The organism is Syntrophorhabdus sp. (genome assembly GCA_012719415.1).
Classification (GTDB): Bacteria; Desulfobacterota; Syntrophorhabdia; order Syntrophorhabdales; family Syntrophorhabdaceae; genus Delta-02.
This window is the reverse complement of the sequence record JAAYAK010000099.1, coordinates 1-44897: the sequence shown is the minus strand read 5'-3', so window position 1 is coordinate 44897 and position 44897 is coordinate 1. Positions and strand designations below refer to the sequence as shown.

Here is a 44897-nt window from a genome sequence, read left to right as displayed (position 1 = left end):
TCGCCAAGCTGGAAGGATTCACCAAGGAACAGTCCGACGCAGTCGTGCTTCGGCGTTATGAGCAGTACATGATGTCACAGGCAAATGATCGGGAATTCCAGAAGAAGTACATGTTCCCCGCGGAAGTCAAAGTCTCGAAAAAGAAGACCGTGCTCGTCGAGCTGGATGAGGGTGTTACCCCTACGACAGCCGAAGGTCTCGCGAAGCTCGGCCCCGCGGAAAAGGGTGGGATCCACAGCTTTGGCGCCCAGACATTCCCCGCGGACGGCAACGTCGGCTTCATCGTGACCAATCGGGAGAAAGCAAAAGAGTTGAGCGCCGATCCCAAGGTCGAGATCCAGGTTGTCTCCTACGGTTTTTCCCGCGTCAACCCCGGCTTCATGGCCTCCGCACCGGTACCGGCCGCAGAGATGGCCCTTGCCAATGCCGGCCTCAAGATCACCGACATGAAGGCCATTAAGAGCCACAACCCCTTCACGACCAACGACCTCAACTTCGCAAAGAAGTTCAATATCGACGTCATGAAGATGAACAACTACGGTTCCTCCCTGATCTACGGGCATCCCCAGGCCCCGACGGCCGGCAGGATCATCGCCGAGATGCTCGAGGAGATGGTCTTGATCGGTGGCGGCTATTGTCTCTGGGCAGGCTGCGCAGCCGGCGACACCGGCGCATCCATGATCTTCAAGGTTGGTTAACATCTGAGTCAGCATAGTGCGAACCGCCCCCCTGACAACGGGGGGCGGTTTTTTTGTTGTTCATGTATTTTGTTTGACGGTGCCGCAAAATAGTGTAAAATCATCACCAACATGCTCAGGAGATACGTCGCCTTAGCCCTGCTCGCCGCGCTGATCTTTCCCTTCGGTGTCGCCCTTGCCAAGGATTATGTCGTCAGGAAGATAATCGATGGCGACACCGTTCAGCTCGAATCGGGGGAGATCGTCAGGTACATCGGGGTCGCCACCCCGGAGCTTAACAGAAAGGAAGGTGGAGCCGAGTTCTACGCCAGGCAGGCTGTGGGCTATAACAAGAGACTCGTCTTCATGAAAAAGGTCAGGTTGGAATTCGACGCAAAGAAGAAGGACGAAAAGGGAAATCTCCTGGCCTACGTCTTCGTCAAGAAGACCTTTGTCAACGCCGAGCTCATCAGGAATGGCTATGCCCGGGCGGATGTCTCCGGCCCCAACGTCAAGCACAGGGATGCCCTCCTCGACGCCGAAAGAAAGGCAAAGGCCGATGACAGGGGCATATGGTCGGAGAAGAAGCAGGACACGGAGAAGCATTATGTCGGCAACAAGCGGACGTTCGTCTTTCACAGGCCAACGTGCAAGATGATTGAAAAGATCCCTGAGAAATCCAGAATTATCTTTCATAATAGGAGCGATGCTATTAAAATAGGTTACGTACCATGCAAGATCTGCAAGCCATGACCGAGGAGTATCTCAGGTACTGGGGCCTCGACCACCATCCGTTCCTTCTCGCTCCCGACGGAAACATGATGTGTGTGACAGGACAGTACTTCGAGTGCTTCGAGCGCCTGAAGTATGCGATAAACACGAACAAGGGCGGCGTTGTCGTCGCATCCGAGGATGCGGGACTCGGCAAGACCACCATCCTTCTCAAGCTCATCGACGAGATGAAGGCCGAGTACGGTTCCCATTTCCGATACGCCTTCGTCGATCACCCGACGCTCACGGCGGATCAGATGATCGGCCAGATCACAGGCCTGATCACCGGGGAGGCACCGGCAGATGACAAGCTGAAGAACCTCACGATCCTCAAGAACGCCCTTGTCGCGGCACGCGATGAGGGCGGCAAGAACATCATCGTGATCGATGAGGGCCAGATGCTCTGCGAGGCCCGCAACGTCCTCCAGGAGCTCCGGGTACTCATCAATCTCACCCACAACAACGAGTACCTCCATACCTTCATCCTCTCCGGCCAGAAGGCGCTCTGGGACACCCTGCAGGAGATGCCCGAATTCTGGCAGAGACTGCCCGTCCGTTACTACTTCACTCCGCTGAGATTCGACGAAACACGGGAATTGATCAGGTACCGCCTCAACAAGGCCGGCCTCGATGTCGCCCGGGAGATATTCGCCGAGGATGCCATCGAGATCATCCACAAGTACTCCAAGGGTCTGCCCCGGACCATCATCGCCGTGTCCGACCTCGCCCTTCTCAACGGCTACAACGACAAGACCCGGAAGATAGGCTTCAAGGAGGTTTCCAAGGCCATCAACTCCATGAGCGGAAGGGGGGAGAGTCTGCCCTACATCGTTGCCGACAGGGGGGAGGCGCCGAAAGAAACCCTGAAAGCACCGAACGATACCGCCGCGCCGGCTGGAACGCGCAGTCCGGCACCTGCTCTGGAATATGTTTCGCACAGCGCCCGCGAGACCTTCTTCAGCTCCGACTCCCGTCAGTACCTGAGGCCCGTATTGATAACATTGCTCATACTGCTCTTCATCTTCATCGGAGCGGCGGGATACCGTTTCGTCCTTGCCACGAAACAGCCCCAGAACACTGTTATCATAAAAGAGGTGCAGAAACCGGAGGCCCCGAAGGAACCGGTCGTCGAGAACGCGCAAACAAAGGATCAACAGGAGACCACCGAGGTCAAACCCCAGGTGCAGGCGCCCATTGAGGCTCCCCCCGAGGCGGCTCCCGAAAAGGATGTGATAGCCGCCTTCAAGGAAGAGATGAAGAAGAAGAACGAAACGTCCCGGAACCGTGTCGCCGTCGTCAAGGCGCCGGCCGCCAACGTCCGCAGCGGTCCCGGCATAGAGTCCCCGCGGATCCTCACCATCGTCCAGGGCGAGATCCTGCCCATCCTCGATGAACGCGGCGACAGCACGGGAATGAAGTGGTACAAGGTAAGCCTCTACGGCAACCGAACAGGCTGGATCGCCTCCCAGGTAGCAACGGCAACAACAAAGTAAAGACCGTTTTAAGTCTTAGGTTTTAGGTTTTAGGTAAAAAGACAAAAGAAAGAAACCAGCCTGACGGGGATTGTCTGGCATCAAGCGGCAGGTGTCGAGTCCCGGTGCTTCCCGGTCTTTTACCTAAAACCTAAAACCTAAAACGGTCTTTATCCCCTTAATACCCTCTTGTCTCCCTTCCTGATCGTGAGTTTGATCTGGTCGAGGTATTCGAGGAGGGGTATGAGGAATTTTCGTGAGAGGTTGAGCTCCGATTTGAAGTCTGAGGGACCCATTTCCTGGTGATCGCGGAGATAGTTCGCCGCCTTTTCCTTCACCTCTTCGATCATGTCCCTGTGGAAGTACATGTCCTGGCCAACCTTCACCACTCCCCCCGTGAAGGCAAGGCGCTCGAGAAGCTCCCGCGCATTCTTCTCGGTGACCCCCACGATCCCCGCGAGGTCTTTCAGACCGGGAGGGGTGAATCCCGCCGTAAGGAGGGCATCGAGAACACGCTTTTCAAATTCGTCCGTCTGGCTGGTGCCCCGGGCGTGGTCCCGGGACCGGACGCGGTCTTTCTCGACGACGATAAGCCCGGCGGCTACACACACATCGAGGGCCGACTGAAACACCTGGACGTCGGTGGCGGGAAGACGTGATCGCAACTCTTCCTTCGAGATGCCGATCTTCAGGGGGTTTGCCTTGTGGTACTCCCCAACGAAGGCAACAACCTTCTCCCGGTACGCGTCGAAATAATCCTTGTGCAGGTATGTCTTCCCGACAAGGGTCGCGATCGCTTCCTTCCGGAGAACCTCTCCCACTCTCTCTATGGAAGGAATATCCTTTCCGGTGAGTATGGACAGGTTCTGCTGCCTGACCCCCTGAAAACCACCCTTCAAGACATGATACGCCGCCTTCTCAAGGTCCGTCCCCTTGCTGAGAACGTGGTACGCTCTCCCGAGCTCGCCCGTCTTTCTCTTGTGTCTCGCGGGCATGATGTCGAGAACCTTCCCCCCGCCCACCGTCTGGATGGCGTACGAACCGCGCAGGATGAATCTGTCACCGGGAAGAACGACGATGGGTCTCTTGAAGACGAATTGCACGAAGAGCTCCTGTCCCGGCTCTATCTGGTCGCTTTCAAGCAGCACGAGACGTGCCTCCTCCTGTGTCGTGGCGATATGAAAGCGCAGTATGCTGTCGTGGCGTATCGGTTTCATGGGAAGCTTCAAAAGGCGCAGCGAGGCATCGATGCGCGACGTCAGCAGGAGCGTGTCGGGACGAGCCACCATACTTCCCCTTTCCACATCCTGCCTGTCAAGTCCCTGAAGGTTGAAGGCGATCCTCTGTCCGGCGCTGGCCTCTTTCACGTCCTCGTGATACGCCTGTATGCTGCGAACCCTGGCTTTCCTGCTGAAAGGGAACAACTCCACTTCCTCCCCAACGGAAAGATGTCCGGAAATACAGGTCCCCGTGACAATGGTCCCCATCCCTCGAAGGGTAAACACCCTGTCGACAGGCAGCCGGAAGATCCCCTCTCTCGATCTCTCTTCGATTCCCGTCGACAGGTCACGGAGCATGCCCTTAAGGAGATCGAGGTTCTCTCCCGTCGTCGCGGACACCGCCACCACGGGGGCATTCTCCAGCGCCCTGCCCTTGAGAAAATCCCTGACATCCTCTTCCACGAGCTCGACCATTTCCGCGTCGACGAGGTCTTTCTTGGTTATGACGACGATCCCCTTCGTGAGCCCCAGGATCTCGCATATATCCAGGTGCTCCCGCGTCTGCGGCATAACCCCTTCGTCAGCGGCAACAACAAGAAGCACCGTATCGATGCCCCAGGCGCCAGCCACCATGTGACGTACGAATCTTTCATGACCGGGGACATCGACGATACCGACAAGCAGATCCTCATCCAGGCGCCAGTGGGCAAAACCAAGCTCCGTGGTAATGCCCCTCTCCTTCTCCTCCTTGAGACGATCGCAATCGATGCCCGTAAGCGCCCTGATCAGGGTCGTCTTACCGTGATCGATATGCCCCGCGGTACCTACGATTATACGTTTCATGACAGGGTAAGACTATACCACGAATGGGGCGCGCAGGGAAAGGGGGGAAAGGCAGTTCAAGGTTCAAGGTTCAAGGTTCACGGAAAAGGTCGCGAAGGGGGGTGGTTTGCACAATTCGCACACCGGCCGAAGGCATCCGGCGTTCTTTCCTTTTTACTCTTGAACTCTTGAACTTTTGAACCCTTGAACCGTTTCTATCCCCCGTCCCCCATCACCCATCTTGTAGCCGCGTGCGATAATTGAGTAGCAAATAACGTTATAACTAACCTTTGAAAATTATTTGATACTGTCAAATCGCGCTTGATTCTGATGGCAGTTCGTAGTTTCGGATCAGGAGCTCTGTGACCCTCTGCTGCTTGTCCGCTCCCGAGATGGTATAGCTCGTCTTAACCTCCTCGATCAAGAATGTTTTGAAGACCTCCCGAATCTCGGGAACGTCATTGATAGACAGAACAAACTGTCCACTGATCCCGGTGAGAACGTCCCGAAGTCGCCGATAGTCTTCCCTGTCGAATATCCCCTTCCCATAATCCTCTTCACACCCGTAATAGGGCGGATCGATGTAGAAAAAGGTCTCAGGGCGATCGAAACGTTCAATGAGCCGTTGATAGGTCATGTTCTCGATATAGACCCTGGATAGACGCAGGTGGGCTGCGGAGAGCTCCTCCTCGATTCTGAGGAGGTTGAGCGATGACGGCCTGGTGGGCCCGACGCTGAACGTCTGTCCGACGAGCTTGGCTCCATACCCCGTCCTCATAAGATAGTAGAACCGCACCGCCCTCTGGATGTCCGTCAGGGTCTCCGGGTTTTCGGCCTTGAACCGGGCAAATTCCTCTCTGGCCACGAGGATCCATTTGAGATAACGGATGAACTCCTCGAGATGATGCTTGATGACCCGGTACAGTGTGACCAGGTCCTTGTTGATGTCGTTTATGACCTCTACCTTCGACTCTTCCTTTTTGAAAAGGAGCCAGGCGGCCCCGGCGAATACCTCGCAGTAGCAGGTGTGTTCCGGGATCCTGGGGATGATTCTCTTCGCGAGAAGCGACTTGCCGCCGTAATACGATAAGAAACTTTTCATGGGTTAGCCCTCCTATATCAAATAGAGTTTGATTTTACCGGGGGTTCCCTGCTACATTCTTTGCTCTGGTTTACTCTCGAGCATAATTCAAGTCCTATGGCGGATGGTAGCGGGTTATCCCGTCAAGCGCGCTAACGCTTGTCTGAGGGAGGGCTAACTCCCTTGGGTACTGTCCGCCTCTCCTTTATGTCCCTTCCGGGTATGCCGGCATTCCGGGCAGCTCCGTCGCCGATGAGGTCCCGGAGACGATCGCCCTTAGTTCCGTCCGGTATGTCTGCCAGGTCCCGGGGACCGCCACGGCGTTTTCGTAGCACCGCAGGATCGTGATGTCCGACCTGTCGAGGGCCTCCTGGGCCGAGACCTTCAGGGCCGCGGCAGCCCTTGCGGCGATGTATGACGCCTCGTGAAGTGTCTCGATGTCGGGCAGAATGTCCCCGTCGGCGATGGTTTCCCCCGGAGCCGGGGTATAGTCATCGGCCACGAACCTCAGATCGTGAGCCTGGCCGTCTGTTAGAATGTAGGCGTATTTCATGAAGGTCCTCCTTAGTATTCCCATCCTGATGTCCACAGGCTCCCAGCTAAGGTCACATACGGTGATCCTTGAAGGGCATAGTAGAGTGTTTGTGGGGTTTTGATTATTATGCTGTGCATTGCTTGATGCAACACACTACTACCTGCCCATCCGATTTGAGAACAGTTACCCGCCCACGAGCTATCACTCGCTAACAGGATCGACCCCACGCCCGAATTTGCCGTAATACCGAGGCAACCATGCCATATCCGCGCGGTTGTAGGGACACTAATCGTAACAGCCGTGTAGCTCGTTGCCGTCCCGCCTGACATATCGGCTGTCATTCCTTCCATCGTGACCCGGCGGCCAATTTGATAAGCCTTCCTGAAATGCCCGTCAGAGCCGTTGTACCAGGCCCCCGTATATGCCTTATATGTGTACCCCGCCGGCAGTGTGGGCGCCGTAGCGCTCGTCGAGAAGATGACCGACTTCGTCCCGTCGGCCTTGGCGATCACCCAGAGGTGGTACCATGTCGAGGCAGCCTCCGAGCCCGCATCAAGACCACCCGCGCCGCTCACCGTTATGTCTGCCGTCATGCTCAGATTGAGGATGCGCATCGGGTTGCCGGCGCTGTCTTGGAGGATCATCTCATCGGCGGTGATGTCGACCTGGTAATTCGGGTTCGAGGTGTTATTCTTGACGATGAGCCCCCGGGCCGCATCCCGAAGTGGCAGGGCCCTGGGCGCGGCCATGAGTTGGAAGTTCGTCCCGTCATAGATGACCGTCACGATCTGCCCGGCGAGGATGTCCCCGATGCTGAGGTCCTCGCTTCCGTTCTTCTTAATCGTCTTCGTGCCCAGCCCGTTGATATCGATCGTCGACGCCCCGGTGTTGGCGTTTTCGGCGTTAAAGCATATAGGCATGCCGGTGATGTAGGCGTCGAGCGCCGGAGAGAGCGACAGGACGTAAGCGTTAGCCTCCCCGGTATCCGCGGCATAGGCCAGCGCCCCCTCGCCGTCGATATCCCTCCCGGTGTGATGGTGGTTATTGACCTTGTTCAAGAAATCCGCTGTAACGATCGTTCCCGGGACCCCCTCCGCGGGGTTGCCGTCGACGTATGTGGTCTTGCTCATGGTATCCCTCCTTAACTGTAGTCAAATATGATGTAGGTGTGGGCAGGCTTCAGGTTGTTGAAGAGATCCTCGGGCGCCGTCACGGACGGCCACCATAGGAGCCTTTCCCCTCCCGTCGACAGCCCCGCCCGGAAATAGTACAGCGCCTGGCCCGATACCTTGACCCTCCAGATGAACCGCACTTCTTCCTCATAAAGGGGATCCCCGGCCCGGCTCCAGCCCGCCATGAATGGCTGCAGCTCCTCGATCGTGATCGTGTAGCCCATGGCGGCCGCCAGGGCGATGAAGTATGCCCGGGAGAGCCCGCCTCGCTCCCGGAGCTTGCGCACGACGTTATCCCTCCGGGACTGCAGCGTCGCGTCGGTTGCCGGCGTGAGGCCGCACACACGCTCCCAGTCGGTGAGGCACTTGACGCTCCTGTCCGGGAACATCTCCTCGAGGAGCTCCCGGGCCTGGGTTTCAGCGGCATCGAGAACGCTTCCTTCAAGGGCGATATCCCCGTCCGATACCCCCGTGAGCTCAATGGGGAAGAGAAGCCTGATCACATCGCTATGAGACATCGATCTCCCCCGGGCGTATCATCTGATAGTCCGTGCAAGAGACGTCCGCTGCCGGCGTCGTCACCGTGGCGTTGTCCGCGCCGTTCTGGATGGCGATCGCGGTGAGCTGCGAGGTGTAGAGCGTCTGACCCGGGATAAGCCCCTCCATGTACGCCTCGATGTCGGCCGCGATCTGCGTCTTATCCGCACTGTCACCGGTAACGGTCATCGTCACCGCCTGGCTGAGGATCTCGGGACCGAGGACCCGGACCACGGAGGCCGTGACCGGCCTCTGATCGTCGATGTAATCCTTCACCTCGGTGATGAGCGAGGGGATCTCGTAGGCCTCACCTGCCTGGGTGAAGATATCCGTATCCAGGGTGAGCTGCGTCTCGCTGTCGACGGATATGATCTTCGCCTCCGTGCCGGCGGAGGTGTTCGTCACCCGATCGCCCTTCTGTGCTCCCGAGGTGACGAAGGTGGCGGCCGTGTCGATGAGCTGGAGCTCACCCGTCGACGTCACTGTCCCGGAGAGGGTCGTGTGAGACGAGGGCACCTCGGCGCCCGTGTTCGCCTCGTTTGCCACGACGACGACATCCACGGTGCCAAGCCCCTGGGCGAGGGGATAGCAGTAGGCGGCAGCGACATTATCGATCGCCTTTGCCCATTTGACGTAGTCATACTTGTTGCCTCCCGCTGGCGGCCGCCGGATATATTCGAGGAGACGGGCAAGGAGCGAGGAGTCTGTCTCCTTGTACGTCCGGGAGAGTCCCCTGACCCAGACGTGGTGCTCCAGGGCCTCCGTGTCCGCCGAGTCAGGAAAGATCTGCTTCGAGATCCACTCCTGGTAGTGGTAGAGACCCCAAACCGCCGACGCGAGGCAGGCGCTCCGGATGAATATCAGGCTCCCCTGGGAGGTATCCGCCTCGGGGAACTGGTTGCGGTAGTCCGTCAGGATCTCATCGAGAAGCTCGTCAAAGTCCTTCTGAAAGTTCATACAACCTCCACGAATCTGTCAAAACTCACCTGCCGGCCGTCCGTCTGGGTCACCTCGACGAGGAGCTTCAGGCGGTGCAGGTCCTGGGAGCGGTCCCGCTCGGTGTGGATGTCGATCTTCGTGGCCCGTCCGCAGTCAATGAGCCAGGCCAGGGCCTCCCGGCAGTACTCCTCGGCGAGGGCGGCCGTCTTCTCGGTGTTCTTGGCCCGCTGTAACAGGTGCAGCCGGCTGCCGAAGTCCGGATTCTGGAACCAGGAGCCCCGCTTGACGACGAGGCTCAGATAGACGTTGTTCATGATGTCGCCGGCAGGGTCGAAGGTCATCTGGCCCACCGTCGCGTCGTCATCCGTCAAGATCTTGAAGTCCATGTCCCTCCCTAATGGGTGTGGTGGTTCGTATTGCCCGAGGTGTCGATGATCGAGCCCGTGGCGGTCAGGCTCCCGTCGAGCGCGAAATCCCCTTTCAACGTGGCCGCCGAGCTGCCGCTCGAGGACAGGATGTTGAGGGACTCACACTCCAGGACGATCGCCTTCGACTTGAGATGGATAAGTTCGGCCGCGGTCACTATCGCCGTCTTCGCCGTCACGTTCACCTCGTTCTCGATCTCCGCGGTGAGCTTGTTCCCGCTCTTGACGTAGATCTCCTTGTCGCGCTTCAAGCGGATCTGATCCCCCTCGTCTGTGTAGAGGCATACCTCGCCAGCCTCGAGACCGATCCGGTACCTGCGGTCATCCGAGGCGATCATCACGATGTGGTTGCCCTCCTGGACAAGGATCGCCTCGGCGCCGGCAAGGGGTACCGATGAGAAGCCGTAGTGCTGAAAGTACTCCCGATTCGTGATCGTCTCGTCCGGCCTGCCGGAGGCGCTGAACCGCTTTATCACCCCTTCAAAGACGGATTGAATAACGCCCCGTATCATTTCGCCACCCCCGGTTTGCCGAGCTTCACGCTCGTGAAGGATCCCTGTCTCGATAACTCCAGGGTCCGGCCGTAGATGAGATAGGTCCCCTCTATGCCGAGGACCTCGTCCTTTACCGTGCAGAGCTCGTTGATCGCCCAGTTCCTGCCGCCCTGGCTGTGGAAGGGCACCTTGTAGTGCAGCTGGAACCCGTCATGCCTCGCCTTCTCAAGAAGCATGCGGGCACGGAGAGCCGGGCTCTGGTAGTCGTTGTTGTCCTTGACCACCATGGGTTTGTAGAAGGGGACCGAGCTGTCCGTCACGCTCGCCTTTGTATTGATCTTGTTCGACTCGGAGTCATCGGTCCCCTGCTGCTGGCCGATGACGGTTATCTTCGAGTACTGCTTCGAGATGTCGTTTACCATCTCCCCTTCAAGGACGTTGTTGTCTTTCCCATCCCGGGTGCAAACGATAGCGTAAAGCGGAGTCCCCTTCTCCCTGGGTCTGCCGAAGACGAAGGTGCCGTCGGGCAGGGAGAAGAACATCATGCCCCGGCTCGCGGAGTACTGCTTCAACACCTCGAAGACTGTCATGCCCGGCTCGATCTGTGAGAAATTGTGTGGGACATCGATGAGGTTCAGCGAAGAGTCCCCCGAGGATTTTCCCTTCTTCTTCAGCCGTCCGGCGAAATCCTCCTGGTAGATGATCTTCTTACGGTTGATAAAAGGGATGCTTTTCAGGAGACGCTCCGCCAGGGATTTCACCGTCGTGCCCTGGAGGGTTACAAACTCCTCGCAGTAGGAGTCGACGAGAAGCCCCATGAGGTCCCGACCTTCGATCCGGAGTTTCTCTCCCGACTTGTCGTAGCTCCTGTTTACCCGGTCGATAATCCCGGTGAGTTCGGGCTCACCGTTGACATAGAGCTTACATTCCTGTCCGGCCGTTATGGCGATTTCCAGATGTGCTAACTCCAGAGAGAACGCATCATCGGCGGTGTAGATATCCGCCTCAATGGTATAGGACAGCCAGTTTCTGAGAACCTTGTTCCCGACGCGGAGCTCGACGTTATCGGACATAGATCTTCACCTCGCCGGCAGGGGTAAAGGAGGGGTTCTTGATCCTGTTGATGCTCTCCACCCGGTTCGCGTAGTTGTACGTTAGGCCGTACTTGAGGCAGATAAGGTGCAGGGGCAGCGTATCTTGTGTCTCCACGGTCATGATCTTATCCCGCTCGAGCTTGATCTCGTTCACGTGGAAGAGGAGGCCCGCCGCGGTCGACTTGAGGCTCGTCATGTTCCGGGAGAGGTCGACGGCCTCCTGGATGTCCGTCCGGGTATCCGCCAGGATCTCCTCGATCTCGTCGACGGTGAGGATCTCCTCTGTCGATTCGGGCTTGATGTAATTGCCAAGGGCGTCGAAGGACGGGGTTGACTCGAGGCGCTTGACCACGTCCCGGCTGTCCTCGTCGTCGCGGAAGATATAGGCCGTCTCCAGGGCCTTCCTCTGTGCGGAGGCGATCGTCACGTACTTTGCCATCCCTGAGTCCTCCGTGTCGTCGGCGAGGGACGTGAAGCTCCCATCGAGGCTCGACAGGAACCGTGTCGGTGATGCGCGGAGCGTGTCATAGAGAGAGACGTACCGCTCGAGCGTCCGGGCGATCGTGCCGATAACGATACCGGGAAGGGTGCTCGGGTAGGTGATCATCGCGAGGAGCGAGTCCGCGGGGTTCGTGATCGTGGAGAGCATCCCCGTGAGGTCCGTCACGATACTCTCCGCCTTCTTGACGTACTCCCGCGCCTTCATTGAGATGCCCGTGAACTGTCCGATGAGACCCTGTGCGGGATCGAGGATCGTCGAGAGGATCTCCTTGGCCTCGGTCCCGAGGAGGTCCCGGGCGTCTGCCTCGAGCTCCTCGATGAGCTCCGTCTGTCCCGTGGCAAAGTCGTCCTCGGCTCCCCAGTCGACGGCGCCCTTGTTCACGTACGTCGGTTCGGCTGCCTCCTTCGTGATGAGGCCCTGGGTGAAGGCAATATCCACCTCGGCGGTCTTCCTGCGGTCATCGTGGCGGACTGAGAAAGAATCAATCGAGCCCTTCATGAGGCCGTACTTGGGATGGAGGAGCTCGTAGGGATCCTTCTTCTCGAGGTGCTTCACGAAGTCCTTGTGGGTCTCGTAGGTCTCCTCATACCAGTAGCACCGCATCTTGATGACCCGCGCCTTCTGGCCCATGTCCTCTATAAGGGCGCCGTCGCGGAAGGGGAACTCGTACTTCGCGAGGGACTTCTCCACCGTATCCTCGATCGTCTCCATCTCGAGGTTGAAATCGTCTATCTTCGCCTCGAACCTCTCGTCATCGCTCATGGGAAGTACCCGTGATTCGATGTATTGACCTGCGTGTTCATGTTGTCTGAATTCGTCGTCACCCGACCATCCTTATCCACACTGATGTTGATGGTGTTTTTAACTCCCTCCTTGTTTAGCCAGTCATACATCCGGTCTCCCAGGCTTTTGTTATCATTGAAAAGCGCCTGTATCGCCGAATCAAAGGTATTGCTGATCCAGTTTTTTCCGCTTCCACCGCGGGCAATATCATACGCGCTGTAGAGCGCTGTGCCCGATGCAGCTGCGGCCAGGCCCGCCGTGGACGCAAGCGCACCGGCACCCCCGGTCAACCAGGCCAGACCTTTGCCTGCAAAAGGAAGTGCCTTCTTTATAAGAGATCCGGCCTTCGAAGCACCAGGGATGTCAGACGCAGCGCCGCCAAGACCCCCGGCGGGCCAGTTCGTGACAAAGACGGGGGTAACACCCGTAGTCGCCTCTACTGCTTTGCCTTCGGCGATGCCCGCCGCGGATCCGCCGAGCCTGCCCAGGAGTTTCTTTGCAAGAGGTCCGCCGAACCGATATGCTGCATAGCCGGCACCGAGCGCCGCAATCCCGCCGCCGACAAGCTGCTTCCCTGAGAGACCAAGACCGCTCACTCCGCCCGGAGTGCCAGTGTCATAATCGACGGCCCAATCTTCGGAATTCTTCTTCTTGTTGAGGAGTCTCTTGATACCGTAGGTTATGGCCTCTTTGACGGGCTTCGCGAAATCATCTGCGGCTTCGCGCATCCTCGCTTTCAGCCTGCCGGTCTGGTCGATCGCATTGTTGATTGCGTCATCAAGGTCGTTGTTTATCGTCCCTGCGGCCTGCCCGATCTTCGCGAGAAACTCTCCGGAGATCTTACCGAGCATGTCCCCCTTGAGGAGTGTCTGCATGCCCTTTATCGTGTCGAGGTCGGCGCCCTTCAGGGCCTTGCTCATAAAGGTCTCACGCTGTACAGTGGTCTCAAGTGCGTCGTATTTCTTCTTGATGTCGGCAAGGATCTCCAGCGGGTTGCGTCGTTCGCCGCTTGCATCGAAGAACTTGACCCCCGTCGTCTTCTGGGCCTGCTTCATGTAATTGAGGTTCGTGAAGAGCCTCAAGGTCGAGTCCGCGAGGGTTGCGAGTCTCTCCGGCTGCTTCTCGATGAGGGAGAGGCCCTCGATGAAGGCGAGCGTCTGATCGAAGCCCATGCCGGCGCGCGATGCATTGACGCCGACCCGGGCAAAAATATCGCTGAGGTTCTGCAGCTCGGCGTTTCCGAGCCGCCCAGCCGTGGTCATCTTATCCAGCAGCGACAGGGCCAGGCTTGGTTTGGACAGGTCGAACTGGAACGCCGTGGCCGCGACGGTGAGGCCCGAGGTCAATCGATCGGCATTCGCGCCGGTGACCGCCATTGCCTTGTTGGTTGCCTCGATGACGGGGAGTGCCTCCTTGAAATTCAGTCCGGCTTGGACGGCGTTGTTAAACCCCTGCTGCAGGTCCTCGACGCTCTGACCCGTCTCGGACGACATCCGGAACAGTTCTTTCCGGAGACCTTGGACCTCGCCCTTCGTCGCTCCCGCCGTCTGGCCGATCTGGGTGAGGACCTTGTCCATCTGGGCGGACTGTTTGACCAGCATACCTGCGCCGATCGACATCCCGAGGGACGCAAGCTTCCCTTCCACGGACGTCGCGGCGCTGCGGATCCTGTCGAACTCCTGTTTCGCGGTGTGGCCGAACTTCCTGAGGCCCTTCTCGCCAATGCCAAGCGCATTGAGGAGCTTCGAGGAATTCCCCGAAAGGATCAGTTCGAGAACGTTCTTGCTGCTCATACTTGCTCTGGTTTCCTTTTTACGATGTATGTTCGCCCGCGTTTCGGATTGACGATCTTCTCGTGAGCATCAAGCCAGGCTGCTGGATCCCTGGCATACATCGATCTTACATCCGAATAACTGAACCCCAGCCTGAGCATGGCCAGTATCGCCTGTCTGAGGAGAACCTCTGCCTCGGCGGAGCTAAGTCTCCGTTGACTCTTCGGGCCCGGATTGAAACCCCTCGGCCCGTCTCTGGGCCGTCTCCGCTGCCTCCGTCAGCACCTCGAAGTCCCGGGGGAACATAGACAGGAGAAGCTCCCCGTTAATGTCCTCTTTCGGGATATCGCCCAGCTTGATTATCTGGCATGCGTACATGCAAACTTCGCGATAACGGCTATTCTCCTGGGCCCGTTCCTCCTCGAGGGCGTCCACCATGTGGGCGACCCGGCGCGCCTCGATCTCCAGCTCGCGGTGGACCTGGCCGTTATGCTCGATGCCGATGGGGAGCGTGCGCTTTTCCTTTATCATGGTCACGTCTCCGTTCTCTTGTCGGCGCCGAGCTCGATGGTCTGGCTGGCTTCCTTCTCACCGTAGGAGGCTTCTCCGATCTTCGTCGTGAAGACGCCGCTGTAGGTGATCCGCTTGCCGTTGCCCCTGTCGATGGTAAGCGTCCCGTTCTCCACTTCCTCGAAGTTGAAGGGCGTTTGAGTCTTCGGGATCACGTACTCCACCTTGACCCCATAGCGGGCAGTGGTCTTCGTGAAACCCGTCTTGTTCATGAGATTGACAGGCCGCCGGACCTCGATCTCGTTCTCCGACACCTTGTTGAAATCGGTGATCTCCGTGCCGTTCACTTCCAGTGTTACCAATTCGACATATTCATCTGCCATGGTTGTCCTCCTTTTTGACTACAGCAGCAGGTCGATCCTGCCGGCGAACACGTGGAGCCCGTTGACGACGTCCGCGGGGATCCGGGCGTTCAGACGGTTCACATCCTGCAGGTCCCTCTCGACGATGAGGGCGTCCTTGTTTGCTTCAACCTCCTCGACCATCTCAAGTTCCTGGAGAAGAAGGAGCACGTCCAGGATCTCCGCACGGACCTTCGGCGGTGTCTTGCTCGAGAGCTTCTCCCGGGGAAAGCGCAAGCTGATCCGCTCCCGTACCGCCTTGCGGACATAGTCGAGGGTGCGGATCGTGGTGATATCGAGGAGCGACACGTCGTCAATTCCTTGGGCATCCTGGAGATAGGTGCTGATCGCCCTCGCGATCTGGACCGTCTCACCCGGGCCCACCTCAATGGGCGAGGCGCCGTTGTAAAGGAGAGTTTCCTGCTCTGTCCTCGACAGGCGGTCCGCGATGTTGGCAGGTGTGATGCCAGTGAGCGCGAGGGTGTTGAGCGGCCGCGCGGGATCCTCCTCCCAGGCCATGACGGCACCGAAGGCGGCCGCTATCTCATAGGGCATGCTCTGCACGAGGGTGGCCGCCGTATACCGGTGGTAGGCGCAGAGGATCCTCCCCGAGTTCACCTGGCCGGTGAGCGTCGTTACCGTCGACAGGGCCGCGTTCATGCCGTAGACCCCGACGCCTGGGCGCTGTTCCATGGGACCGCTCACCGAGTCGAGATGGGTCTTGAGCGTCGTGAGGTCCGTCTGATTGTTGTAGGGCGAGGCGATGATGTCGTATTTCTCCCCGAAGACGACCGCAAGCGCATCGGCCAGGGTCGGATTGGTGGCCCCGCTTGCCATGGCACTGATGGACACCGTCAGGGTCGATACGTTCGTGAGGACGTAGCTGAGATGTATGTCGTTGCCGCACAGGCCCTTGTTCTTTGCCGTCAGGGTGACGACAGCCCCGTCGACGCTCGCCGTCACGGGCAGGTCCGGGTGCTTGTCAAGCTCCGCCTCGAGAGCTGCGGCCACCGCAGCTGCGGCCGTCGACGTGGCGATGGCGATCTCCACCTTATGTGTTCCCACGTAGAGGGTCAGCACGCCGCTGCCCGACGCGGATGCGCCGAGAGTCACGGTCCCCACCGCGGGCTGCCCGGCACTCGCGTCATCGAGGGCGATGACGGTGAGGTCCAGGTAAGGATTGGCCGTGATGGCGGCCCGAGCCAGGAGGTGGCACATCGAGCCCGCGCCGAAGTAGACCTCCGCCTCCTTGTCGCTGAAGACACGGGTCGGGATCTTCTCCGCGACGGTGCCGGCCGATGTCCTCTGGCCGACGATAAGCATGCGCTGTTTGTTGTTGGGCAGCGTCCGCACGGCGAGCTTCGTGTTGAACTCGAAGTACTTGCCGGGCTTGCGGATCGATGAGGGGATGTTATCGAAGGATATGTTCTCACTTGCCATCGGTCTTTACCTCCTTTTTGTTTCCCGGGGCGGCAACAACGAGGGACCCGTCGGCGATGAGCCTCCGGTAGTATGCGGTCTCGGGTACTTCCACGGCCGCGCCGTCGGCGATGTATTCCCGCGGCCGGCCTTCCATTGGACAGCGCGTGCCGGGCGCTGCGGTAACTTTTAAGACTGCCATGATAGCCTCCTTTTCATGTCTCGGTTCCAAACTCCACGACGTCTTCCGCGTCGGCGACGTCATCACCGGGTTTGAGATAATACTTGAATCCCATCTCGAGGAGATCCTCCGCTGTCGCGGCTTCATCATCGATCCTGTCGATGAAGAATCCGGTCTGGAACTCCACGGCGAAGACGATCTTTCCGTCCTTCTCCTCTTCCTCGAGGGTGATGTTCTCGATTCCCTTCGGCCGCATAGGGTCAATGGGGAGATCGAGCGTCTGCAGGATGAGGGCAGCCGCCACGGCCTCCAGGACAGGGTACATCCCTGCACGCCGGTCCTTCGTCGAGCGCATGTTCTGAAACGTCACGACGACGAAGATCGAGGGTCTCAGCTTGTACTTCTGACCAACCTTCTCAAAGGGTCCAGGTCCCGTGTATACCTCGATTGCCGGCATGGCCAGCGAGCTGTGCTTCTCTTCGATATCGACGTGCTTCGGTTCGGGAACCTTCAGCGTGAGCCTGGCGGCCACGGCCTCTTCGATCTGCTCAAGCATGTCAGAACCCCTTCAGCGAGTCGCGGGTGAAGACGCGATCGCTCGTTGCCTTGTTGGCCTGGGCGCTGTCGGCTGCCACCGATGCCGCCGGCTCCGGATCGACGCCCAGGGAGAGGAGTCCTCTCGCGACGTCCTTAAGCCTGGCCACGGCCCTCTCGTAGCGCTTCTCTACCTTCTCCGGGATGGTTCGCCGCGAGTACAGGTAGTAGATGGCGAGATCCACGGAGAGCTTGTTCACGACGGCCGGGACCGGGGAGAGCGGTACCGAGTACTTCACGGCGCAGTACCCGTCGATCTCCGCATCCGCCGTTTCGATGGCCTCGTCGATGCGGGCGATGATGCCGGCGTGATCCGGATCCCCGGTGTCGATCGCCGCGGGTTTCAGGTTCTCGTCATCGGTGAGCTGGATAATGGTCGTCTCGTCCAGGGCCTTCGTGATATCGTCGAGCGTGCAATATGCCATGGTTTGTAAAGGAGGAGGGCAGGGCCCTCCTCCTGGCCTCCTTGTCCTTTATTACTTCTCTTTGCCCTTCTTCCCGGATTCGTCCTGGCCCGGAGCTGCTTTCTCCTTGTCCTGGGCCTTTCCCTTCTCCGGATCTTTCTTCTCTTCCGGGAGAACTTCGACGACGAGCATGGACTCGGTCTGAAGGACCTTTAGGGTCTTCTCGTCGACGTCGTATTCCGCGGGTGTACTCGAGAACGTGATCCCTGCCCTGCGGAACTTCTTCGGTATCGATTTACACTTGATCTTCATTGAGGCCTCCTTCTACGCCAGCCAAGGCACGACAACGAGCTCAGCCGTGTGGTACCAGACGTTCGACGCGCCCGTGGCATCCTTCTCCGCCTCGAGGACCGTCCTTCCCACTGATTCCAGGGTGGGCGGGACAACGAGATGCGTGGGTTTGATCCCGAGGGGCGTTCCTTCATCGTTCGTGAAGGACATCATCGCCGAGCGCGCGGCGGCATAGTTCGCCCCGTTAAGGGTCTGCTTGCTGCCGTAGGCGAGCTGCCAGAGGCCAAAGCCCACGTTCTTCCGATCGTCGACACCGTAGCGGTATTTCTTGCGCATGAAGGCGTTCTCATCGTCGGGCTTGTCCATGGCAACGAACTCCGGCTCCTTGCGGCGCTGCAGGATGAGGGGCTTGATGGGGCGCGAGAGGTCCGTAAGGTACCAGCCCGTACCTGACCCGCCTCCGGAATTGGCCACCGAGGCTCCGTTTACCTCATGGTCGGTATCGAAGAAATACTGCCCGTCGTAGCACCGAGTGGAGAAGCCGAGCTTGAGCAACGCGAAGGCAAGGATGTCAGGGTGGACCTTCGCGGACTGGGCGAGCCCCTGGATCATGGGCGTGTAGACGCCAATCTGATCGTCCTCGATGTCATCCCGGTCGACCTCGATCGTGGCCTCGTAGGACTTGTTGACGAGCTCGTAGTGGAAACCGGACAGGTCCTTGATGACCCGATCCCCAAGCCACTCGCGCATCTGCGGGAAGTTGCCGAGCCACTTGTAGTCGACGCTTCTACCGGTGGAAGGTACCCGCATGGCGACAAGATCGACCTGGCTCTTCGCGGCCGCCAGCGCCTCCTTGAAGATGGTGCTGAAGGTCTTGTGTATCCCGGAAAGTGCTGCCTGGTTGATAATCATTGTTGGCCTCCTTTGTAGGCTCTTTTATTCGCCGTCATCGATGTACATGACGAGCGTGATGTCGCAGTTCGCGCCGGCTCCCGATGCCGTCTCGTTCGCCTTGATGATGAAGTCCGTGTCCTTGGCGACGGCGATCGAAAGGGCCTCCGCCTCCCCCTGGGTGTCCGCCCCGGCGATGGAGAGGAGTTCCGTGTCATTGAGCTTGAGCGTCAAGGTCTTGTCCGCCCCGGGGGCCGTGCCGAGGTTCACGTATGCCCGCTTCACCATGACGGGGTTCGGGGATTCGATCGCCGGCAGGGCGATCGCGTGGTCCGCTGCGTCCTTGGTCCACCCGGTAAACCTGGGGAGAGTCAGGAAGAAGGGGCCCTTGCCGAGCTTCTGGAGCTGAGCTTCGACAGTGGCCTCAGCGGCGGGGAAGTGGTTCCCCGCGTCCGCCGCGGAGATGGCGGAGGCCGCGTGGGCTCCCGACGGGTCCGCGATGTGCGAGGCGACGTCCGCCTGCAGGATCGCGGGGAGGATGTCGACGAATGCGTGCGTCGTGTCGACGAACTGGGCGATGATGCCGCAGAAAATATCGTATGTCACGTTTCCCGCGAGATCCACCAGTTGGTCGTCGACGAGGAAGACGTTGTCCCCGACGTTCGCCTGGCTGATCTCCGTGGCAAATTCCATGAGGAAGAGCCCGCGCCGGCGAATGACGGCCAATTCGTCTCCGTCCTGGCCCAGGCTGTTGTCGATGGAGCTCCGGGAGACGCCGGCATAGATGAGGCCGCTCGTATCCCCTCCCGGGACGAGGAACCCCGCCGTGTTGAAGCATGCGTTCGCGCCGGCGAAGATCTTGCTGCCCCCATCGACCGGGGCAGGAACATCGACGCCCTCGGTGTATTGCGTCCTCTTGTCTGCAGTCAATGCGGTCATGCTTCACCCCCTTTATTGTGCTTCTTGAACGTTTCTTCATCGACGCCGCACATCTTGTTGATCTGGGCCTGGACGTCATCGATCCCGGTACCGGCCTCCTTCTGGTCGGTGACCACCTTGCCCTCGATGACGACGACCGGGGCCTTCGAGACGAAGACCTTAAAACCCTCCAGGTCGCGCTTCGCGTAGTCAAGGGCCCAGTCCTTCTGTGCCGGTGTGATCTTGCCCTCCTTCATCGCCATCTCGACGGCGCCGTCGGCGTCCCTCTGAATCAAACCCGCCTTGAGCGTGTTGAGTTCCTTCACCACGTCGTCGATCTTCGTGTGTGACTGTTTCATCGCGAGGATGGTGGCGACGATCTCCGACTCCGTAGCTGACTCCGCGAGGCCCAGGGCGTCGAGGACTCCCTTGTTCGCGATAATCACCGTCTTCCCCTCAAGGGCGATCTTGAGCTTGTTCACCGCCGCGATCGCCGCCTCTTCCTTTGCGTCCTCGGAAAGACCGAGGAGTTTCCACAGTTCTTTCATGGTTGCCTCCTTTGTATTTGTGTCCCCCTCGAAGCCGAGCTTGTTGGCAAGGGGAACCATGCCGTCGATGTTCGGCTGGTTTGTGAGCGCCACGTTGATGAGCCGGATGACCCTGTTGTCGGAGATCCTCTTCAAGAAGACGGGCGAGACGTACCGGTATTCCCTGTTGGCGATGTACTGCTTCGCCCTGTCCGTCCACTCGATGACGGCCCATATACCGTCGGCGCCCCTGTTCACGAGCGTCTTTATCCACCCCGCGGCCGGGGCCTCAACGGGAGGATCGGCGACCGTCTGGTGCTCGTAGTCGATGACCATGTCGTTCGTCTGTGCCTCGAAGGCCTCGACGATCCCGCGGGCCCCCTCGTCGTCGAGCGTGAACGGTCCCTTGGGGGTGTCATGGTACCCGTAGGGGATCACCTGGATCTCGGCGGGCACCTTGCCCTCGACATCCTTGCAGATTAGAACCAGCGCGTTCTTCATTCCTGTGCTCCTTTCATGAGAAACCCCCTGAGGCACTGCCCGATCGATGGCCAGTCTTCGTCCTGGACCAGAAGATAGGGTCTCGCGGGGATCTTCACCTTCTTGTTCCTGCCCGCCATGCCGCCGAGCTGATGGATGCGGGCGTAGACCAGGTTGGTGCCCACAACGACACGGTCGGTCTCGGCGCGGGCAGTAACCGAGTTCTGGAGTCGTGCCGTGTCGATGAGGGTCTTTCTCCCTGATGAATAACGGTCGAAGGCCTTGGTGAGACGGCCGCGGATGGTGTACGCCTTTCGGTTCCCGCCCGATTTTGTCTTCTTCCCCGTGTACGCCTGGTAAATGGAGCGGATCCGCGTGGGCTCCCACTTATCCGGACGGCCGCCTTCCTCGAAGTTCCTGATCACCGAGGACCGGATGATCTCCCCGATCGCGCGGAAGGCGGGGCGGAGGTCCTTCACGTTCCTCTGGAGTCTCGTGAAGAGCCGCTGCACCTTTTTGTCCTTTATCTCGACGTCTATCTGCATCTTGACAACTCCCCCGGGTGTGGTAAACTTTGTACTGTTGATGGGGCTGACAACTGGAAAGTCGCCGCGGCCAGTTGGACGGGTCCCGGGCCTACGGGATCGGCCCTATGAGGGATGTGGCGCCCCTCCGGCCCCATCATAACTTCCCCCGGATAATCTGATATCTCCTGCCCATTAAGTCGCCCCTCTTGACCTTTCCTGCCGTTGCGATAATGTTGACCGGCTCCGGCGCTCCCTTCAGCCTGTAATTGACACGGGTTACAACCTTTATCTTCCTGTCCCTGTCGGTGACGACGTAGAGGAGCGCGGGGTCCTGGGTATCCCAGAGGATGGCCTCCGCATTCGCCACGATGTCCGGGAGCATCTTCAGTTCCTCGGGGGTCAGGGCATTGCCCCTGAGTCGCTTTGCGGTCCTTGCCGCATGGAGCATGCCGCGGTCATCCGCGATGATCACCGGCGATGCGATGGCGATGTTCTCCCCTTCCAGGTATTTCATGGTGGCCAGGTCCATCCAGCCGACAACGGACGTCGCGCCGCGGGCCTTTCCGTCTCTCACGATATCGTCGATCCAGGATGAGAATGCCGCCTTCCTCGGGGAACTCTCCACCATCGAGGCGACGAACGCCTCCCTGACGGCCTCCGGTGCCCTCTGTGCCTTCTCCCAGGCAATGAGGTCTGTCCGGTACGCCTGTCCGGGATTGCCCGCGAAGCCGGGGTCCGCGATGCCCGGCGCCTCCTTTTCGATCGACAGTTTCTCCCGGGAGACCTCTCCTTTCGTCAGTGCCCTCACGGTGCAGCGGCAGTTGAAGCCGTTCGGAGGATAGCTTGTGGACCAGAAGGGATCGTCGTGAGGCAGTGTCCTGCCGTTCATTACCGCATGGGCTGGGCGTGTCCGGGAATCCATTACAGCCACGTATTGCCAGTACGGGTGACTGCCGGTGACCTCCATCTGTCTCTGGTAGTGGCCCGCCTGGTAGGCTGCCTGGACGTTCGTGCGGAATATCGTCTCGAGCCGGTAGGGACTCAAGCCTTCCCAGCCCCGCCGCGCCATGGTCTGCTTCATGTCCTTCTTGAAGTCTGCGAACGTCGTGCCATCGGCAATCGCCCTGTCGATGGCGCCGTGAATGTCGGTGAGGACGTCCATCCGGGTGACGCCGGAGACCGTGAAGGCCTTCGCCTTTGCCACGTCGCTGAGCTGAGCGTATTTCTCGGGTGTCAGGACCGTTTTGTCCCGGAAGAACATGATCGCTTCATCAAAGGGAAGGCTTTCGAAGGAGATCATGCGAGGGTCCTTCCTTTCAGGTCAGCTCTGATTATCGCCTCCGCCAGGACGCGACGGAACTCATCCATCCCGATGTCGGTGTAGACCTCGGCGAGCATCGCCTGGAGATCGTCAAAGGACTCCGCCTTCTCGACGATCCACTCGATGGCCGACAGGTCGATCGCACCCCGCGCAAGGGCATCGTCGGCCAGGGAGTCTATGTATCTCTGGGCGGTAATGAGGTTGTCGATGTCGTCCGGTACATCCGCCTTGTGGGCCGTCTTCTCGACGGCGGGAGCGTCGTCACCGGGTCCGCCCGGCTGCCGGAGCCTCAGGGTCTTCTCTCCCGCCTGGGGTTTCGGGATGCCGAAGCGGTCATGGATGTGGCTCTCGGGGATCCCCTCGAAACCCGCCTCCTTCACCAGGATGCCATACACCTTCGCAGCCTTCTCCAGGTCCTCCTCTTCCTCGCAGTGGATCTTGAATTTGGGAACCCCCTTGCCGGGCCCGTAATTGAACATGACCCAGGGGGTGAGAAGGTGGAACTTCGTCGTCTTCATGAGGGCCTTGGCGTCAGACTCCCTGAGGTCCTGCCTCAATTCGGTAGCCTGCTTCTCGGCGCCGAGCTTCCCCGGGGTGCTATCGGCGTTACCCGTGTGCCCGAGGACTGCCTTGCTCATCGCCTTGTCGCAAAACTCGGCGAACTTCGCGTGCGAGCTGTTCGTGCCCGTCACCTTCGACTCCAGGATCTCGATCATCGTCGACTCGGAGATTACGGCGGCCGCGTCGACGCCGAGGTTGAAGACAGCCCGCTTGAGCGCATCGATGTCGTTCGACGACGCCCCCGGCTTGTACTTGCCGATCCGCATGGGGACAGAGAAGAGCTCGTTGAAGATCAGCCAGTCCTTGATGTCGTAGTTCTTGAAGAGGTACATCCAGGCACAGGGCCGAAGGAGGCCTCCCCGGGGCGTCGCGCCCGAGCGGGCCTTGTAGGCGTGGACGAGGAACTTGTTGGGCGGCAGGTCCTCGCCCCAGACGGGTGCATCGTCGGTGAGGAGCCGGGGGCGCTTGAGGAGTCCCTGGGGGGAGTTGAAGGTAAAGCGCTTCTGGTGGACCCACTCGAGGGTCTTCACCCAGACCTGCCCTTCCGAGATCTCCCACATGATCTCCAGCGCGGAGAATCCCTTCCCCACGGCGTCGAGGATGTCCATGAGGGCATCGTCGAAGTTCTCGATGTACTCGATCATCTCTCTCGCCGCCGCCGCGATCTTCTTGTCTTCCGCGCTGTCACTGGCCGGCAGGACATCCCACTCGAGACCCGTCACTGCAAGCTTCCTCGTCTGGAGGATACCGCCGAGGTGGAGGTCCTTCTCCTCCATCTCCTCGAAGAGCTCCGCCTGGCGCGTCACATCCCCCTGGTCAGCCTCCTTGAAGATCCGTGCGAGGCGCTCCGGGGTGAGCCCCTGGGAGGGGTAGGAACCGTAGCGGTCCCGGACCGTCTGGACGGCGATTTCTTCGAGGATGGGCTTGTTGGAACGGATCTCCCGGCCGAACTGGTCTACGAGCATAACTAAATGGCCTCCCAATTCGCCGTTGACATAGTTATAACACCTGTCAATGGCTTCATGCGGGTGTTTGCCCTTATAAAGGGTCCGGCCTCAAAATAAGGCCTTTTTTTCGCCTGTCTCATCACCATGCTCCTCTCGCTGCAAATCTCAGTCGATGGTCCCCTTCATCGTCATCCCTTTTGAAGACTCCCCGGGTGGCCACCGTCGTGTATTCCACGGACCCGGCGAGGCCTTTCTCGAGCAGGCTCTTGAGCATCTCGAGCGCATCCGGTCCGTCGTCATGGCCGCCCTTGCCCCTCGGCCGGTAGTAGATGAGGTGCTTTATCAGTTCGCCCATCCCCTGCCTCTTGAACCGGATCCACCCGTTCTTCACCCAGGGCTGCAGGGTGATGATGCGCAGGTCCTTGTCGACGTTGGGCTTGACGCCCTCGACGTACACCGTCATGCCCCGCTTGTGGGTCTCTGCCTCGAAGGCGTCCTTGAAGTACTCCTGGAACTGCACGTCCTCGATCACGACCTGGTTGAAGCGATCCCGGGTGTGATAGGTCATGAAGTCGTCGATGATCTTGTCGGGGTGCCTCTTCTCAATGTCCGCCACGGTAAGGTAGATGGTCCCGTCCTTCATCCGGCCGCCGATGATGGCGGAAGGGTCGGCCGCGCGCGACTTCTTGCCCATCGACGGGTCGATGGCGCAGCCCTGCTGGATCCCGGAGAGGTCGACCTCATCCTCGTCGTAGTACCGGATCCACTCTTCGAGGAAGACGGCGTCCTCGGGGTTCAGGGGCTCGTTCTGCTTCTCCGAGTTGAAGTACGCCGGACCCTCGGAGACGTACATCTTCATGAGGTAGTAATAGGGCTCACGTTCTTTCCAGAGGACCTCGGTGCCGGAGAGCATCTCCGCCTGGTGTTTTGTAAAGAATGCGTCCGCCGCGGACTCCGCCTCCTCCTTGCCGACGCTCACATCCGCGAAGATCTCTTCCCATCTCTCCCAGAGCTTCGATCGTGACCATTTCAAGACGGCCTTGAATTTACGCCCCTTCCATCCGGGCTTCTTAAGCAGGTTCGCAAGGAGCGAATCGTAGTGGAGGATCGTGCCGACGACGATGTAGACCGTATCGGGCTGCCCGATCTTCATGAGGGCCTTCATGAACCACTTCTCCAGCTTCTTGCGCTGGTCCGGGGACTCCACGGACTCGTCGTTCTCGAGGTCGTCACAGATGACGAGGTCGGGCCTGCGGGATCCGTGGCGCATGCCGCGGAGCTTCTGGCCGGCGCCGACTCCTCTGATCTTTACCCCGTTGCGGGTGATGATCTGGGAGGCCTGCCAGACGGGACCCTCGCCGCAGAGATCAGGGAAGTCCTGCTTCAGTCTTTCGTTGGTTTCCAATTCTGCCTTGATGAAGGAGATGAAGTCTGCCGACTGCGCGGCCGTCTCGCTGACGATGAGCGGAAACAGGCGGTGCCTGTATGCGGCGCACCACAAGGGAAGGATGAGCGTGGTCCAGGTGGACTTTGCGTTACCCCTCGGTGCTGCATCCGCCTCCCGGTCTCCCTCTCCCGTCTCGCTCGCCCGGAGGACCATCTGCGGGTACCTCAGGGAGAAATACTTGTGCAGCTCCGACGGGGGCGTATCGAGATAATGAGGGAAATAGGTCAGCCCGAAGTATTCCAGGTCCTTCCTGGCCCGGCTCATCCTCTCGCGCTGAGCGTTGCGGTCATCGGAGAAGGGTTTGGCCTTGCTCTGGATAAGAGCCCGGAGGGCCTCGACCTCCCGGTTGAACATCCTGTCTTTGGCGCTAAGCGGCATACGTCTCCTGTGCGTACCTCACGAAGTCGTCGAAGTTCCGCTCGATCGCCTCGAGTGCGGCGGGGTCGTTCTTTCCGAGATACCCGATGAGGTCCTTCATGAAGTCGAGGAAGAGCGCCGCCTTGACGGCCCCGGTCTTCGCCTTTATCTCCGTGATGGACTTGACGATCCCCGTGTAGGCGAACATGGCCTGGTTGTCGACCCTGCCCGGCCCCAGGGTCTCGAAGTACTCCTCGTAACGCTCCTGGACCTTCTCCAAGGACAGAAGCGCCCGGGCCTCTGCGCTCATCGCCGGGTCGCCTGTCTTCTTCTCGTACACCTCGGCGCGGGCCGCCCGGTCCTTCCATCCGTACTTCTCCATCCAGTCATAAAGGGTGGGCTTCGAGATGGAGTATCCGTTCCTCTTGAGCTCGGCGAGGGTCTGCTCCACGTTCTGTCCGCAGGAGCGCCAGGTCTCGTAGGCGTCCTCGCGGGTCTCGAGCTGGTAGGATCTGTTCGCCATCTATTGCAGCTCCTTCTCGGCGAGATCGATCTCATGCTGCAGCTGGAGGTATTCTGCCTGGAGCTTCTCGAGCTCGGCGGAGATCTCGGCCACCATGGCGAGCCGCAGGTTCTCGGGCCTTGTGAGGGGATAGCCGGCAAGGGCCTCCTTGATGTCCTTGACCTTGCGGTCGATGTCCGCCGCGAGCGTGAGGGCCCGGAACTTCCTCGCCTGTATCTCCGTCTTGAGCCTCGCTATCTCACCCATGCATATCCTCCATGTGGACCTTCTTCACCCGCGCCAGGGGACAGTACTGGTTCGCGTTGATCTTGTCGATCGCCTCGCTCCACTTCGCGGTGTTGAGCGTGATGACGTCGTTGAGCCCGTCCGCCAGTCTCGCGTAGGCCTCGACGAGCTTCACGTTGCTCTTGTACATGGCCTCCATCGCCGCGATCCGTTTCTCGTGGGCCCGCTCCATGATGAACGTGAAGACCCAAGGACCGAAGATGATGACGATGAGTAGCGTCCCTATCGGAAGGGCGCCGAGCTTGTCGATGATCGTCGCGATCGCTGCCAGGGTATGTGCGGTCTCGGGGGTCATCGGACACCTTTCTTCATGTCGTCCAGGGCGCCCCTCATCTCCGCCTGGTAGCCCTTGTCGAGGACGCGGTTCTTGAGGAGGTTCCGCGCGCTCTCGTCGTCCGACGTGCAGTAGAGACCGTCCTTCCTGATGAAGGTGACCGGGTAGTACTCCGGGAGCGCCGGAGGCTCCGGGACCTGCTGCCTTATGTACTCAGTCTTCACGACCTGCCGGCCATCGTTCATTGACATACAGCCCGTTGAGAGCGTCGAGGACAGGATCGCCAGTACCGCCATCGCCAGTAATGCCCTTTGTCTCATCTGTTTTCACCCCCGGTTTGAGGTTATCGATCCGCGCGATCTCGGCGGCCGTGCGCTCCTTCTGCCGGAGCCGTGCCGTGCAACTTGCCTGCGCCGATTGCAGCTCCGCCTTCATGCTCCCGATCGTCGTCTGGCTCGTCGCGTTCGCGTCCTGGCAGTCGGTGAGCTCCTGCTTCTTGGTTGTGAGCTCCTGTTTCACCTTTGCCAGTTCCACGGCCACAGTATCGATGCGGGCCTGCTGGACCTTGCCGACGATCGCGCCACCGATGACGGCGCCGATGAGGACGGGAGCAAGAACCTTCGCGATCCTGAGGACGATCTCTGCTGTCATCTGTACCTCTCCCCCCTTCGCTCGATCTGGCGAGGGTAGTCGATGTTCACCCTGCAGAGATCGAGAAGGCTGCCGTTCCTGAGCCGGATGACCTTGCGCCGGCACTGGCTCTCCACGGTCTTACGGTCGCAGGACCCCGCGCGGCGGATCTCCCTGTTCAGGATCCCCTGGCCGCCGTTGTAGGCCCTGAATGCGTAAGACCAGTCCTCACACAGGACCACCCCGTAGAGGTACCGGTCGTACAGGATGAGGGCCCGGATGGACCACCGCACATCGTAGGGTGACGGCGTGACGGAGATCTCCCGGAGGGCCTCCTCCCGGTCGTGTATCCACTCGGCGGTTTTCGGCATGAACTGCCCCAGGCCCGCTCCGCCATCGAAGGCGGTAACGCCCGGCCTGCATCCGCTTTCCTGTTCGATCTGCCCGAGAAAGAGGTGCCAGGGGGCATTAAGGCCGATGTGGTAGTGGGCCTCCCGGATCACGCGGGCCTTGTATTTCCTGCAGCGGTCGAGAGCGCTACAGTCCCCAGGTAATACCCAGGATGATGCCAAGACACAGAATGCCGCGAAAAATGAGAACACTGCGCATCTTGTTTTCACTGAGCACCTCGATTTTGCCGAATATCGGTTTGTAATCTATGAGCCAGACGAGCTCGTATACGATGAGGCTGACGGCGAGTAGTACAATCTTGTAGAACACCATCCCGATGTTCTCCGGTTTGAGTAGCCAGAGGAGGCCGATAAGGCCCGCAAGGGGCAGTCCGAAACGGAGCGCATATTTTTTGATCTCGCCGATCCGCGGGAGTTCGACGGTGCCGGTGCCACCCGACGCGCAGGCTTCCACCTCCCGGGCCTGTGCGGCTTTCCGGAATATCTTCGTGGTGCACCACTCACCGATTACAGGGCACAATGTCACAATGAAGATGCCCAGGGCGGTTCCTGAAAACAGTCCGATCAAAAAGATGGTGACATGCCCGAACATGCATACCTCCTGTTATGCGTAGAATTCAAAGTCGCCGATGACGGCGACAAGTTCCTTTGCTTCCGACCAGGGAACCTGGTCCTTGCTTCTTCTGTAGTGGGTTGCCCCGGAGACATTGTCCGGGAGATCTCCGTTCATAACACTCTCGGCGATCCGGTAGCATTCGCGGAGGTGTTTGTTCCTCTGAAACGCTTTGTCCCACCCGCAGGCGATCGCCATGAGACCCAGGCGGTTCGGGTTGCCCTCCTGGAAACAGGGGAACTGTCTCGAGGAGAGGACGACGCTTTGCAGGGTGATCTGGTCGACCCGCCGGTTAAGAACCTTGAGCCGGTTCATGACGCACCAGGCAATCCCGAGCTGCTGTCCCGTGACGGGCATCTTGCCCGTCTCCCCGTAGAGACACAGGGCGAGAAGCTGCGTGTCGTCAAGCTTCAGGAAACATTCGGAAGGCTTTTTCATCCGGTCACCGGTGTATCAGTCACTTTTGATCTCCTTCTGGAGTGGCTGAAGGCTCAGTTGAGGCTGCCTTTAGGACTTCCCCGAGAGCTTTCGCGCAGTTGCAGTGGCATACCGCTCCGTGTTCCAGCAACTTTCTCCCCATGTAATTCTCTTCGCTTTCAGCCGCATGAAACTCTCGCCTCGCGTGATGTTCCCACCGGGCAACCAGTTCCTGGAGCTTGTCGATGAAGCCTTTATTGCCTGGTAGGGGACCCGCCGGGCCTTTAACCGGACGTGGGTTCCCCTCCAGGGCTTCGCAAAGGGCGTGCGCCTTATCGTGTTTTGATGAGCGCAGGACACCGGGTGCGACGGGCCCGGCATCCTGCTTCATAAAGGAGAGGTGTTCGTTCACCTTAAGAGTCTAAAAGATTGGGGGAAGGGAAGTCCTTTGAAGTGGTTAAGAAAATTGCTTCAATGAGGGGATATGTCGAACAAGAGATCCTGGGGGATTTTCTCCTCCACTATCTCACGAACCCATCTCTCTGTCAAACCGTATTTCCTGGCGAGGTCCCGGTGATTGTTGCCTGTGAATTCCCGCCGTATGCACTCGTCACGCTTCTTCCTGAGGATGCCCTCGATCTGGGGGAAGTAGTAGGCCAGCCCCCCCACCACGGAGGAGAGCTTCACGGCGTTCTCTACCCCGATGGCGCGGGCTACCTCACGGTAGGAATCCGGGAGGTCGTCGATGGTGATCTCGCCGATGATTGTCTCGATCCACTCGTTCATCATCCCTGGTTCCCCACCCTCCTGCACGCGCAGCCGTTCTGGTCCTTCCACATGTTTTTTAGCGCCTCGATGACGGCGGAGGCGTCGGGAGATGTGCGGACCTGATCGATCTTGAAGTATTTCTTCAGCCAGCGACGGTACCCGTCCCAGTGGCGCCACTTGATATCGGCAGCCAGGTGCTCGATCATCCGGAGCTGACCCGGGCTCGCGAGGACGACGACGTTCTCCGGAAGGGGCACGCCGGGAGTCCTGGGAGCGCAGGGCCAGCAGGGATTCTGGGGAGGGGTCCGCTTCGTCTTCAGACGGAAGCCGAGCCCTTTGAAGCAATCTATCAACTCGCTTGCTTCCCGGTAGGAGAGGTTCTTACTGGATTCCACCTTATAGCGGTTTTTCAGCATGGCCCGATAGGTCGCGTCATCAAGTCTCAGTTGTTTGAGGGCAACATGAATTATCTGCAGTTGCTTTCGGTTGACGGCCTCGTTCATAAAACCTCCCAAGCAAATAATCCCTGCCTTGCCAGACCTTGCCTTGCCAAAGCTCGCCTCGCCATGCCAGCATTTGCCGAGCCGCACCTGAGCCCGCCTAACCTCACCCGATCGCGCCTAACCATAACCCGGCCACAAACCGCCTTGCCCTGAGGCTCATCAGACCGGATATCATCCGGTGACACCCCCGAAGGGGTGTTTCGCCTTGCCTTGCCTTGACTCGACATAGCCCGCCACGCGAAACCACACCATACCGGGCCGAGCCCACCGAACCACAGCTCATCCGGCCATGCCTCGCCCGATTATTCAAATCGCGTCACCATAAACCTTCCATATCTCGGCCTGAAATCCCCGATGCCGTACTGTTTGCCTGCAAGGTCCAGGACCTCCTTCACCACCTCCCGGGGGATCTGGGGATCATGCACCTCGATGTCGAATTCCAGGGACCAGTTCCTGAGCATGGGGCGCATCCTCTCAACGCCCGAGTTATTGACCCTCACAAGCCTCTTGTCCACGGTCAGCTTCCCCGATTCCAGGAGCTTTTCCGGAGAGCCCTTCAGTCCGTGGGGAATGTAGTCCGGGGTGACAAAGACCGCGCTCTTGAAGAGGTCCTTGTAGGTTTTCTTGCCCTTGCCCGTTATCTGGAAGTTGACCGCCGCCTTGATGAGCGCACCCTCGATGTGGCTTGCCGGCTCAAAGACTCCGATCACATCGTCCCAGTGGAGCGCCGTTTTCCACTCATCGCTGTAATCCTTTGCGCCCGTCTTCTTCTGGGTCTTCTGTGCCAGTTCATCCTTGAACACGTACCGGTGCTGCATCAGCGGTGCCGTTCCTTCGATTCTGACCTTGATTGTCTCCATACGTAATACCCTCCTTAAATGTTTAGGTTTTGTATTGCCAGCCTCTCCTGACCAAATAACGATTCGTAGGCCTCGCGGTCCATTGCCCTTAGCCGGACCGCCAGGGACCGGATCCTGTTTACATACTGCGCGACGCCTGCCCGGTACTCCTCCCTGGTCTCCGGAAAGTAGAACCCGGGAGGATTTGCCGTCGAGGAAACCACCAGAACGCCGTGATGCTCGGTGAGATGCTTGATGATCTGCCGGACCCGCACGCCGGAGATCCCCGTCATGGCAGAAAGGGCCTTCTCGCGTATCGCGTTTTTCCTGCCCTTGCGAAGCAAGCTTAAGATCTGCTTTTGCTCCTCCGTCAGAGCGGGCCTGTCAAAATCAAGGGAGAGTTGATCGGGCATGTCTTTTACTCTCTCTCTCTCTCTCTCTCTCTCGATGAAGCCGCGGTTAGTACCGCACATCAGGCACCTCTGGCCCGACTCGGACCATCTGTCGGGCACTATGTTGCCGGAGCTACATTTCGGGCATATCAGCATCGCTTTTCTCCTTGGGATACATACGCTCCACCCCGCAGTCCTCGCACCGGTAGTACCAGTACCAGGAATCCTGGGCGAAGCGTGTCATGGGTTTTCCGCAGGTCCAGCAGTCCGTTGTCAGTTCCACGTGGCGGGTGTCGTCATTCATGATGGATACACTCCCGAGATCGGTTATTGCCGGATCCCGCAATTGCTCTCCTCCGGCGGGGAGAGTTCTGGAGGATTTTGTGAGATCTTTGCCGCATTGCGGGTGACGGCGGTTACGGTCATCATTGGCTGTGTTCACCATTTGATCAGTTGCCCCTCGAAAGGCAGTCCGTACGTAGCGTGGAAATAGACGAGCATCCTGTCGATGCTGCTGAAACCGTCTTTCATTGCAAGGTCCTTCTTCTCTTCATATGACAGGGGCCCGTAGCCGGCGATGATGATTTGCGGCCGGCCGTCGATGTCCAGGTCCATAGATATGTCACGGGCATAAAGACATCGTGCCCTCCTCAGGAGCTCTGACGACTTCGTACGGAGCCCGGTATAGAGAGCAAGATCTTCTCCCTCTCTGATCGGGTACTTTCTCCTGGCCCGAATAGTTTGCCTCTTGACCCCAAGTGCTACGATGACAGCGAATCGTTTCTGAAAGTTGAGGATTGCCATTACGGTTGACCTCCCCACCCGGCCATTATCGCTTCCTTCCCATCGTGCAGCTCGGAGAAGGACTGCCACCCGAGTTCCGTGAACTCACTCGTGTAGACCTCCTTGCGGGGGATGATCGGCCGCCAGTGGATATCGCAGAAGACCCGGTAATGCCATACGTCCAGGGTCTGGCCCTTTTCGCTCTTCGGGGACTCCACCCACAGACAGCGCTGGTAGTCGGGCGGGAAGAAAACGTCGATCCACATCTTCGTGAGCCGTTCGCTCTTCCCCGCGGTACGCCCCGTGAGCGCCGCGCGGAACGACAGCGACAGGTGAAGGCACCGCTCATAATCCGGGTTCTTGAACATGCCGCCGCTGTGGTGCCCCACATCCCTGGTGAATATCATGATGGTACGCAGGACTCCGTCTGACCATTGACCAGTGCAGTGCCTGACCAGCCTGCTGTTCTCCCGCGTGTCGGCCCCGGTGTAGATCCCGTGTCTGGCCCGGCGATACATCTCCCTGGCGGCCACACTCGGTAACGTTCCGAATTCGAAGATCTTGCTCATATCAGCTGTACCTCCCTTTCCGCTACACGCACTGTCGGACAATCACGCCTATCCGCAGCGATTCAGGTTCTGATAATACCCCAACTCCATCCGGGTGCGGATCGTGGACCAATTGCCCCTTGCGGCCCACCACCGCGTGTTGCAGATCGGTGAACCTGTTTGTTGGACCTATCATCACGTGGCAGAAGTCCTTGTCGCTGAAGAATCCCTTCATCTCGTCTCTCGGTATTCTTGCTTCGAAATAGGCAAGTCCCATTTTCGAGAGCCACTCATTGAGTCTGCCCATCCATTCTCCATCGTCGTCGTATGCGGCCAGATCGGGTATCCGTTCTATGCTCATGTCGAGTAAAGAGGCAATGCATGCCTCAAAGCAATTACCCTGCCGTCCGAATCTTGTTTGCATAACTGGTGTCATCCGTTTCTTAGCCTCCTCAGTGCCGGCATCACCGGCAGACCATTTTCGCGGAGTCACGAAAATGGTTTCGGCCGTCTACTCAGCCCGCGGCTGACGGAGCTTCTTCTCGATGCACCGCGCCGCCTCGGGGGTTAGCTCCATCCGCGCCAGGAATCCCGTGTCATCCCGGGAGATGATCCCGATCGGCGCGCCCGTATCTTCCCCGGGCGGGCACAGTCTCCTCATCGTCCGCAGGAGTTCCTGGGGATCGCGCCGTTTCATGCCGCCTCCTTCTCCTTTATCTTCTCCATGTTGGGCTCGATCCGGAGTTTGTCCTCGGTTTTCAACGTGGCGCCGCATTTCGCGAGCGTTGTTGCATCAAGGCCGCTCATGGCCTCCTTATCGGGCTCCTCGATGATCCTGAGATACTGCACGAGCCCCAGGGCCTTGAGGGCCGCCACCGTTGCCGCCTTGCTTTTCAGGACCACCTTTGTAACCACCCGGTAGGCCACAACCCCGAAAGTGAGGTCCTTTGAGCGGACCCTGGCAAATTCCTGTTTCCTGGACTCGGCGAAGAGGGTGATGTTTTCTTCGATGGCCTTGTGCTCGGCTTTCAGTCCCTCGGCCTTCACGTCATATTCCGCTTTGATCTCGTTGATCTTGAGGGTCATCTCGCCCTCGAGCTTCTGGAGCTTGATGTCGATCTCGCCCATGCGCCTCAGGGCGCCGTCAACCTCGGGCCAGTCCGTGTAATCCGATGTCTTGATGATCTTTGCCATATATCCTCCTTAGTCGTTACTTTCTTCCACGATCTTCCACAACCGGTCTCCGTCTATGCGGACCACCGCATGGGGCCGGTTGCCCATGATCTTCCTTGCCACTGCCTTTGCCGCGCCCTTCGCGCACGATGTGCAAGATGCGGTCTTGCCCTGGCAGCGGGCTACATAGGTAGAGCCGCAGTGGGCGTAGCGAACGGTTATTGTGTCGTTTGAATTGACCATGTCTCCCCCTCAGCTCACTGTCTTCGGCACGATCGGGAGCGTTCCCTCCGGATCCTCGTGCCGTTTTTCATACTGGTGGTTATCGATGTGTATCGCGTCCGTCTCGTAGCGGTCGATAACCCTTCCTGAGTCATCCATGATCCGGATGACTGCCGCGTCCTTCCATATCTCCAGAGCCGCCTTCATGGTTTTGCCTCCGCTTGTGCGGTGTATGCCCTCTCATCGCCCAGGAAACGGATCCCCGCGATGGTGTAGCCTCTGGGTGAAAACCGAAAACCGATATCGGCGATGTAGAAGGGCTGCACCTCTTTCATCCCCGCGCGGATCCGGGAGGAGATATGATTGGATGCGGCCTCGTAACCCGTTTCAAAACCGCGCTGAAATGAGCGCTCTCCCCGGGCCTGCCAGCCGGCGAAGAACACCGTCGCCAGGAGAAGGACCCAGAAGATGTTTCGTGCTATCTTCTTACGTCTCATCATGTTTCACCTCGTCTCACAGGTTAAGGGGACAGCCCTTGCACTTCTCGGGCTGTCTCACGGCGCGGGCAATGCAGACCGCGTGGTCAATGCGATCGCTGTGACGCTGGCACCACACGTCGCCGTTGGGGTACCTGGGTGGCTTCGCGGTCGGGTTGCCGGGATACGCGCCGGTGCCCGACTGCCTCTTATAGGATTGTGTCCTCTGCCGTGTCCTCATATCTCCATCACCACTTCTTCCGTCACCTTCTCGCAGCCCATCTGGCAGGCGAGGTTCATCGCCTTCGCCGCGTAGTTGTTCACGAGGCCCGGGTAGGCATGGCTTATCGTCTTGCCCGTCCTTCCGTCCCTGTCGGTGAGCCGCTTCGACAGCGAGGCGATGGCTTCGTCGGTGAAGATGTCATCCACCTTCGCGCCCACCCGTTTAAACTTGAGGGTCATATAGTCCTTGATGTTGCCGTTGAGTCCCCGGATCTCGGCGATCTGGATCCTCCGGATGACCTCCCTCATGTCGGGATGCTCACCCTCGTCGAGCTTGTCCTTGAGTTCCGGCTGACCGACGAGGATGATCCCGAGGAGCTTCGTGTAGCCGTCCTCGAACTCGTAGAACCGCTTGAGGAGCTTTAGGACCTTGAAGCCGAGGTCATGGGCCTCCTCCACGATAATGACGTGCCGGGAGCCCTGCTTGTGCCGGGCAAGGAGGAGCCTCAAGACCTGCCTCGATTTCTCCTCGAGTTTTATCTTCGGCTTCTCGCTGCTGATATCGTGAATGATCGCGTCGCACAAGGACGCCGCCGTCACCCGGTCCTTGTCGACGATTTGGGGGTAGATGACCCGGACGTTCCCCTCGCGCTGGAGGGTGAGGACCACCTTGCGCCGCATGATGCTCTTGCCGCTCTGTACCTCCCCCACCACCGCCAGGAAGCCCGCGTGCTTGGCCGCGTCGATCATCGCCGCCTCGATGTAGTGGTGCTCGTCGGACATGAAGATGTCCTTCTCCTCCTGGACGTCGTTGATGAAGGGGTTTTTGAAAAGCTTGAAATGCCTCTTTGTGTCTTCTGTGATCACCTCTACCTCCCGTATTACGTGAATGTGCTCCGGATCGCCGCTGAGTACAGCCTTTCTCCTCTGTGTTGTCACCATTCTCGCGATGGTACCCACCGGATGGGCCCGCTTCATCTCCCGGCCCAGGGGATCCCAGATGTTCTCGATCCTGAGGCAGTGCTGCGCGAGCCATTTCCGGGCGCGCACGTTGCCGCCGATGAACTCCTCGACGCGGCCCTTGAACTCCGGATGTTCGAGGGGGATGTACCCCCTGTTGACGACGATGTTGATCGTCGTCCGGGCAAGCCCTGTCAACTCACCGATCGTTCCCTGGTTGATGTCGCAGTCCACGAGGAGCTGCTTCAGGATGATGGGTTTCACCGTTAACCTGTATGCCGTTGCCTTTTGTGCCACACCGTCACCTCCCCTGTTTATTGGTTGGCGATCTGTACTTCGCCGCTGTTTGAGATCCCTATGTTCCAGGTGCCCTCCGCCTCGATCTGGGCGATGACCTCGTCCGCCCTCGATATCTCGATGGAGTCCCCGAAGGCTGCCTTGAGCTGCCGGTTCGTTTCCTTTGATATGGCCCCCACCCGGCCCGTGAGGCGCTTCAGGAACTCCGTGAAGGATATCCTCTTCTCCACGATCGCCCGGTCGATCTCCATGGGCGTTCCCTTTCTGGGCATCAGGGTGAGGTCCACCTTGTCGGCCTGGTGGCCGAAGACCGTAAGGCCCGCAAAGGGGATCTGGTCCTTCTTCCTGTCCTCACCGTAGGCCATGTTCTCTATCCTTTTCTTCGCCTGCTGGACCACGCTGTCCGGCTGCGATTTGAACTCCTCGCCGATGACCGCCGCGGTGACGGGAAAGGCCCCGAGTTCCGCCGGCAGGATCTTTACGGGTTTCACCTCGTAAATCACGTCGCGGAAAGCGACGCCGATGGTTTCGGGATCGAAGGGTTTGATGATGATCCGTACCGTCGAAACGCCGGGCACGATGCCCTCGACGTGTTTGAGGTTGTAGGTCTCTCCCTTGTAGGATATCGAATACTCCCGGCCAACGGACCGCGTGAACTGTTCGTCCGTATAGGAGTAGATCTCTGAGAGGATCTCCCGGTCGGGGAGTTCGCGCAGCTGGTCCTGCCGGATGAGCAGCCAGCACTGGGTGCGCGTCATGCCGTGCCTGGTATGAATTCTGGTCGCGTTATGGTGGACGCAGAAATCGAAGGCCCAGGCGTTGAGGGTGTCGAGATCATAGGCCGGCTGCAGCCGGAGGCCCGACTCGAACCACACCTCGATGATGCCGTGCATCCTCTCGACGGCGCCCTGTCGCTGGGAGTTGTAGGGCTTTCCTGCGGGGATGTTGATCTCGAGGCGCTCCAGGAAGGAAACAACCGCCCTTGCTGAATTGGCGGCGCCGTTATCCATAAGCAGGTGGAAGGGAACCCCGCGGAAGGGGTAACGTTCATCGTCCCGTCCCCGCCAGGCTTCAACGAGAAACGTGTAGAGGTTGTTCTGTGACTCGCCGGCAGCCTCAAAGTACCGGAAGTAGAACATGCCGGAGAAATGGTCGACGATCACGTACCGCAGGAGCCGGGCCTTTACCTTCGCGAAATTGTGCAGCTTGTTTTTATAAAAATCCCGCTCATCCATGATGCACAGGCCCTTTTTTCCCTTGAGGTAGTACTGGATGCAGACACTGACATCGAAGACATGGCAGTGGTTTGGATGGAGGGAGCGCATGCGGCTGTGCGGGTCCGCGACCTTCATGCTCGCGGCGTTGAGCTGGTGCGTCCTGAGGATGTTCCTCATCCCCGCGGGGGTGACCTGGTCCGCCTCAAGGCAGCCGGAGTCGGCGGCGATCTCCAGGGACCGCTCGACGGGCATGATGGGGCCCTTGACCTCGCGGGCCGTGGTCTGTATGAGGCCGGCCACCAGCTCCACCTGCCTGTCGGTGAGCCCCGATCTCCGGACACCCTTGTCGGCACGCGCCTTACGACCGGAGACATAACCGAACTGGCGGGCGACACGGTAGAGATGTTGTGAGCTTAAGCCCGTCCGCTGAGTGTATCCCTCGATCACCCTCGTTCTTGCCGCCGCGTTGTCTGCGTTCTTGAGTTCACTCGCCAGGTCTTCCTGCCACACGATCCACCTCACTCAGCTTCGCCCTGCGAGCCTTTCGCCGCCCCAAAGGCGGGCATCTTTTCGGGGATCATGATGCAGTCCCCGTACATACCCTCCGCCATCTCGTAGATCGTGAGGATCTGCATCTTCATGTACGAGAGCGCCGTGAGATACTCCGCCCGCATGCGGACGGATGGTTCCTTGCCAATCTGCAGCTCCTCGATGTTTTCGGGATCCAGGGTCAAAAGATAGCCATCGAAGGCCGTCTTGAGGAGGGAGACCTTCTTCACGAACGCGGCGTCCTCGTCGTTGAGGTCCCTGTCCTCCAGGAAGCCCTTGTGACGGGCCAGTTCCTTTTCGAGCTTCGTCAGGGTCTTATGCGTATCTGCCTGCACGCGCTCATGGGCCTTTTTCTGGGCAGCGAAGTCCTCTTTCTGTTTTTTGAGGTCCTCCTGGAGCTTGTCGATCGCGGCTTCGATCTCGTCCTTGTGCTCGGGGGTGAGGGGGATCTTCTCACCTTCGATGACAAGGGCGCCATCGGAAATTTCGGCAAAATCTGCCGAAATGGCTTTGCCTAAGTAGCGAATTTTATTGAAACTGATTCCTAAGAAATCGGAAACGTTTGCCGAAAATGAATTGAAGAGCGGGCGAAGATCGTTGATGATGTTGTCGGCCGTTCGGACCTCATATCCGACGGACTCACAAAATTGCGCCCAGGTAAGGCCGCCGTCTTTGTATCCCTTGTTCTCCTTGACCCGGTACAGCACAACGGCCTCGATGAGGTCATTGTGAGCCCTGTCGTGACGTATCTTCTTGAGGATGCCCATGGCCTCGCGTTGGTTGCCCCTGGCCTCCATCTCGGCGCGAAGCTTTGTTATCTCGATGTCCGCCTCTTCCCTCGCGATCCTGTAGATCTCCTTCGAGGCCTCGACCTGTTCGTCTGTAACCCGTGGTGTCCTTGCCATTTATTCCTCCATGTCCAGAGATTTGATATCCAGATCTATCCTTGCCCTGTCGGCCTCGAGGGTGCTCCGGACCCTCGCCCAGAAGAGTGCCAGGCCCATGCCGAGACGGTAGCGATCGCCCACGGTCGAGACAAATCCCAGGTCTTCCAGGGTCGCGAGGTGGCACATGGTCGTGCCCGTCGGCAGGTTCACCGCCTCTGCGATCCTGGGCCCGGTGGTGGGTTCTTTCTGTCCGGCCAGGAATTTCAGGATCTCGCCGGTCTTCCTGACGGCCTCGATGCGTTTGTAGGATGTGGCCACGACATTCCCTCCTTGTTTAGTGTTCCAGGAGCGCCCGCTCCAGTTCCTTCAGTTCCTGCTGCTTCCTGGTGATCTCTTCCTTGAGGAGCCCCGCCCTGGCCCGGACGACGTCCTTTCCCTTCAGGGCCTTGTAGTTGCAGGCTTCAACCAGGATAAAGAGCACCTCGTAGTCGCGACATACCTCACAGAAGGCTGCGAGGACGTCGACGGACATGCCCCACCTCTTATTCCCGTTATGGTCGATGATGTCGCCGGTGAGATCCCGGCTCTCCGCCGACCAGTTGTCGAGGGTGCTCTTCGGCACCTCGATACCGGTGAGCTTGTAGACAGCCGAGCAGATGTCGACCCGGTCCATGCCGGACTTCTTGATCGCCGAGGAGACCGCCTGGCGGATCCGGGCGCTGACGTTGAGGCTCCCGGGAGCGGGAGGCGCCTCGGGTTTCAGGTACTCGAAGAGTCCTCCCTGGCGACTGTCAATTTTCCGCTTAACTTTTGACATTGCTAACCCCGGTTTCTTTTGTTAGAATCAAATCAGATTTGAAAACAAGAAAGGAATCTGGATGTTTCCGAGAGATGCTGCCTTTATATGCCGAAGATGCCTCGACCGGTTCTTTTTCAGTGAAGACCGGGTCAATGACATTCTCGCGGCGAGGATGATCGGCTGTCCCGGATGCAACAGCATCATCGATAACAAGCAGGGTGACGTTGTGAGATTCTTCCGGTTCTATCCCCGATTTGTCAGGGCTGTTGAGGATATGATGACCTGCGGGATGGAACTGATCGGATACGAGCCTGTGTGTGATGAATGGAACCTCATATGGATAAAGAGTATGACGTTCAGATGCGGAGATTGCGGGAAGGAGTCGAGCTATTCCTTGAAGCGGATGGACAGATTCGCCGCCGATCCCGGTCTTTTTTCGTGCAAGAGATGTCAAACTCAAATAAGGCCCCTTAAGATCGTGAAGGAATATTTCGTGAGCTTCCGCCAGGTCCATCGATCGGCTGATCGGCTGCACACATTCCTGTGGGACATCTTGTCCCCATTACAGCTCCCCGTTGAGCGATTTCCGGTGCAGTGGCCCGAGTACGGGAGGGCTTCATCTTGATGAGCCCGTTAGAGCAGAGAATCTCCCGGGCAGCCTGTCTGGAAATGGACACACACATCGTTCTTTTGAGGTGCCCCTGGAGTTGTACAATTAGATCCACTATGTGCCCTCCTATGCGGCCCTTTTGGGCTTCTCATCCGGCCAGAGATCCGAATTCGTTCTTCCCGGAGGTCATCGGATGACCGGCGGGCCTCTTTGTCTTGCCTTTGTCCGACCTTGTGCGTCGCGGCAGCCCTGTAGATCTGGTGGGCTTCTTGTCTATACCGAAGGCCTCGCGGAGCCTCTGCACCTTCCGGTAGACCGTCATGGGGGAACAACCCCGCCGCTTTGCCTCTTCCTTCACGGCGGCAGCGGTGATCGCGCCGTCGGACAGCCTCGCGATCTCCTCTATGGGCATGATATAGGTACTGTGATCATAATTACCCAGGAGCATGGCCTTGACGATCCGGTTGCCGTCCTTAGGACCCAGGCGGCGCTTGATCTCATGTATGTGAGACTCAGTAAGGGGAATCTCCTGGTTGGCCGGCGTCATCTCCAAGGCCTTGCTGAACTGCCGCGTCTGGAAGAGATCGAGGATCTCATCGTGGACATCGAGGGCGTTCGGGGCTTTCGACAGCATGCACAAGCGGAGGGCTCCGGCGGGGACGGAAAAGAGGCGGGTCTCGCGCTCATAATTGTACGGTTTGTCCCCGTTTTTCGGATGGACCATCGTCTTCAGCTTGAGGACGATGCTCTCATCCGGTTTGAAGCGTTTTTTATACCTGTTGAAGAGGTTGTTGAGGAATTTTCTTGGCTGTTCATAGCCCAGTTTTGCACCCAGGGTTTCTGCGTCGATCCACTCACCCGACTGGTAACCAAAAAGGGAGATGTCGTGCCGCGACGCCAGAACCGGCAGGTTGTGGTCTACATCTGGGTGTTGGTCCATGTTCTCCACCTCTATGCCGCCCTTCTGCGAGGTTTCCTGTCCCAGAGGTCCTCATACGGGACCCCGCATGCGTCGGCGATGGCCAGCTGTACTGGTCTTGACGTGACTTTCCGATGGATTACCTGGGAGATCAACTCTGGGGTAACACCAAGGGTGTCCGCAAAGGCGGCCTGGGTCCGATATCCGTTGATGGCGAGCAAGACACGAATGTACTGGGGTTTGTCCTCTTTTTTTAGCTTTTCGAGCTTAGCGTTGTTAATCATGTTCATTAGAATTTATCAGGTTGATAAATAATGTCAAGCGAAAAAGATGACAAATTGACAACTTTAGGGGAAAGGCTCCGACATATACGGAAACAATTGAGATTCAATCAACAGCAATTAGCAGATTATGTGGGTCTAAAGAGTGCGACCGCTATAAGCCTGTACGAGAATAACAAACGCGAACCCGAGTATGTTGTATTGGATACACTTTACATATTGGCAAATGTTAATTTGACCTGGTTAATAAGTGGTGTTGGTCCTGTCTTCTGTAATTCCTCCGGTAAAGAAAATGAAAAAGGCACAGTATCAGAGAAGCCAGAGGAATATCAAACAACTGTCCCCAATAGCATGAAAAAGGTGCATGATGCCTTTATGGAGGTAATGCTATCCAACGACGAAGGCACTAAACTGGCACTGACGCAGAATATATTCACCTTTCAAAGGACGGTTCGTAGCGAGCTAAAGGTATCTAAATTAGAATCGGATATTGAGGACATAAAAAGGGCATTAAAATCGAGGGATACGGACTTTAAGACCCAGGAATCACCAGGGGAGAGTCGACAACCAGGGGAAAAGCATCGTGTGGGCGGGGAATAATAAGAGTGATCGATGGGGGCCGCGTTGACGAAGCGGAGCGGGAGATCATTGACGAACCTTTAAGGAGACTCCGGGCCATCCGGCGTTATCTCGTCGCGATCCGCACGGAATCATTGCGACTGTTTTGGCGTTACGTTTTGACGTAGCAGCAACCGTTCTTACAAGCAAGCACACCCAAAGTCATAATCCATCATCAGAGCGGAGAATCATCTATACAGTCTTCTCAGGAGGTACGCAAAGACAGTGTATGTCATTTTACTACTCGGGATAGTGGTAGCGGCAATAACGCTTCCGTTCATCTGGCTATATGAAAAAGTCGGCGCCGTCTTCTTCTCTCTTATAATACTGTGTTTAATTGCAGGTGGTATCTATCTCAGACGTGCCTTGCTGAAGCGCAGATATTCAGAACTTCAGGTCTTGGCGCTCAAAACCATCAGGTACCCTGTGGTGACGGCACGAGCGAAGGCAATCAATATGTGGCTGGCGGGGAAATATCCCGGCTGGGCTCCCTTAATTAGAAATCTTCAAATAATCAGAGACTCCTTAGATATTGCACTGACCAGCAAGAAGATGGATATAGCCGAATCACGCATGAAGTTGGCATTGGATCGGTGGCAAGAATCACAACAGGAATATGGTGGACTTCTTGCTCCAGAAACAGCCGACCTTATAGCCTCTGTGATTGAGGAGACACATAGTCTATACCACACAACCCTATATTTGAATATGGCCGGAGCACATTTAGAGAAAGCACAAAATCTCAAAACTGAAAAGGGAAGGGCAAAACACAGGGATCTCGCAAAGGTAATCATTCAAGATGGCCTCGATGATCCGCTAAGTGATAAGACCAAATTAACGGAACTGCTCAACCAGGTCGACGGAAAATAGAATAGACAAGATTGTGATCGCCCAAAAACTTAGAATCAAAGACCCTTTGAAAATAACACCCAAAGACCCTCTTGTAAGGCAACCGTAAGATTAATCAGAAGTGACTTATAGCATTATTCGGGACTTAGTTATCGCACCCCCCTACACCATCTTTTCCTCATTGACTTGCCCCTGTCTTTATGATTAAAAAGAGCATGGAAAAGATAAAGACCATATACAGCGCCAGATTTCTGACCGATTATCCCACCGTGGACTGCGAGAATCCTGACCGGGTGGAGTTCATCCACTCAAAGATCAAGGATATCGCAGAATTCATCGAACCCGAGCCCTGCACCCTGTCGGACCTGGCTTTGTGCCACAGTGAAGGCCTTATCAAAACCGTCCAGCACACCAGGGAGGTGTACGATACGGCAATACTTGCCGCGGGCGGCGCCATGATGGCCGCCGAGACGGCGCTCAGGGAGCCCTGCTTCGCCCTTGTCAGGCCGCCCGGGCATCATGCAGGTCATGATTTCAACGGCGGTTTCTGCTTCTTCAACAACATGGCGATCGCAGTCAAGAACCTCCTCGCGCATGACACCATCGAAAGCGCCCTCATCGTGGATATCGACCTCCACTATGGCAACGGAACCCACGACATCGTCCGTTCCGACCCGCGCATCACTTTCAGGAACATTGACGCCCGTTCCCGGGAAGGGTTCTTCAAGGACCTGGAGGAGGCCCTTTCGGACGGCTCAAGCTACGACATCGTGGGGTGTTCGGTTGGGTTTGACACCTACGTCCGCGATTGGGGAGGGATGCTGTATGGTGAAGACTACCACAGGATCGGCTCTTCTCTCGTATCGGCAAATCCCCGCCTCTTCTGTGTCCTTGAAGGGGGGTATTACGTGGCCGACCTGGGAACGAACACGCGGTTCCTGCTGACGGGTATCCTCAAGGCTTGTTCATAGCCTCCGTCCTTGCCTTTGTCGCCGGCATATACACGGAGGCCTTCCATCACATAGCCTTTCCACCCCTGTTGATCAGCCTCGGGGTTCTCATCATCCTCATTCCCCTTTTGATCAGAAAGGGGTCCCTCCGGGCGACAGGCACGGCGCTTGTCATCGCCTTCCTGGTGGCCGGAATGCTCAGACTGGCCCTGGTATTCCTCGACCAACCTTCTCCCATTGTCGATTCGGGGCCGTCGCTGTACCGGGGCACCGTTGTCGAGTCATCAAAGGGGTTGAGGGTCATCGAGATCGAGGAGCCCTTGCATCTCTCGGGCATACGGGCCTTCATCCGTTCCGACCACCCTGCGGCCATCGGCGACCGGGTTGGCGTACTCGGTATCCTGAAGAACATTGCCCCCACTTTCAAGAACCCCCACCATCTTTCGTGGCAATGGGTGAAGAAGCTTGAAGGGACCTTCTGCGAGATCCGTGGAGAGGTGCTGTCCGTCCGGCCGGGAAAGAGACTGATAGACGGCTGGAGAAGATATCTCGCCGGGAGGGTGGACGCAAGCGGTACCCGGCATGCCGCAGTCGTGAAGGCTTTGACCATCGGCGACACGGCAGGCCTTGATGAGACAACGAAGACCCTCTTCCTCGAAACGGGAACTTCGCACATTCTGTCCATATCGGGGTCACACTTCGCGGTCGTGGCAGGCTTCTTCTTTCTCATCGCACGGTTCGCCTTCCGTGCGTCTTCACGAATGCGTCAAAAGGGAACCGACCGCGCCTGGGCAGCCCTCCTGACCATACC

Annotated in this window: 62 protein-coding genes and 1 other RNA gene; 7 read left to right on the top strand and 56 right to left on the bottom strand. The window is 58.3% G+C overall.

The window, feature by feature from the left end:
* The 3 genes from GXX82_06230 to GXX82_06220 form a co-directional block, all read left to right on the top strand.
* Nucleotides 1-698, top strand: a 698-nt coding sequence (locus tag GXX82_06230; GenBank protein ID NLT22626.1) for a thiolase family protein, incomplete at its 5' end; no start/stop codon positions are given.
* Nucleotides 699-809: 111 nt separating this feature from the next.
* Nucleotides 810-1430 carry a hypothetical protein gene (locus GXX82_06225; protein NLT22625.1) on the top strand — a complete coding sequence of 207 codons (621 nt, stop codon included), beginning with the start codon at nucleotides 810-812 and terminating at the stop codon, nucleotides 1428-1430.
* Nucleotides 1409-2941 (top strand): SH3 domain-containing protein, encoded by a 1533-nt coding sequence (locus tag GXX82_06220; protein NLT22624.1) that lies wholly within the window; start codon nucleotides 1409-1411, stop codon nucleotides 2939-2941. Before GXX82_06225 ends, GXX82_06220 begins: the two co-directional genes overlap by 22 nt.
* A 149-nt stretch (nucleotides 2942-3090) precedes the next feature.
* On the opposite strand, the gene selB is transcribed toward GXX82_06220, so the two are convergent.
* From selB to GXX82_05940, 56 genes are all read right to left on the bottom strand, one after another.
* Entirely contained in the window at nucleotides 3091-4983 is a 1893-nt protein-coding gene (selB, locus tag GXX82_06215) for a selenocysteine-specific translation elongation factor (GenBank protein NLT22623.1), read from the bottom strand.
* A gap of 289 nt (nucleotides 4984-5272) precedes the next feature.
* Nucleotides 5273-6064 (bottom strand): DNA adenine methylase, encoded by a 792-nt coding sequence (locus GXX82_06210; GenBank protein NLT22622.1) that lies wholly within the window; start codon nucleotides 6062-6064, stop codon nucleotides 5273-5275.
* Between the two features lie 184 nt (nucleotides 6065-6248).
* Nucleotides 6249-6596 (bottom strand): hypothetical protein, encoded by a 348-nt coding sequence (locus GXX82_06205; GenBank protein NLT22621.1) that lies wholly within the window; start codon nucleotides 6594-6596, stop codon nucleotides 6249-6251.
* An 11-nt stretch (nucleotides 6597-6607) separates the two neighbouring features.
* Entirely contained in the window at nucleotides 6608-7708 is a 1101-nt protein-coding gene (locus tag GXX82_06200) for a hypothetical protein (protein NLT22620.1), read from the bottom strand.
* 11 nt (nucleotides 7709-7719) lie between these two features.
* Entirely contained in the window at nucleotides 7720-8268 is a 549-nt protein-coding gene (locus GXX82_06195; GenBank protein ID NLT22619.1) for a DUF2313 domain-containing protein, read from the bottom strand.
* Complete coding sequence (locus GXX82_06190) at nucleotides 8258-9244, bottom strand: hypothetical protein (protein ID NLT22618.1); 987 nt, start codon at nucleotides 9242-9244, stop codon at nucleotides 8258-8260. The genes GXX82_06195 and GXX82_06190 overlap by 11 nt, the downstream gene beginning before the upstream one ends.
* Nucleotides 9241-9612, bottom strand: coding sequence for a hypothetical protein (locus GXX82_06185; GenBank protein ID NLT22617.1), 372 nt, complete (start codon nucleotides 9610-9612; stop codon nucleotides 9241-9243). Before GXX82_06185 ends, GXX82_06190 begins: the two co-directional genes overlap by 4 nt.
* A gap of 8 nt (nucleotides 9613-9620) precedes the next feature.
* Nucleotides 9621-10163 (bottom strand): phage baseplate assembly protein V, encoded by a 543-nt coding sequence (locus GXX82_06180; protein ID NLT22616.1) that lies wholly within the window; start codon nucleotides 10161-10163, stop codon nucleotides 9621-9623.
* Nucleotides 10160-11218, bottom strand: a complete 1059-nt coding sequence (locus GXX82_06175; protein ID NLT22615.1) for a hypothetical protein — start codon at nucleotides 11216-11218, stop codon at nucleotides 10160-10162. Before GXX82_06175 ends, GXX82_06180 begins: the two co-directional genes overlap by 4 nt.
* Nucleotides 11208-12503, bottom strand: coding sequence for a hypothetical protein (locus GXX82_06170; GenBank protein ID NLT22614.1), 1296 nt, complete (start codon nucleotides 12501-12503; stop codon nucleotides 11208-11210). The genes GXX82_06175 and GXX82_06170 overlap by 11 nt, the downstream gene beginning before the upstream one ends.
* Entirely contained in the window at nucleotides 12500-14317 is a 1818-nt protein-coding gene (locus GXX82_06165) for a phage tail tape measure protein (protein NLT22613.1), read from the bottom strand. The genes GXX82_06170 and GXX82_06165 overlap by 4 nt, the downstream gene beginning before the upstream one ends.
* A gap of 183 nt (nucleotides 14318-14500) precedes the next feature.
* On the bottom strand, nucleotides 14501-14827 hold the full coding sequence (locus tag GXX82_06160; GenBank protein NLT22612.1) for a hypothetical protein: 327 nt from the start codon (nucleotides 14825-14827) through the stop codon (nucleotides 14501-14503).
* Between the two features lie 2 nt (nucleotides 14828-14829).
* Nucleotides 14830-15189, bottom strand: a complete 360-nt coding sequence (locus GXX82_06155; GenBank protein ID NLT22611.1) for a hypothetical protein — start codon at nucleotides 15187-15189, stop codon at nucleotides 14830-14832.
* An 18-nt stretch (nucleotides 15190-15207) separates the two neighbouring features.
* Nucleotides 15208-16647: a phage tail protein gene (locus GXX82_06150; protein ID NLT22610.1), complete on the bottom strand. Its 1440-nt coding sequence runs from the start codon at nucleotides 16645-16647 to the stop codon at nucleotides 15208-15210.
* Nucleotides 16637-16828 (bottom strand): DUF2635 domain-containing protein, encoded by a 192-nt coding sequence (locus GXX82_06145; protein NLT22609.1) that lies wholly within the window; start codon nucleotides 16826-16828, stop codon nucleotides 16637-16639. Before GXX82_06145 ends, GXX82_06150 begins: the two co-directional genes overlap by 11 nt.
* Nucleotides 16829-16841: 13 nt before the next feature.
* Nucleotides 16842-17363 carry a DUF1834 family protein gene (locus GXX82_06140; GenBank protein NLT22608.1) on the bottom strand — a complete coding sequence of 174 codons (522 nt, stop codon included), beginning with the start codon at nucleotides 17361-17363 and terminating at the stop codon, nucleotides 16842-16844.
* Between the two features lies 1 nt (nucleotide 17364).
* Nucleotides 17365-17826 (bottom strand): DUF1320 domain-containing protein, encoded by a 462-nt coding sequence (locus GXX82_06135; GenBank protein NLT22607.1) that lies wholly within the window; start codon nucleotides 17824-17826, stop codon nucleotides 17365-17367.
* Nucleotides 17827-17877: 51 nt separating this feature from the next.
* The gene (locus GXX82_06130; GenBank protein NLT22606.1) at nucleotides 17878-18117 is read right to left on the bottom strand and encodes a hypothetical protein; all 240 of its coding nucleotides are present in this window, start codon (nucleotides 18115-18117) and stop codon (nucleotides 17878-17880) included.
* A gap of 12 nt (nucleotides 18118-18129) precedes the next feature.
* Nucleotides 18130-19008 (bottom strand): hypothetical protein, encoded by an 879-nt coding sequence (locus GXX82_06125; protein NLT22605.1) that lies wholly within the window; start codon nucleotides 19006-19008, stop codon nucleotides 18130-18132.
* A 24-nt stretch (nucleotides 19009-19032) separates the two neighbouring features.
* Entirely contained in the window at nucleotides 19033-19926 is an 894-nt protein-coding gene (locus GXX82_06120) for a hypothetical protein (protein NLT22604.1), read from the bottom strand.
* On the bottom strand, nucleotides 19923-20933 hold the full coding sequence (locus GXX82_06115; GenBank protein ID NLT22603.1) for a hypothetical protein: 1011 nt from the start codon (nucleotides 20931-20933) through the stop codon (nucleotides 19923-19925). The genes GXX82_06120 and GXX82_06115 overlap by 4 nt, the downstream gene beginning before the upstream one ends.
* Nucleotides 20930-21457 (bottom strand): phage virion morphogenesis protein, encoded by a 528-nt coding sequence (locus GXX82_06110; GenBank protein ID NLT22602.1) that lies wholly within the window; start codon nucleotides 21455-21457, stop codon nucleotides 20930-20932. Before GXX82_06110 ends, GXX82_06115 begins: the two co-directional genes overlap by 4 nt.
* A 136-nt stretch (nucleotides 21458-21593) precedes the next feature.
* Complete coding sequence (locus tag GXX82_06105; protein NLT22601.1) at nucleotides 21594-22739, bottom strand: minor capsid protein; 1146 nt, start codon at nucleotides 22737-22739, stop codon at nucleotides 21594-21596.
* Nucleotides 22736-24286 carry a DUF935 domain-containing protein gene (locus tag GXX82_06100; GenBank protein NLT22600.1) on the bottom strand — a complete coding sequence of 517 codons (1551 nt, stop codon included), beginning with the start codon at nucleotides 24284-24286 and terminating at the stop codon, nucleotides 22736-22738. The genes GXX82_06105 and GXX82_06100 overlap by 4 nt, the downstream gene beginning before the upstream one ends.
* A gap of 121 nt (nucleotides 24287-24407) precedes the next feature.
* Nucleotides 24408-26093, bottom strand: a complete 1686-nt coding sequence (terL, locus tag GXX82_06095) for a phage terminase large subunit (GenBank protein ID NLT22599.1) — start codon at nucleotides 26091-26093, stop codon at nucleotides 24408-24410.
* The gene (locus GXX82_06090; GenBank protein NLT22598.1) at nucleotides 26083-26595 is read right to left on the bottom strand and encodes a hypothetical protein; all 513 of its coding nucleotides are present in this window, start codon (nucleotides 26593-26595) and stop codon (nucleotides 26083-26085) included. Before GXX82_06090 ends, terL begins: the two co-directional genes overlap by 11 nt.
* A complete protein-coding gene (locus GXX82_06085) occupies nucleotides 26596-26841 on the bottom strand; it encodes a hypothetical protein (protein ID NLT22597.1) in 246 nt (81 codons plus the stop codon). It abuts the gene before it with no gap.
* Nucleotides 26834-27175 carry a hypothetical protein gene (locus tag GXX82_06080; GenBank protein ID NLT22596.1) on the bottom strand — a complete coding sequence of 114 codons (342 nt, stop codon included), beginning with the start codon at nucleotides 27173-27175 and terminating at the stop codon, nucleotides 26834-26836. Before GXX82_06080 ends, GXX82_06085 begins: the two co-directional genes overlap by 8 nt.
* Nucleotides 27172-27378, bottom strand: a complete 207-nt coding sequence (locus tag GXX82_06075) for a hypothetical protein (protein ID NLT22595.1) — start codon at nucleotides 27376-27378, stop codon at nucleotides 27172-27174. The genes GXX82_06080 and GXX82_06075 overlap by 4 nt, the downstream gene beginning before the upstream one ends.
* Nucleotides 27368-27805 (bottom strand): hypothetical protein, encoded by a 438-nt coding sequence (locus tag GXX82_06070; protein NLT22594.1) that lies wholly within the window; start codon nucleotides 27803-27805, stop codon nucleotides 27368-27370. The genes GXX82_06075 and GXX82_06070 overlap by 11 nt, the downstream gene beginning before the upstream one ends.
* On the bottom strand, nucleotides 27802-28287 hold the full coding sequence (locus tag GXX82_06065) for a lytic transglycosylase domain-containing protein (GenBank protein ID NLT22593.1): 486 nt from the start codon (nucleotides 28285-28287) through the stop codon (nucleotides 27802-27804). Before GXX82_06065 ends, GXX82_06070 begins: the two co-directional genes overlap by 4 nt.
* Before the next feature lie 34 nt (nucleotides 28288-28321).
* Entirely contained in the window at nucleotides 28322-28786 is a 465-nt protein-coding gene (locus tag GXX82_06060) for a hypothetical protein (protein NLT22592.1), read from the bottom strand.
* A 12-nt stretch (nucleotides 28787-28798) separates the two neighbouring features.
* Nucleotides 28799-29245 (bottom strand): cell wall hydrolase, encoded by a 447-nt coding sequence (locus GXX82_06055; GenBank protein NLT22591.1) that lies wholly within the window; start codon nucleotides 29243-29245, stop codon nucleotides 28799-28801.
* A gap of 450 nt (nucleotides 29246-29695) precedes the next feature.
* Nucleotides 29696-29998: a hypothetical protein gene (locus GXX82_06050; protein NLT22590.1), complete on the bottom strand. Its 303-nt coding sequence runs from the start codon at nucleotides 29996-29998 to the stop codon at nucleotides 29696-29698.
* A gap of 11 nt (nucleotides 29999-30009) precedes the next feature.
* On the bottom strand, nucleotides 30010-30495 hold the full coding sequence (locus tag GXX82_06045) for a regulatory protein GemA (protein NLT22589.1): 486 nt from the start codon (nucleotides 30493-30495) through the stop codon (nucleotides 30010-30012).
* Between the two features lie 148 nt (nucleotides 30496-30643).
* Nucleotides 30644-30701: hammerhead ribozyme type II (locus GXX82_06040), an RNA gene on the bottom strand.
* A 96-nt stretch (nucleotides 30702-30797) separates the two neighbouring features.
* Nucleotides 30798-31355, bottom strand: a complete 558-nt coding sequence (locus tag GXX82_06035) for a hypothetical protein (protein ID NLT22588.1) — start codon at nucleotides 31353-31355, stop codon at nucleotides 30798-30800.
* Nucleotides 31356-31369: 14 nt separating this feature from the next.
* Nucleotides 31370-31882, bottom strand: coding sequence for a hypothetical protein (locus GXX82_06030; protein NLT22587.1), 513 nt, complete (start codon nucleotides 31880-31882; stop codon nucleotides 31370-31372).
* Entirely contained in the window at nucleotides 31860-32030 is a 171-nt protein-coding gene (locus GXX82_06025) for a hypothetical protein (protein ID NLT22586.1), read from the bottom strand. Before GXX82_06025 ends, GXX82_06030 begins: the two co-directional genes overlap by 23 nt.
* Nucleotides 32031-32164: 134 nt before the next feature.
* Nucleotides 32165-32530 carry a hypothetical protein gene (locus GXX82_06020; GenBank protein NLT22585.1) on the bottom strand — a complete coding sequence of 122 codons (366 nt, stop codon included), beginning with the start codon at nucleotides 32528-32530 and terminating at the stop codon, nucleotides 32165-32167.
* On the bottom strand, nucleotides 32530-33078 hold the full coding sequence (locus GXX82_06015; protein ID NLT22584.1) for a hypothetical protein: 549 nt from the start codon (nucleotides 33076-33078) through the stop codon (nucleotides 32530-32532). Before GXX82_06015 ends, GXX82_06020 begins: the two co-directional genes overlap by 1 nt.
* A 22-nt stretch (nucleotides 33079-33100) precedes the next feature.
* Nucleotides 33101-33481 (bottom strand): hypothetical protein, encoded by a 381-nt coding sequence (locus tag GXX82_06010; protein NLT22583.1) that lies wholly within the window; start codon nucleotides 33479-33481, stop codon nucleotides 33101-33103.
* 87 nt (nucleotides 33482-33568) lie between these two features.
* Nucleotides 33569-33754 carry a hypothetical protein gene (locus GXX82_06005; GenBank protein ID NLT22582.1) on the bottom strand — a complete coding sequence of 62 codons (186 nt, stop codon included), beginning with the start codon at nucleotides 33752-33754 and terminating at the stop codon, nucleotides 33569-33571.
* Entirely contained in the window at nucleotides 33751-34251 is a 501-nt protein-coding gene (locus tag GXX82_06000; protein NLT22581.1) for a host-nuclease inhibitor protein Gam, read from the bottom strand. Before GXX82_06000 ends, GXX82_06005 begins: the two co-directional genes overlap by 4 nt.
* Nucleotides 34252-34260: 9 nt before the next feature.
* Nucleotides 34261-34473 carry a hypothetical protein gene (locus GXX82_05995; GenBank protein ID NLT22580.1) on the bottom strand — a complete coding sequence of 71 codons (213 nt, stop codon included), beginning with the start codon at nucleotides 34471-34473 and terminating at the stop codon, nucleotides 34261-34263.
* Nucleotides 34474-34482: 9 nt separating this feature from the next.
* Nucleotides 34483-34659 (bottom strand): hypothetical protein, encoded by a 177-nt coding sequence (locus tag GXX82_05990; protein ID NLT22579.1) that lies wholly within the window; start codon nucleotides 34657-34659, stop codon nucleotides 34483-34485.
* Entirely contained in the window at nucleotides 34656-34952 is a 297-nt protein-coding gene (locus GXX82_05985; protein NLT22578.1) for a hypothetical protein, read from the bottom strand. The genes GXX82_05990 and GXX82_05985 overlap by 4 nt, the downstream gene beginning before the upstream one ends.
* 13 nt (nucleotides 34953-34965) lie before the next feature.
* Nucleotides 34966-35169, bottom strand: a complete 204-nt coding sequence (locus tag GXX82_05980; protein ID NLT22577.1) for a hypothetical protein — start codon at nucleotides 35167-35169, stop codon at nucleotides 34966-34968.
* Nucleotides 35166-36407, bottom strand: a complete 1242-nt coding sequence (locus tag GXX82_05975) for an AAA family ATPase (protein ID NLT22576.1) — start codon at nucleotides 36405-36407, stop codon at nucleotides 35166-35168. Before GXX82_05975 ends, GXX82_05980 begins: the two co-directional genes overlap by 4 nt.
* Before the next feature lie 17 nt (nucleotides 36408-36424).
* A complete protein-coding gene (locus GXX82_05970; GenBank protein NLT22575.1) occupies nucleotides 36425-38146 on the bottom strand; it encodes a transposase family protein in 1722 nt (573 codons plus the stop codon).
* The gene (locus GXX82_05965) at nucleotides 38143-39078 is read right to left on the bottom strand and encodes a hypothetical protein (GenBank protein ID NLT22574.1); all 936 of its coding nucleotides are present in this window, start codon (nucleotides 39076-39078) and stop codon (nucleotides 38143-38145) included. The genes GXX82_05970 and GXX82_05965 overlap by 4 nt, the downstream gene beginning before the upstream one ends.
* Nucleotides 39079-39378 (bottom strand): helix-turn-helix domain-containing protein, encoded by a 300-nt coding sequence (locus tag GXX82_05960; protein NLT22573.1) that lies wholly within the window; start codon nucleotides 39376-39378, stop codon nucleotides 39079-39081.
* A 16-nt stretch (nucleotides 39379-39394) separates the two neighbouring features.
* Nucleotides 39395-39877, bottom strand: a complete 483-nt coding sequence (locus tag GXX82_05955; GenBank protein NLT22572.1) for a hypothetical protein — start codon at nucleotides 39875-39877, stop codon at nucleotides 39395-39397.
* Nucleotides 39864-40373, bottom strand: coding sequence for a hypothetical protein (locus tag GXX82_05950; GenBank protein ID NLT22571.1), 510 nt, complete (start codon nucleotides 40371-40373; stop codon nucleotides 39864-39866). Before GXX82_05950 ends, GXX82_05955 begins: the two co-directional genes overlap by 14 nt.
* Nucleotides 40374-40617: 244 nt before the next feature.
* A complete protein-coding gene (locus GXX82_05945; protein ID NLT22570.1) occupies nucleotides 40618-41409 on the bottom strand; it encodes a hypothetical protein in 792 nt (263 codons plus the stop codon).
* Between the two features lie 11 nt (nucleotides 41410-41420).
* Nucleotides 41421-41678: a helix-turn-helix domain-containing protein gene (locus GXX82_05940; protein NLT22569.1), complete on the bottom strand. Its 258-nt coding sequence runs from the start codon at nucleotides 41676-41678 to the stop codon at nucleotides 41421-41423.
* A gap of 24 nt (nucleotides 41679-41702) precedes the next feature.
* Here GXX82_05940 and GXX82_05935 point away from each other — a divergent pair, with 24 nt between their 5' ends.
* From GXX82_05935 to GXX82_05920, 4 genes are all read left to right on the top strand, one after another.
* A complete protein-coding gene (locus GXX82_05935) occupies nucleotides 41703-42269 on the top strand; it encodes a helix-turn-helix transcriptional regulator (protein NLT22568.1) in 567 nt (188 codons plus the stop codon).
* Nucleotides 42270-42512: 243 nt separating this feature from the next.
* Nucleotides 42513-43157, top strand: coding sequence for a hypothetical protein (locus GXX82_05930; GenBank protein NLT22567.1), 645 nt, complete (start codon nucleotides 42513-42515; stop codon nucleotides 43155-43157).
* A 194-nt stretch (nucleotides 43158-43351) separates the two neighbouring features.
* The gene (locus GXX82_05925) at nucleotides 43352-44107 is read left to right on the top strand and encodes a histone deacetylase family protein (GenBank protein NLT22566.1); all 756 of its coding nucleotides are present in this window, start codon (nucleotides 43352-43354) and stop codon (nucleotides 44105-44107) included.
* Nucleotides 44098-44897, top strand: an 800-nt coding sequence (locus GXX82_05920; protein ID NLT22565.1) for a hypothetical protein, incomplete at its 3' end; no start/stop codon positions are given. The genes GXX82_05925 and GXX82_05920, both read left to right, overlap by 10 nt.

Excerpts from the sequence above, each read along its gene's own strand:
- GXX82_06225 (NLT22625.1), top strand. The coding sequence starts at position 810 with ATGCTCAGGAGATACGTCGCCTTAGCCCTGCTCGCCGCGCTGATCTTT.
- GXX82_06220 (NLT22624.1), top strand. The coding sequence starts at position 1,409 with ATGCAAGATCTGCAAGCCATGACCGAGGAGTATCTCAGGTACTGGGGC.
- selB (NLT22623.1), bottom strand. The coding sequence starts at position 4,983 with ATGAAACGTATAATCGTAGGTACCGCGGGGCATATCGATCACGGTAAG.
- GXX82_06210 (NLT22622.1), bottom strand. The coding sequence starts at position 6,064 with ATGAAAAGTTTCTTATCGTATTACGGCGGCAAGTCGCTTCTCGCGAAG.
- GXX82_06205 (NLT22621.1), bottom strand. The coding sequence starts at position 6,596 with ATGAAATACGCCTACATTCTAACAGACGGCCAGGCTCACGATCTGAGG.
- GXX82_06200 (NLT22620.1), bottom strand. The coding sequence starts at position 7,708 with ATGAGCAAGACCACATACGTCGACGGCAACCCCGCGGAGGGGGTCCCG.
- GXX82_06195 (NLT22619.1), bottom strand. The coding sequence starts at position 8,268 with ATGTCTCATAGCGATGTGATCAGGCTTCTCTTCCCCATTGAGCTCACG.
- GXX82_06190 (NLT22618.1), bottom strand. The coding sequence starts at position 9,244 with ATGAACTTTCAGAAGGACTTTGACGAGCTTCTCGATGAGATCCTGACG.
- GXX82_06185 (NLT22617.1), bottom strand. The coding sequence starts at position 9,612 with ATGGACTTCAAGATCTTGACGGATGACGACGCGACGGTGGGCCAGATG.
- GXX82_06180 (NLT22616.1), bottom strand. The coding sequence starts at position 10,163 with ATGATACGGGGCGTTATTCAATCCGTCTTTGAAGGGGTGATAAAGCGG.
- GXX82_06175 (NLT22615.1), bottom strand. The coding sequence starts at position 11,218 with ATGTCCGATAACGTCGAGCTCCGCGTCGGGAACAAGGTTCTCAGAAAC.
- GXX82_06170 (NLT22614.1), bottom strand. The coding sequence starts at position 12,503 with ATGAGCGATGACGAGAGGTTCGAGGCGAAGATAGACGATTTCAACCTC.
- GXX82_06165 (NLT22613.1), bottom strand. The coding sequence starts at position 14,317 with ATGAGCAGCAAGAACGTTCTCGAACTGATCCTTTCGGGGAATTCCTCG.
- GXX82_06160 (NLT22612.1), bottom strand. The coding sequence starts at position 14,827 with ATGATAAAGGAAAAGCGCACGCTCCCCATCGGCATCGAGCATAACGGC.
- GXX82_06155 (NLT22611.1), bottom strand. The coding sequence starts at position 15,189 with ATGGCAGATGAATATGTCGAATTGGTAACACTGGAAGTGAACGGCACG.
- GXX82_06150 (NLT22610.1), bottom strand. The coding sequence starts at position 16,647 with ATGGCAAGTGAGAACATATCCTTCGATAACATCCCCTCATCGATCCGC.
- GXX82_06145 (NLT22609.1), bottom strand. The coding sequence starts at position 16,828 with ATGGCAGTCTTAAAAGTTACCGCAGCGCCCGGCACGCGCTGTCCAATG.
- GXX82_06140 (NLT22608.1), bottom strand. The coding sequence starts at position 17,363 with ATGCTTGAGCAGATCGAAGAGGCCGTGGCCGCCAGGCTCACGCTGAAG.
- GXX82_06135 (NLT22607.1), bottom strand. The coding sequence starts at position 17,826 with ATGGCATATTGCACGCTCGACGATATCACGAAGGCCCTGGACGAGACG.
- GXX82_06130 (NLT22606.1), bottom strand. The coding sequence starts at position 18,117 with ATGAAGATCAAGTGTAAATCGATACCGAAGAAGTTCCGCAGGGCAGGG.
- GXX82_06125 (NLT22605.1), bottom strand. The coding sequence starts at position 19,008 with ATGATTATCAACCAGGCAGCACTTTCCGGGATACACAAGACCTTCAGC.
- GXX82_06120 (NLT22604.1), bottom strand. The coding sequence starts at position 19,926 with ATGACCGCATTGACTGCAGACAAGAGGACGCAATACACCGAGGGCGTC.
- GXX82_06115 (NLT22603.1), bottom strand. The coding sequence starts at position 20,933 with ATGAAGAACGCGCTGGTTCTAATCTGCAAGGATGTCGAGGGCAAGGTG.
- GXX82_06110 (NLT22602.1), bottom strand. The coding sequence starts at position 21,457 with ATGCAGATAGACGTCGAGATAAAGGACAAAAAGGTGCAGCGGCTCTTC.
- GXX82_06105 (NLT22601.1), bottom strand. The coding sequence starts at position 22,739 with ATGATCTCCTTCGAAAGCCTTCCCTTTGATGAAGCGATCATGTTCTTC.
- GXX82_06100 (NLT22600.1), bottom strand. The coding sequence starts at position 24,286 with ATGCTCGTAGACCAGTTCGGCCGGGAGATCCGTTCCAACAAGCCCATC.
- terL (NLT22599.1), bottom strand. The coding sequence starts at position 26,093 with ATGCCGCTTAGCGCCAAAGACAGGATGTTCAACCGGGAGGTCGAGGCC.
- GXX82_06090 (NLT22598.1), bottom strand. The coding sequence starts at position 26,595 with ATGGCGAACAGATCCTACCAGCTCGAGACCCGCGAGGACGCCTACGAG.
- GXX82_06085 (NLT22597.1), bottom strand. The coding sequence starts at position 26,841 with ATGGGTGAGATAGCGAGGCTCAAGACGGAGATACAGGCGAGGAAGTTC.
- GXX82_06080 (NLT22596.1), bottom strand. The coding sequence starts at position 27,175 with ATGACCCCCGAGACCGCACATACCCTGGCAGCGATCGCGACGATCATC.
- GXX82_06070 (NLT22594.1), bottom strand. The coding sequence starts at position 27,805 with ATGACAGCAGAGATCGTCCTCAGGATCGCGAAGGTTCTTGCTCCCGTC.
- GXX82_06060 (NLT22592.1), bottom strand. The coding sequence starts at position 28,786 with ATGTTCGGGCATGTCACCATCTTTTTGATCGGACTGTTTTCAGGAACC.
- GXX82_06055 (NLT22591.1), bottom strand. The coding sequence starts at position 29,245 with ATGAAAAAGCCTTCCGAATGTTTCCTGAAGCTTGACGACACGCAGCTT.
- GXX82_06045 (NLT22589.1), bottom strand. The coding sequence starts at position 30,495 with ATGAACGAGGCCGTCAACCGAAAGCAACTGCAGATAATTCATGTTGCC.
- GXX82_06035 (NLT22588.1), bottom strand. The coding sequence starts at position 31,355 with ATGGAGACAATCAAGGTCAGAATCGAAGGAACGGCACCGCTGATGCAG.
- GXX82_06030 (NLT22587.1), bottom strand. The coding sequence starts at position 31,882 with ATGCTGATATGCCCGAAATGTAGCTCCGGCAACATAGTGCCCGACAGA.
- GXX82_06025 (NLT22586.1), bottom strand. The coding sequence starts at position 32,030 with ATGAATGACGACACCCGCCACGTGGAACTGACAACGGACTGCTGGACC.
- GXX82_06020 (NLT22585.1), bottom strand. The coding sequence starts at position 32,530 with ATGGCAATCCTCAACTTTCAGAAACGATTCGCTGTCATCGTAGCACTT.
- GXX82_06015 (NLT22584.1), bottom strand. The coding sequence starts at position 33,078 with ATGAGCAAGATCTTCGAATTCGGAACGTTACCGAGTGTGGCCGCCAGG.
- GXX82_06010 (NLT22583.1), bottom strand. The coding sequence starts at position 33,481 with ATGCAAACAAGATTCGGACGGCAGGGTAATTGCTTTGAGGCATGCATT.
- GXX82_06005 (NLT22582.1), bottom strand. The coding sequence starts at position 33,754 with ATGAAACGGCGCGATCCCCAGGAACTCCTGCGGACGATGAGGAGACTG.
- GXX82_06000 (NLT22581.1), bottom strand. The coding sequence starts at position 34,251 with ATGGCAAAGATCATCAAGACATCGGATTACACGGACTGGCCCGAGGTT.
- GXX82_05995 (NLT22580.1), bottom strand. The coding sequence starts at position 34,473 with ATGGTCAATTCAAACGACACAATAACCGTTCGCTACGCCCACTGCGGC.
- GXX82_05990 (NLT22579.1), bottom strand. The coding sequence starts at position 34,659 with ATGAAGGCGGCTCTGGAGATATGGAAGGACGCGGCAGTCATCCGGATC.
- GXX82_05985 (NLT22578.1), bottom strand. The coding sequence starts at position 34,952 with ATGATGAGACGTAAGAAGATAGCACGAAACATCTTCTGGGTCCTTCTC.
- GXX82_05980 (NLT22577.1), bottom strand. The coding sequence starts at position 35,169 with ATGAGGACACGGCAGAGGACACAATCCTATAAGAGGCAGTCGGGCACC.
- GXX82_05965 (NLT22574.1), bottom strand. The coding sequence starts at position 39,078 with ATGGCAAGGACACCACGGGTTACAGACGAACAGGTCGAGGCCTCGAAG.
- GXX82_05955 (NLT22572.1), bottom strand. The coding sequence starts at position 39,877 with ATGTCAAAAGTTAAGCGGAAAATTGACAGTCGCCAGGGAGGACTCTTC.
- GXX82_05950 (NLT22571.1), bottom strand. The coding sequence starts at position 40,373 with ATGGACCTGGCGGAAGCTCACGAAATATTCCTTCACGATCTTAAGGGG.
- GXX82_05945 (NLT22570.1), bottom strand. The coding sequence starts at position 41,409 with ATGGACCAACACCCAGATGTAGACCACAACCTGCCGGTTCTGGCGTCG.
- GXX82_05940 (NLT22569.1), bottom strand. The coding sequence starts at position 41,678 with ATGAACATGATTAACAACGCTAAGCTCGAAAAGCTAAAAAAAGAGGAC.
- GXX82_05935 (NLT22568.1), top strand. The coding sequence starts at position 41,703 with ATGTCAAGCGAAAAAGATGACAAATTGACAACTTTAGGGGAAAGGCTC.
- GXX82_05925 (NLT22566.1), top strand. The coding sequence starts at position 43,352 with ATGGAAAAGATAAAGACCATATACAGCGCCAGATTTCTGACCGATTAT.